The following is a 51,410-nucleotide window of genomic DNA, read 5'->3' on the forward strand; positions in this document are numbered from 1 at the left end:
CATATAATGCTCTTAAACCTCAATGGGAGGTAGTAGAGTTAGAATCTAATGTAAGTGTAGGGAATGCGATGGTGAAAACATTGGGTATAGGGAATGTTAAATTTGCGACATCTGCCGCTTTGGCAGATATTTTACTAAGCTCTGGTGCATTCCAATACGTTAAAGATATATACTCTATTTTAGAATCTCTCCTAAAGCAAGGAAATAGCACGGGGGGGGGGGATAAGATATATTCTTCTCACGCGCATTCCCCTTCAAAGTAAAACTCACACTTTCATAACACTTCAAAATGCTCTTAATCAATATTACTTGCCACTCTATATTTTTAATAGAGATGAGTTTATAGGATTCTTTACTTCACGTGGATATAGATTAGTAGATGAATGGAAAGATCCTTTTGATAGTTCTATGATTCCTTTTCATAGGGATATATCTGTATATCAATATAGTGGGTTGTGTTTTGAAAAGGATTAAAGCATCACCCTATACACGGGCAATGATAATCCTTAAATTTCACGCTTATTTTATAATGCAAACGAGTCGCTAAATATCGATAACCTTAAAGCCGAAATTTTAAAACCCCTAAAACGTTCAAAAAACGTATAAAGCCGTGTAAAAATATGCGTATGATTCTCTTGCGTGTGGGGACTAAAATAATCTCTTGGGGGCAAAATCTCACTAAAAGATGTGCCATACTCACTCATAGAATCTAGCTCAAAAGCTTTTCTCACAAATGCTCTTGTCTCTGTGGGCTTTAGATTTTCCGCTGTGATAATCGCCTCTAGCTCCTCTTGTTTCTTTTGTGCGATAAAGGCTTCTAATGCCTTATCCACATCACTTTGGGGTGAGAGCGAGGCAAGAAAGCTTAATATCAAATCTTTTTTATTTCTTAATTCTATGCTCGAATCGATAGATTTTTCAATACTTAATGAAAATGCCCTATCAAGCCTATTATCCTTATGCGATATACGAATAAGCTCGATTATATATTCGAGATTTGCCTCTATTTGCTTGATCAGCTCTACTTCAAGCACACTCTCCCGCTCTTCAAGCTCCTTCTTGTAAGCTGTGTATATATCAATATAATGACTTTGATAATCCTGCCATTCCCTCTGTGTGAGAATCTCCTTGCCCATAAACTCATCAAAGCAAGATAAAATTTTTTTACTTTTTAAAATATGTGAAAAAAGCTCTATAAAAGCTTTTTGCTGTGTCTGTAAAGGCAACTTTTCCAAAATATGCTCTAATGCAAAATCTGCCCTCAAGCTCTCTACAAGCTCTGCATAACACTTATGATATGTGCCATTCTCATCATAGCCATAATAATATTCCTCAAAACTCCGCAAAAACACCATTTTTTGCGCATTTTCATCACCAAAAAGCATAAGGCTCTTATCTGTGGCTTCTTTAAGATCACGGAAACATACGATATTCCCAAATGTCTTTACTGCATTTAAGATTCTATTTGTCCTAGAATACGCCTGAAGCAGTCCGTGATATTTAAGATTCTTATCCACCCAAAGCGTATTGAGCGTAGTCGCATCAAAGCCTGTCAAAAACATATTAACCACAATCACTAAGTCAATCTCCCGCTCTTTGAGCCTTTTGCTGATGTCTTTATAATAATTTGCAAACTTCTCCGCACTTGCATCAAAGCTTTGTTTAAACATTGCATTATAATCGCTTATGGCAGATTCTAAAAAATCCCTTTGACTCTTTTCAAGCCCTATTGTCTCATCGCTATTTTCTTCATCAATGCCCACCCCATCAATATCTGCCCGTGCCTCTTCATTTGCGGCAAAGCTATAAATAAGCCCGATTTTAAGCTGCTTATGCTTCTCTAAGCATTCATTTTGCCGCTTAAACTCTTTGTAATACGCAATCGCCGCTTCGATAGAAAACGTCGCAAAAAGGCTGTTAAAGCCCTTCATTGACTTATCTTTGCTCGTATAGATTTTATCGCGCTTGGTTTGCACATCAAAATGCTCTAAAATATAAGAGACTATCTTTTGAATCCGTTCATTTGATAGCAGTAGCTCATCTTTATTGATTGCATATACCTTTTTATCCTCCATATCCTCTTTTTGCTTTATCGTAGAGATGTATGCCACGCGGAAGGGCAGAACATTCTTATCCCTAATTGCGTGGATTATGCTATATGTATGGAGCTGCTCTCCAAAAACACTTTGTGTCGTCTCAATCCCATTGGCATTTTGAGCAAAAATCGGCGTGCCTGTGAATCCAAAGAGATAATATTTTTTAAAATGCTTTTTAATAAGCCCGTGCATTTCCCCAAACTGACTTCGATGGCATTCATCAAAGATAATCACTATATGCTTATCAAATACCGCGCTTTTATCATCTTTATGCTGCTGGACAAATCTTGCGAGTTTTTGAATAGTCGTTACGATGATTCTGCTCTCATCATTATGGAGTTTTTGAGAAAGCACTTTTGTATTTTTGGTAGAATCTACCGCGCCCTTTTGGAATCTATCATATTCTTTTATACTTTGATAGTCTAAGTCCTTTCTATCCACGACAAAAAGCACCTTATAAATCTCCTTAAAGCCACTTGCAAGTTGCGCGACCTTAAAGCTTGTAAGTGTCTTGCCACTCCCTGTGGTATGCCAGATATACCCTCCACTTTGTGCCCTGCACCCATAAAGCTTATGATGATAGCTCATAGCGATTTTTTGCAAGATTTTCTCCGTAGCGGCGATTTGATAAGGTCGCAGGACAAGCAGCTTTCTATCCACATCAAACACGCAATACCGACAGAGAATACGCAAAAGTGTATGTTTAGCAAAAAAAATGTCTTTGCAAAATCGCATAAATCACTGATAGGATTATTTTTCAAATCCGCCCAAAATGATGTAAATTCAAAGCTATGACTGCTTTTTTGCACTTTTATATCATTTTTGTCTTTGAGATGAGATTCTCTTGTCGTATTGGCATAATACTTTGTGTAAGTGCCATTGCCGATAACAAAAATCTGCACAAATTCAAATAACCCATTCCCTGCCATAACGCGAGATTTGATTAAACGCCTCTTTGATATGCACACCCCGCCGTTTTAGCTCGATATGCACCAAAGGCAGTCCATTGACAAGCACACTCACATCATAGCGATTTTACCTCCATCCCTCTACCGCGTATTGATTAATCACTTGCAGACGGTTATTATAAATATGATTTTTATCAAGCAGTTTGATATTAATCTCACACCCATCATCGCGTTTAAGCACTTGGATTTCTTGCTCTTGTATTAATGTCGTCTTTTCGATAATCCCATCACTCGCGCGGCATAGCACTTCTTTAAAAAACCTCTGCCATTCACTCGGGCTAAAAGTGATGTTATTAAGGGCTTCAAGCTGCTTTTTAAGATTCTCTATCAATGCCTCCTCACTCTTAATAGGCACATATTCATAGCCTTGCAATTCTAAGATGGCTATAAACTCCGCTTCTAAAGCCGCTTCGCTTTGATAGCCGCTATTTGTGTGCTTTGATGGTGTGTATTGCGCCACAAGTGTAGAGCGTTCATCTTGCATAATTCGCTCAAGTGATTGCATTTTTGCTCCTTTGGTTTGAATATGTCATCGCAAGGCTTTGCCGCATAGCTTATTGCGTCATTGCGAAGCAGAATCGCCGCGACAATCTAACTTTTTTTGTCATTGTGAGAAACTGCAAAAGCAGATTCGTGGCAACCTAGGCTTTTGCTGTCATTACGAAGCCCTTTAGGGCTGTGGCAATCCATTACATTGATTTTATAGATTGCTTCGGTCGTTACAGTCCCTCGCAATGACAATTTTGTCCGTCATTGCGAGAGGCTTTAGCCTCGTGGCGTGCATTTGCACCAGCAAATTCACCCGCTACCCCCGCAAATCTCGATTCTAATACAAACTAATTTTTCAAGCCTCCTTTAGAATCTTTTATTGTTTTTTAGCTAAAGCCTCATTTATACACATCGCCTCTGCTATCTGCATCATAAGCATAGATGAGTATTTCTTCATCTCTTATCTCATAGAGGATTCTATATTTGCCAATCCTCAAGCGAAAGCAATTTGTCGTATGCTGCAGCTTTTTTATATCAAGGGTATTTGAGTATGGATTTTGCGCGATTTGCTCTAAGCAATCAATGATTTTAGGAGCTAAATCGCGATGCTTATGTAAAAATTTCTTTACAGCTCTACTATATTTTATATCAAAATTCATAAGCCCAATTCCTTTTTTAGCTCCTCGTGGCTTATCGTTTCACCATTTTCTAGCTCTTTTAAAGCCTTTTTATAAGCTCTTTTGTTTGCTTCTGTTTCCATCGTGTCAGGGTCGATATTTGTGCTGATTTGAAAGGGTATCTCACCTGTTTTTAGCACCTTTGCGGCAAAGATTCTAAAAGCCGTGCCCAAATCAAGCCCCATATCTTTAAGCATTGTTTCCAAAAGCTCTTTATCGTTGCTATCCATTCTAAACTGCACTAATGAAGTCATAATCTATCCTTTTGTATGAATTTGTATGTGATTATAACATATTTGTTTGCTTTTGTAAGCTTTTCATTGTCATTTGCTCCTTGTCATTGCGAGAAAGTCCGCAGGGCCTTCGTGGCAATCTATTTCGTCATTACGGGCATAGCGAAGTAATCTATTATTCTTTTTATAGATTACTTCGTTGTGCTTCACACTGCCTCGCAATGACGGCTACAATAAACTTTCATATAAATCCTCCCATCGTGGATTGAAACTCTCTATCAAATCAAGCTTTTTCTGCCTGCTTCCAGCTTTGATTTGCTTTTCTCTTGCAATAGCGTCTTTTATATCATCATATATTTCATAATATCCCAATTTATCAACATTATATTTTGCACTAAAGCCCTTTGTGATTTTGTTTTTATGCTCATAAATTCTTTTAGGCAAATCACTTGTTACACCTGTATAAAGTGTGCCATTGGCTTTAGAAAAAAAGTATATACACATAGGCTTTTTTCAAGGTTAGTCCTTTCTTTTGTTTATATATGGATTGCTTCGTCCTGTAGTCCTCGCAATGACGGCTACTTGCGACAAAACATACATCAGTAGCCCAAAATTCTTTTTCCTGCCAACACACAGAACCAGCACTTCCAGCCCTTGCAATAGTAATGGCATTTTTAAAATTAAATTCGTGGTAATAGCCTGTGGGTTCTACACCTCCGCCATAAACAGGATATTTTTCATTATCTTTCATCATTGATTTTATAATTCTATCTCCTGCCCTTAAATGAGTTATCTCCCAAAGTGCCTTAAACTCCACGCCATTAGAGCAAAGCTCTTGTATAAGTTTCTCTATGCTATTCATTTGCCACTCCTTTTATTTTATGTATGGATTGCTTCGTTGTGCTTCGCACTTCCTCGTAATGACTAAAGGCGTGGATTACTTCACTGCGTTCGCAATGACAGGATGGGGTTAGCCCTCCAAATCTGCGACTATAGCATCAATCTGTGCTCTTAAAGCTGCTTGTCTTTCTACAATCTCCTTAATCTCAGCATTTAGCTCCTTAATATCCACCCTCTCGCGCGTATCCTTTGCCTCGATGTAGCTTGAAGGGCTTAGATTATAGTCATTAGTGGCTATCTCCTCATAGCTTGCCACCTTACACACAAAAGGCACATCTGCCCTTTGCGTGTAAAATTTAAGGAGATTGTCTATATTTTGTGGGGAGAGCTTATTCTTATTAGTCGCTTTTGCATATTCCTCGCTGCCATTGATGAAAAGCACGGAAGTATCAGGCTTATTTTTCTTTAGCACGATGATACAAGCAGAAATACTATTACCAAAAAAGAGATTAGGCGGCAGGGTAATCACGCTATCGATGAAATTATTATCGATTAGATATTTGCGGATTTGCCGCTCTGCACCGCCGCGATAGCACACACCTGGGAACATTACGATTGCCATAATGCCAGAGGGAGAGAGCCACGATAGCCCGTGAAGCAAAAACGCAAAGTCTGCCTTGCTACTTGGAGCAAGCACTCCCGCCGGAGCAAATCGCTCATCATTTATAAGCAAAGGATTATCCTTACCCTCCCATTTGGTAGAAAATGGCGGATTTGACACAATCACATCAAAAGGCTCACTATCGCCGTGTTTAGGCTCTAAAAGCGTATCGCCCAAAGCGATATTAAAATTTGTAAAATTGATATTCATGCAAAATCATATTCATACGGCAGAGGTTGTAAGAAGTGGGGTTAATCTCCTGCCCGTAGAATCCCTTTAAGATTCTATCTTTGCCTATTCTCTCGCACTGCAGGACCAAAGAGCCACTGCCGCAAGTGATATCATAGACTTTATTTGCCTTTTTTCTCTCATAAAAGACCACTTGCGCCATAAAGTGCGAAACCTCTTGAGGTGTGAAATACTCGCCTCCGCTTTTTCCCGCTGCTGCCGCATACATACCGATTAAGTATTCATAGGCATCGCCAAAGGCATCAATGCTATTATGGCTAAAGCCTAGCTCTAGTGTAGCGATAACACTCATCACTTTGTAAAGTTTGTCATTGCGCTTTTTGACACTCTCGCCAAGTATCGTATCATTAAGGCGCATATCATTAAATAGCCCTTTGAAGGCTATCTCGCTAGGAGTGCCAATAGCGGAGGCTTGAATAGAGGTAAAATGTCGCTTAAGGTGGTATTGAGATTATCTCTATACTCTTGTGAATCTTTTGCTTTATCTAAAACGCGTATGAAGCATTGGGAGGGGAGGATAAAAAAGCCCTTTTCTCTAACGAGGACTTCTTGTGCTACTTTAGCTTTTTCATCTTCTAGGGCTAAATAGTTGAATACCCCTCCCCCTCCCCCCGCTACTTTGTTTTTCATTAATATGAGCGACAAAATTTTCTGATAAAAATCGATAGAATAAGAATCCTAAAACATAGTTTTTAAAATCCCAGCCATCGACACTGCCGCGAAGCTCATCGGCGATTTTCCAAATAGTAGTGTGCAGTCTTTGCTTTTCGCTCATTATAAGTCTCCATTATTTATATATATTTAAGAGGAATATTTGAGAGTATAGAAAATGATAGCAAACTTAAACTTTGAATATTATGAATAATACAAATAAATACCTTTGCACTTTGGCAAAGGTATAAGAATCAATGTATATTGGCGCTATTTGCTCCTATGCCTGTTCTTGCCCTAAAATCAAAGGCGGCGAAATTTTCTTTATCAATACTAGCTCTTTTACTTTTATCTATGATGGAGAAAAACCACAGCAAGAAAAAGGTAAGAGGTATAGAAAAAATAGCCGGATGATCATAAGGAAAAATCGCACTCTCAAAGCCAAAGGTCTTTACCCACATACTAGGAGAAAACATCACAAAACTAACCACAGCTAAAAGCCCTAGTAAGCCTCCTAAGAAAACGCCCCTTGTAGTCAAACCCCGCCAATACAAGCACAGCAAGATGATAGGGAAATTCACACTCCCTGCTATGCCAAAGATAAGCCCCACCATAAAGGCTACATTTTGATTTTCAAAAACAAAGCCTAGAATAATGGATAAAATCCCTAAAACTATAGTGGCGATTTTTGAGATTCTCAAAGCGCTTTTAGAATCTGCCTTGCCTTGCTTTATGGCGTGATTGTATAAATCGTGAGCTATGGCTCCAGCTCCGCTTATGCAAAGCCCAGAGACAACAGCCAAAATAGTCGCAAAAGCCACAGCAGAGATAAAGCCCAAAAGCACATTACCGCCTAAAATCTCAGCCAAGATAATCACCACCATATTACTCGCTCCGCTAAAATTCCCACTCGCATCAATGTATCTTGCATCAGCTAAAACAAAGGCTATCGCTCCAAAACCCAAAACAAACATCAAAATGAAAAAATACGCGATAAAGCAAGTTGCCCAAAAAGCGGATTTTCTAGCCTCACTCGCATCCTTAACCGTGAAAAAACGCATTAAAATATGAGGCAAACCGGCTGTGCCAAAGGTAACTGCAAGTCCTAAAGAAAAGGTAGCAATAGGATCTTTAAAGAAAGTCCCGGCTTTCATTATGGCTTCGCCTTTGGGGTGATTGTTAATTGCCATATCAAAATAATATTTCAAGTCAAAATTTGAGAGATAGAGTATGACTAAAGCCATAAAGCTAGTACCTCCAAGTAAGAGCGAGGCTTTGATGATTTGCACCCAAGTTGTTGCGTGCATCCCTCCAAAGATCACATAAGCCATCATCAAAAGCCCCACTAAAACCACAGCTAAAGCATAAGGAAGCCCAAAAAGCGTTTGTATGAGCTGCCCTGCACCTACCATTTGAGCCACAAGATATAAAATCACTATGCAAAGTGTGCTTAAAGCAGCAACTATACGTATAGGCTTTTCCTCAAGTCTTAGAGCTATAACATCAGTGAAGGTGAATTTGCCTAGATTTCTAAGCCTTTCAGCAATTAAAAATAAAATCACAGGCCAAGCAATAGTCCAGCCCACAGGATAAATCAAAGCATCAAAGCCATAAGAAAAAATAAGAGCAGAAAGCCCTAGAAAAGCTGCTGCACTCATATAATCTCCACTTATAGCAAGTCCATTTTGAAAGCCAGAAATTCCTCCACCTGCAGTGAAAAAGCTCTCAGCACTTTGGGTTTTTTTAGAACAATAATAAGTAATGACTAAGGTAGCCCCGACAAAAAGGGCAAACATCGCCACAGCGGTGAGATTGAGATCGTTTTTAACAACCTCTGCCTCGCTATCAAAAGCAGCACCCAAAGCCAAACTCAAACAGGCGCTTAAAATCAACAATGCTTTCATTTTAACCTCCTTAAATAATGAGCTTTGCTTCTTTCATCTTTGCTAATAATTCCTCTTGTCTTTTGTCTAAAAAATTATTCGCAATAAAGCTATACACATAAGTGCCAAGCACACCAAGCAAAATAGCACAAATGCCAAAAACTATACCCAGGGTGATGGCGCTTTCTCCTATACTAATACCGAGAAAATCAGGAAAAAATCCCACCAAAGCCAAAAAGCTAAAATAAGCCCCAAGTATGATAAAGCTCAAAAACAAAGCAAAGTTGAGCTTAAAACGCATAAAATTTTCATATTCCTCAAAAAGCTTTTTTTGCTCTAAGTTTTGAGGCTCACAATAGGCTTTCTCACAAGTCATTTTTTTCTCCTTAAATGTGTTGTTGAAATTCTTAGCCTAGCCAGAATAAATTGCTAAAGGCGTGAAATGGTGTAGATTCTAACGCTTTTTGATTGGCGCATATTTCATTAATAGCTGCGCACTTTTTGGGGCTAAGTTTAAGAGCGATATTGCGCTTAAACTTCTCAATAAGCACAGGAATCCCCTCATCTCTCCTTCTCTTATGCCCGATAGGATATTCCACCTCTACCTTTTGGCTCTTACTCCCATCTTTATAGAAAATCTGCACCGCATTAGCGATACTGCGCTTATCGGATTCTAAATACTCCTTTGTGTATCGGTCATCAACCTCCACTACCATCTTATCACGCAACGCGTCAATACGAGAATCCTGCGCGATAGAATCCTCATAATGCTCCGCCTTCAACTCCCCATACACAAGCGGCACGGCTACCATATATTGGATGCAATGGTCTCTATCGGCGGGATTTGCCAAAGGTCCTACTTTATTGATGATTCTATGTCCGGATTCTTGTGTGGTGATGATGATTTTCTCAATCTCATCAAGGCGATTTTTCACTTCGTTATGTAGCTTAATAGCGCATTCTACTGCGGTTTGTGCGTGAAATTCTGCCGGGAAGCTGATTTTAAATAACACATTCTCCATCACATAGCTACCAAACTCCTGCGGGATAGTGAGCTTCTGCCCCTTCATCTTGACATCTTCAAATCCCCAAAATGCAGCACTTAGCGCACTAGGATAACCCATTTCACCGCTTAAAGCCTTTAATGCAAGATTCACTCCCCTAGAACTCGCATCTCCTGCCGCCCAGCTTTTACGACTTCCTGTGTTAGGTGCGTGGCGATATGTCCTTAACGCTCCTCCATCAATAAAGGCGTGGCTCACTGCATTGCGCACTTCTTCAAAGCTCCCGCCTAGCATTACACACGCTACCGCTGTGCTAGCAATCCTCACAAGCAAGACGTGATCTAGCCCTACTTTGTTAAAGCAGCTATCCAATGCCAAAATACCTTGAATCTCGTGTGCCTTAATCATAGCACTTAGCACATCTTTGACAAGTAAAGGAGGCTTATTTTGCGCGATATTTTTGCGGCTTAGATAATCTGCTACTGCCCAAATCGCCCCGAGATTATCACTAGGGTGTCCCCACTCCGCAGCAAGCCACGTATCGTTAAAATCTAGCCATCGCACCATCGCCCCGATATTAAATGCCGCACGTTCAGGCTCTAACTGATAGCTTGTGCCGGGAATCTTCGCACCAAGCGGTCTGAACTCCGCTCCCTCTACCACAGGTCCTAAAAGCTTCGTGCAAGCCGGAAAGTTTAATGCCAAAAGTCCGCAGCCTATCGTATCCATTAGACAATATCGTGCTGTCTCATACGCTAAAGGCGATGTAATCTCATATTCCAACGCATACCGCGCAATCTTGGTGAGTAGCTCATCAAATTCCGGTCGTTTTGTTTCCAAAATACCCATATCTACGCTCATTGTATCTTCCTTGTGTGATTTTTTATCGTTTATCCATAGGCACAAATGCCTTGTTTTCAGGTCCTATATATTCGCTGCTTGGGCGGATAAGCTTATTATTTGCCCTTTGCTCAAAAATATGTGCCAACCACCCTACTGTGCGTGAGAAAATAAAAATAGGTGTAAAATAAGCCGTAGGAATCCCCATAAAATGATAAGCAGACGCGCTATAAAAATCAAGATTAGGGAAAAGCTTCTTTTGATCCCACATTACCTTTTCTATGGCTTCACTGATAGGATACAAGCCCTTTGTATCGCCTACATCTTCGCTTAAGCGTTTGCTCCATTCTTTAATCACCACATTGCGCGGGTCAGCCTGGACATACACACGATGTCCAAAGCCCATAATTTTATCTTTCTTTGCTAACTTATCTAAAATGCCTTGTGTAGCCTCTTGTGGGCTTTTATATTCAGTGATAAGCTCCATTGCTGCTTCGTTTGCCCCGCCGTGTAGTGGTCCTCTTAATGCGCCAATCGCTCCTGTAATACCTGAATAAATATCCGACATTGTTGCAGTAATCACCCTCGCGCTAAAAGTGCTTGCGTTAAATTCGTGTTCTGCATAGAGTATAAGGCTTACGTGCATAGCCTTTACCCATAGCTCTTTTGGAGGCTTTTGATGAAGCAGCTCCAAGAAATATCCGCCAATAGAATCTTGATTTGATTGTGTGCTAATCTCCTTGCCACTATGATGATAATGATGCCAAAATGTCAGCACAGAGGGGAAAATCCCTAGCAATCTCACGGCGATTTTTTGCTGCATAGGAAATGATAGCTTATGAAGATCATATTCCTCACTCTCAAGACAGCCTAGCATAGAACAAGCTGTGCGCATAATATCCATAGGGTGCGCGTTTTTAGGCAATAGCTTTAATGTCTCCTTTAGTGCCTGTGGCAATGCTCTAGCCGCCATAAGCTCTTTTTTAAAGGATTCTAATTCCGCCTTATTGGGTAGCTTCTCCCGCAGAAGCAAATACGCCACTTCCTCAAACTCACACTCACGTGCCAAATCATAAATATCATATCCACGATAGTTTAGCCCGTGTCCTGTGCCAACGGTGCAAATAGCTGATTGTCCAGCATTTACTCCTGCAAGTCCGCCTACCTTTTGTATTTTAATTGCTTCTCCCATTTTTTACTCCTTTATTTTGATTGAAAAAGCCTATCAAGCTTTTGCTCGTATTCGTGATAGCCTAATGTCTCATAGAGTTCTGCACGTGTCTGCATTGCTTCAATACTATTTTTCTGTGAGCCATTTTGCAAAATATCCTCAAACACACCTAACGCCGCCTTACACATCGCCCTTGCCGCAGATAATGGATAAAGCACCATAGCTATCCCTACATCTCCTAGCTCATCGCGTGTAAAATAAGGTGTCTTACCAAATTCCGTGATATTTGCTAACACAGGCACTTTAATGTGCTGCGTGAATTGCTTGTATTCCTCTAATGTGTGGATAGCCTCGGCAAATATCATATCTGCTCCAGATTCTACATATAATGCCGCCCTATCAAGGGCCGCTTGCTGCCCTTCACTCGCGTGTGCATCTGTGCGCGCCATTACTACAAAGCTTGCATCTAATCTCGCATCTACAGCGGCTTTTACCCTATCGCACATCTCTTGGGGGCTTACCAGCTCTTTATTAGGGCGATGTCCGCATCGCTTCTGTGCTACCTGATCTTCGATATGACACCCTGCCGCACCGCTGCGGGTAAGCTCTCGTATCGTCCTAGCGATATTAAACGCCCCTCCCCAACCTGTATCGGCATCAACAAGCAAGGGTAAATCACTCGCTGCGGTGATTCTACGCACATCGACACATACATCTTCTAACGCGCTAATACCTAAATCCGGCACACCCAAGCTCATCGCTGCTAATGCACCTCCGCTCAAATAGAGTGCTTTTGCACCACATTTTTGCGCTTGTATTGCGCTATATGCGTTGATAACGCCTAGAATCTGCAATGGGTGGTGTTGTGCGACCGCTTCCCTTAATTTTTCTCCTTGTGTCTTCATCGTATCTCCTTTAAAATGTAATGTCTATAAAACTGTAGTGTATGCCTCCTTTTCTTAGATTATGGGCGAATTTTGTTACTTTTTCGCCAGATTTTCATCTCCTCTGCTTTGAGGATAAGCTCATCTCTAAAATCCGGGTGAGCCAAACCAATAATCGCCTCGCATTTCTCCCAAGTGCTTAAGCCCTTAAGATTTGCCTTGCCATATTCAGTAACAAGATAATGCACATTTGCCCTCGTGGCAGTTACGATACTACCCTCGTGCAAGGTAGGCAAGATTCTGCTCTTAAGTGTGCCATCCTTTGCTTTCATTGTGGAAGAGCAGCATATAAAGCTTTTGCCATTGTTAGCCAGATATGCTCCAAGCACAAAGTCTAGCTGTCCGCCTGCACCGCTAATATGCCTTGTGCCTGAAGATTCAGAATTTACCTGCCCAAATAGATCTATATCCACTGCATTATTGATAGAAATGAAATTATCTAGCGCAGCAATCATACGTATATCATTGGTATAATCCACCGGCGCACTCATACATTCAGGATTATTATCCAAAAAATCATAGAGCTTCTTAGTCCCCATCGCAAAGGAATATGTCTGTCTGCCCTTATTGATATTCTTGCGTTTGCCATTGATTTTACCCGCTTCAGTCATCTCCACAAACGCATCAACATATACCTCCGTATGCACGCCTAAATCTTTCAAATGCGACTTTGCGATAAAAGAACCTACCGCATTAGGCATACCGCCTATACCTAATTGTATGCACGCTCCATCGCTTATCTCTTCTACTATCAGCTCTGCTACTGCCATATCTACTTGAGAGATTTCAGCTGAGGGCACTTCAATAAGGGGTGGATTACTCCCCTCGACTATCATATCCACTTGTGAGATATGCACATCTGTGCCAAAGCCCCCCAAACAACGAGGCATATTCGCATTTACCTCTACAATCACCACTTGAGCTTTCTCTATGCAAGCAGATAAATGCGAAGCACTAGGACCGAAGTTAAAATACCCGTGTGAATCCATCGGTGCAACTTGTAGCATTATCACATTAGGCATAGCTGATGTTTCCTTATAATATCGTGGCAATTCGCTATATCGCATAGGCATATAGAATCCCAAGCCTTGCTCTATAAGTTTGCGCCCTATGCCACTTGCGTGCCAAGTATGCCAAGAGGCGTGTTTGCCTTGTGTATCGATTTTAAAGACTTCAGGGACTTGAAGCAAGATACCTCCACGAAGCTTAATATCATCTAGTTCCTCAATGCGCTTACTCAAGGCTACATCAAGTGCTACAGGCGCAGTTACAGCCCAACCATAATCGACCCAATCACCGGACTTAATTACTTTCACCGCATTTTCTGCACTTGTAATCTTTTGCTTATACATTTGATGTATATCCATTTTTACCCTTTGCTCTAAATTTTCTCCAAGAGGTTTTATAATCCCCTTTTTTCAATGAGAATGAACTATTCTATATTAATTATATGTTTTTGTTTTGCACAACTTTTGATGTTTTAAAGACAGCTTTTAGACATAAAAATATATTTATGCACAAAATTTATGCAATTTTTATAGCTGATAGAGCTCTATTATATTATGAATCCCTCATATCCCTTGCTCTTACCCTTGAACGACTAGAGTTTTTTCATTCATCATTCGCACAAAACATCAATCTAAGCTTGTAAAATTAAGTCTCATAGGGCATAAACTCTACACTCATACTTGTGCCTTTACCTACTTTGCTTACAAGCTTAATGCGTGCATTATGTATCCCAACGATATGTTTTACAATACTTAAGCCCAACCCACTGCCGCCAAGCTTTTTGCTACGGCTTTTATCCACACAATAAAAGCGCTCAAAGATTCGCTCTTGCTCCTCAAGGGGAATCCCTATCCCCTCATCTTTCACACTTAGCGTAATATACTGCTCTTTGTGGCTTAGAGATATCGTGATAGTACTGTCCTCATAGCTGTATTTAATGGCATTTTCTACAAGATTATATACCATATCCTCAATAAGTGAGCTTATCCCCCAAATCTCACTCTTGCTTTGAGGTGGGGGCAAAAGGTATATGTGAATATTTTTATTCTGCGCTAAGGGCATAAGATTTTTTTGCACACGTTTGCATATCTCATACAAATCCACATACGATTTTTCAAGCTCTAGGGTGTTTTCATCAAAAAATGACAGGCGCAAAATATTATCTATAAGTGTGGAAAGTCGCTTTGACTCGATATAAATTTTTGTCAAAAAGCTTTGCTCATCTCCTTGCTTTACCAGACCGCTTTTTAGCATTTCACTACTCGCTAATATCACTGATAGAGGCGTTTTAAGCTCGTGTGTTACATTAGCACTAAAAGACTTCCTCAAATCCTCGGCTTGTTTTTGTGCGCTCTTATCAATCACAAGCAGCGCTAAGGCTTGTAGCATATTTTTCACCCGCACAGGAAGCGCGACAATATATAATGTCCGCTCCCCTATCACACATTCAAAATGCCTATCCTCACCTTGCGTATCATCAAGCATAGATGTAATCTCTGTATTCATACTCTGCAAATGTGGTATCTCAAACACTATATCCTCTGCTGTAATGTTAAGATACTCAAGCGCAATAGCATTAAAAGAGCGCACTGCCCCTTTTGCATCAAGCAAGATAAATCCCTCTTTCATATTATAGATAATCATCTCAATTTCCCGCTGTCGCGCCTTAATGATTCCAAGCTGCTTTTTGATTTTTTTCTTTTGTTTGGCAATACGTTGCATAAAGGGCTTTAGCTCGGGGTAGGGGTTGGTTTTAAGCGGGTGAGAGAGATTAATATTCTCAATAGGGACAATAATCTTTCTGCTTAATATTAATGCCAATACGCCGCTCAAAATAATGCCAAAAACACACAATGCGCTTAAATAAAAAAATCACTGCTTTAAGCATCTTTTTTCTCTCGCTTAAACGCACGATAATAGGTATAGAATCAACCTCAACAAGCGTTGTAGCATATAATGTCTGCTCATTTAATGTCTTAGATTCTCTTTGCGTAAAGATATATCGAGGACTTGTGTATGAACCTTTAAGCACCTCTTGCACCTCATCGCGTATTAGATGATTATCCATAGATTCTACTTGTGCTTTATTATCATAGAGGACTTCTCCTTGCGCAGAGAGCAAGGTAATGCGATAGGCTGTTGGGAATCCACTGCTTTGATGGGTAAGAATCTTATGAATTTCATCTGTATGCAAATGCGTCAGTACATAGCTTAGACGTGCGAAAGTTTGGGACTTTATGAGATTATCAAATATCAGCACCACACTGAGTATGCTTAATATTTGCACGCTAAAAATGCCAAAAAAGATAGCATAAAAAATCTTTTTTTTCACATTGTCCTCTATGATTCCAAGGTATTAAACTGATAGCCTATGCCGCGGATAGTCTTAATATATGTGCCATAGGCTCCTAGCTTAGAGCGCAAAGTATTGATATGTATATCGATTGTGCGTGTGCCTGAAATATTATACCCCCAAATAATCTCAAGCAATTCCTCGCGACTAAACACACGATTGGGCGATTGCAAAAATAAGCCCAATAGCTCAAATTCCTTTAAAGAAAGATGTAAAACTTGATGCCCAATGCGGACATTATGATTTTTCTTAGAATATGTAAGCTCGTGGAATGTAAATTCACATTCATTATGTTGGCTACTTCTACGTAGCAAAGCCTTGATACGTGCGATAAGTTCCAATGCGCTAAAAGGCTTTTTCACATAATCATCTGCCCCGCTCTCCAAGCCCTTGATAATATCGATTTCACTCTCTAAAGCTGTGAGCAAAATGATACATATATCTTTGTATTTATGATTATTGCGTAGCTTTTGCAAAATGCTTAATCCACTCTCCTCTGGCAGCATTACATCAAGCAAGATACAGGAGGGCTTTTCCTCATTAAAAGCCTCCCAAAATTCTCTTGGTGTGTGGAAACCCCTTGCATCAAGATTGGCAGATTCTAAAGCATAAAGCACAAGACTTAAAATCCCCTCATCATCTTCAAGAACAAAAATCACATCAATCCTTTATCTTTTCTCCCATCTTTTTCCTTTTAGCGCTAAGCATAAGTCATAGCACTGATATGGTCGGCAATTTTTTCAAAATATTTTGATAACATAAGTATTTCAAGCCACCAATGCGCATCTTGATAGGAATTTTGAATATTTTGTGCAATTTGTGCTTTAACCTGCCTAAAACAAGAATCAATAATATCCTCTAACTCTTTTACACGTTGCATATGATTTTCCCTAAAAGCGCTAAACATCTCATAGAGCAGATTTGCCATTTTTCCTAAAAGGCTAAATCTATATGCTTGGGGCATATCGACAATAATTCTAGCGCTATTGAGTGAAATCTCCCCAATACGACGCAAATCCAGAATCTGCCGAATAATGCGTGTAATAGATTCTAAATCCTGTGCTACGGGCTGCTGCTTTAAGATAATCATCTCACAAGCGTGAAAAATATCTTTTTCAAGCCCATTAAGCTGCTCTACTATAAACTCAATCTCTTTGATATCCATTTTTGAATCACCAAAACACGCATATGCTAATGAATCTTCACTCAAAGAAAGCATTATATTGCATTGCGCATTAAGTGCATTAAGCTGTGCTGTATATACATCACGCATTATCCAAACCTCCCTGTAATGTAGTCTTTTGTCTTTTGTTCCTTGGGTGTGGTAAATATCTGCTCCGTGCTGTCAAACTCAATCACCTCCCCCATAAGAAAAAACGCCGTCTTATCCGCTATACGAGCAGCTTGCTGCATATTGTGCGTTACTATCACGATACTATATTGCGATTTAAGCTCATTAATCAAATCTTCAATTTTAAGCGTTGAGATAGGGTCTAGGGCTGAAGTGGGCTCATCCATCAAAATCACTTCAGGCTTTAATGCTAGCGAGCGGGCGATACATAGTCTTTGTTGCTGCCCTCCGCTAAGTGCTAAGGCAGACTTATGCAGCCTGTCCTTTACCTCCTCCCACATATTCGCACTTCTCAAACAAGATTCTATACTCTCATCAATCTCTATCTTTTTAAGAGAATAATGTGTGCGTAAAGGAAATGCGATATTGTCATAGATACTCATAGGAAATGGATTTGGTTTTTGAAACACCATACCTACACGTTTCCGCAAAATATTAACATCACAACTTTTATCATAAATATCCTGCCCACAAAAGTGTATATCACCTTGTATTACGCAATTTTCCACTAAATCATTCATACGATTAAGGCTTTTTAAAAGTGTAGATTTACCGCAACCACTTGGTCCTATAAATGCACTGACTTCATTGCGCAATAAATCCAAATGGATATTTTTAAGCGCGTGAAATTGCCCATAGTAGAGATTTAAACACTCTATGTGAAAAACTATATTCTCCATTCTCTATACCTTTAATGCTTGTAGGGATTTAAATATGCTGCAAGAATGTGCGAGAGTGTATTTATTCCAATCACTATGAGAAGGAGGATAACTGCACTTGCATAGGCTTGTTCCATATATTGCCCCTCACTCAAAAGCGCATACATATGCACGCTTAATGTCCGCGAAGAATCATACAAACCTGCTATTTGGGCTACACTTCCTGCGGTGTAGAGTAATGCCGCGCTCTCCCCTACTATCCTCCCCACACTTAGCACGATTCCCGCTACAATCCCGCTCATCGCACAGGGCAAAATCACAACAAAAATAGTGCGCAGTAGTGAAGCTCCAAGCCCAAGTGAGGCTTCTTTGTAAGTGTGAGGCACTGCTCGTATTGCCTCTTGGGTATTGCGTAAAATAAGAGGTAGCACCATAATGGCTAAGGTTAAAGCCCCGCTTAAAAGGCTTAACACAAATCCACAATACACAACAAACGCTAGGTATCCAAAAAGCCCATATACTATACTTGGAATCCCAGCAAGTGTTTCAATAGCTAGAACAATAAGACGCACAAGACGTGATTGTGAATGTGTGTATTCTTCTAAGAAAATAGCGCCAAAAATCGCTATGGGTATTGCTAAGAGAAGCGAAATAAACACTATGGTTATGGTATTAATAATTGCGGGGAGCATAGATACATTTTGAGTAGTGTATTCCCACTCAAAAAGATTGATATGAATATGCTGTATGCCATTAAGCAAAATATAGCCAATCACAAAAACAAACATAGCTCCGCATACAAGCATAGAAATATGCAAGATAAAGGAAAGAGCGCAAGAAAGCTTATCCTTATGCGATATATCCCATTTATATTTTTCATACGCTTGGGTGATAGCTAGCAATGCTCTATTCATTCACACACCTCCTTTTTAACGCATTAAGACAAAGATTAATCATTAAAATAAAGACAAAAAGCACCACACACGAGGCGATAAGTGCCTCCCTATGCAAATCTGCAGCATACCCAAGTTCAAGCACAATATTTGTAGTAAGCGTGCGCACTCCATCGCTTAGGGATTGGGGGAATATGGGCTGATTCCCCGCAACGACAATTACTGCCATCGCCTCGCCAATCGCCCTTCCTGCGCCTAGAATAATCCCTGCTAACACACCACTTTGCGCAGCCCTTAGCATTACGAAGAATGCCACACGTTCTTTACTCGCTCCAAGTGCTAATCCTCCCTCTAAATAAGCCTTATCAATGCCTTGAAGACTTATTTTAGACACAAGAATGATAGTTGGCAAAATCATTATCCCCAAAAGCACAGAAGCAGCCAGGAGACCCTTGCCACTTGTGCCAAGCAGAGAGGAAAGAAAGGGGACAATCACAATCAGCCCAAAAAATCCATACACTATACTTGGAATCCCTGCGAGTAGCTCCACAGCAGGATTTAAAACATATCTCACCCATCTATGAGCGAAAAACACCAAATAGATAGCACTTAACACACCGCAAGGCACACTTATTAAGAGTGCAAGTGCAGTTACATACACACTTCCTACAATCATAGGTGCAATGCCATAGACTTCCGCATTGGGCTGCCACAAAGAGCCAAAAATAAAATCCACAAACCCTATTTTCATAATGCTAGGGATAGAGGAAGTAAATAAAAAGATACATATTATTGCCACGGCAAACACACAGGCAAAAGCGCATAAGGCAAACAATATCTGTACACCCATTGCATAAAGATTTTTTATGCTTTTTACTTTAGTCATTATTGTCCTTTGAGCGATGAAATGCAGTGTCATTCTTTTATTGGTTAATGACTTCATTCCATTGTGCTGTATTACCCTCAAAAATAGCCTTGATTTGCTCTTTTCTTAGGGATTGGATAGGATTTTTTGGATTCACAATCACAGCCAAACCATCAAGGGCAAGAACTTGCGTTGTCAAATTTTTAGCCCTTTCACTCTCTTTAAGCTCACGGCTTACCATACCAATATCCGCGATACCTTGCAGTGTAGCGCTAATACCTGTTGATGAATCAGATTGCTGAATCTCAATTTTTGCATTTTTATTTTGCGCTAAATAGACTCCTTTGAGCTTTTCCATAAGGGGCGTTATAGAGCTTGAACCTGCAATAACAAGCTTGCCGCTAGGATTTGCGGGGGTAAAGCTTTTCTCTCCCATAGGGATATATCCTGCTTTGACAACAATATCTTGAGCCTCTTGAGAAAGCGCAAACTGCAAAAAATCTTGCGCTAGAGGATTGTATTTATTTGTAACGACATTAAAAGGGCGCGAAAGAATGTATTGCTTGTTTTTCACCTGCTCTATGCTTGGCTCTACATCATTAATTTTTAATGCCTTAACAGATGAATTAAGAGAGCCTAATGACACATAGCCTATGGCGTCCTCATCAGTCGTCACACTCACAAGCATAACGGCAGTAGAGTTAGTAATCTCCGCTTTTTTAGATATATTGTCAATCTTTTTATCTTTGATAGTTTGGTAGATTCCAAAAAGTTCAACAAATGCGCTTCTTGTGCCAGAGCCATCCTCTCTTGAAATAATATGAATATCTTGAGCTTTTGCAAACCCAAGCGAAACACCAAAAACACTTAAAAGCACAAAACATAAAGACCAAAATCGGCTATGCCATATTAAATTTTTCACAATAAATCTCCTTAAATAGAGTAGTGTCATATTTGACAGATTGAAGTGTAAAAAAACGATGTAAAGTTCTATAAAGTAGAAAGTAAAGAATATGTAAAGTGATAATTTTCTAGGGTTTAAAATCTCGTGTCAATTACAAGAAGCAACAAACAAATGGGGGGGGGGCTAATGCTAGAAATAAATCTGCTACAAAACATCAAAACTAAACCAATACCTACCATATTCTCTTTAATTCTTGCAACTATCTCTTCTTTTCTTAATCAAACTTTTATAGAATCTTTCTCTTAAGGATTCTCTATCATACATTCCTTATAATATTGTGATATATCCCTATATAAGGTCTTATTAGCACAGGTTTCGCACAAAGTTTCCATATATACACGCGGTGTTTATCCATATTTGCAAAATCTTGCTTGTATAAATCATTATCCCTAGCCTTAGTTCTGCGGGATTACTCATCACAAGCGCTAAAAGTGATAAATTAAAACTTGCTTAAGCTATTGAAGTTGAGTTTTTAGTTTATTTAAGGGTGTAGATTCTAATAAAAAGGACAAATATGGCATATCTTTTATTTACCGGTGCGAGTGGCTATATCGGCTCACATACAGCTTATTGCTTTTTAAAAAATACAGATTATCATTTAGTGATTATCGATGATTTAAGCACAGGATTCAAAGAGAATATCAACTACCTACAATCGTGCTTCCCACAGAGAATTACCTTTATTAAAAGCAATATTAATGACACAAAGCAAATGTGCTCTTTGTTTGAAACTTACACATTTGAAGCCGTGATACATTTCGCAGCCTCACTCATCGTGGGAGAATCTGTATTCAAACCCATTGAATACTACACAAATAATACCCTAAACACAACAAACCTTATCGCCCTATGCGTAGAATATGGCATATCAAAGTTTATTTTCAGCTCCACAGCCGCTGTGTATGGTGAGCCTCCCCTAGAGCTTATACCTATTGATGAGAATGCCCCGCTTTTGCCTATTAATCCCTATGGGGCGTCAAAAATGATGAGCGAGCGAGTGCTACAAGATAGTGCATTAGCTTATAAACACTTTGAATATGTTGCTCTGCGCTATTTTAATGTCGCTGGAGCGAGTATGGATAACACCCCTGAAGGGCTTAAAAATCATCAAGGTTTGGGACAAAGAAGTAAAAATGCTACACATCTTATCAAGGTCGCCTGTGAATGTGCCTGTGGCAAAAGGGAGAGTATGGGCATTTTTGGCGTGGATTATCCTACTAAAGATGGCACTTGTGTGCGGGATTATATCCACATTGATGATTTAGCCACCGCACACCTTGAGGCATTGCACTATCTGCAACGCACCAAACAATCAAATATATTTAATGTAGGCTATTCTCAAGGATATAGCGTAAGAGAAGTGATTGATATTGTCAAAGAAGTAAGTAGCGTTGATTTCAAAGTTATAGAATCTGCTCGTAGAGAGGGCGACGCTATCGCTCTAAGTGCGAAAAATGACAAGATTCTCTCCCTCACACAATGGAAACCACAATTTAATAATTTAAGGTTGATTGTCAAAAGTGCGTATGAATGGGAGAAAAGTCTAAGATAGGTGCTTAAAATCATTTGATGAAGAATTATATCTTCTTAGCCACTAAGTGGAATACAATATCCAGATTCTATTATAGTTATGGTGTGTCATTTATCACGGTTCATTCTATTTCTGCATACACTTGTGAGGTAGCCAATTAAAGTATTTAATGCAGCAAATGCAGCAAATGCCCGTAGCCCTGCTTTTCCATATCTTCTTTTGGGATAAACTTCAAAGATGCGCTATTAATGCAATAGCGCAACCCTCCAGCTTCTCTTGGACCATCATCAAAGAGATGTCCTAAATGTGCATTTCCTCCCTCACTTCGCACTTCTATGCGACTCATACCATAGCTATTATCAGCTAATTCTTTCAAGTTCGTGCCTGAAATGGGCTTAGTAAAGCTAGGCCAACCCGAGCCAGAATCAAACTTATCTTTTGAAGAAAAGAGCGGCTCACCTGTGGTTATATCGACATAAATGCCCTTTTTGTGATTATTCCAATATTCGTTTCTAAAGGCAGGTTCTGTGGCATTTTGTTGCGTTACACAATATTGCAATTCACTAAGATTCTGTTTCAAAACTGCATCGCTTGGGGCAGTATATGTCTTTTGTGCTTCAAGGCTTTGCTGCCATATTGATGACTTTGAGGACAAAGGTGTGCTTTGCGAATTTTGTGCAAATCCTGTCAAACTCGTATCTCTAGCATTTTTTGCGTATTCAAACTTATCTTCGCCTATATGACAATAGCCATTTGGATTCTTATCGAGGTATTTTTGGTGATATTCTTCAGCCTTGTAGTAGTTTTTAAGTGGTAGCAATTCGATGGCGATTTTCTGCCCTTGATATTTTTGTGCCAAATTTTCAAGTGATTTTTTTGCGATTGCCTCATCATCAGAATCCACAAAATAAATGCCTGTGCGGTATTGTGTGCCTTTATCATTACCCTGCTTATTCACAGAAGTAGGATCAATCACCTTATAATACATATCAAGCAAAAAAGAGAGGCTTACTACCGTAGGGTCATACACGATATGCACTGCTTCCGCGTGATTGGTATTTTTATACACCACATCTTCATAGCTTGGATTCGCTATCCTGCCATTAGCATAGCCCACATCAGTTGCCACCACGCCCTTGATAGAATCAAAATATTTCTCCACACCCCAAAAGCAGCCACCTGCAAGATAAATTTCCTTATGTCCGTCCATCACTTTCTCCAATATATCAGTATTATCAGGCATTTCGCCTTTATTGTTCACTTTGCTTTTATTGCCGACCACAGCATACGCAACAACCGCAATGAGCGCAAAAAATCCTAGAAAAACCAGCAGTTTTTTCATTATTTATCCTTGCTTTAACTTTTTATAAGTGTATTTTGTTTTCTTAAATAAAGAGGTTAGCCCACTTTGCTTAAAATCTAAAAATCATTTTTGACTTAAAAATATCCCAAAAAGCGTTAATATCCCACCGATAATAATATACAAACTGATACTTTCTCCTAAAAGAATACAAGCAGCACTCACACCCACTACAGGCACAGCATAGATATATACACTCGCTTTAAGAGAACCTAAAAATTTAAGACTCATATTCCAAGTCAAATAGCATAACCCAGAAGCCACAACACCCAAAAACAATAGGTTGAGTGCATTTGTTATATCCATATAGCGCGAGAAATGCAAAATGGCTTCAAAATCACCATTTATAATGCCATTTTCATAACACATAACGGGTAAAGTCCAAATCAGCCCATAAAAAAAGATTTTCTTTAGAATTACAATATGAGAATAAGCCTTAAAATGTTTAAAAATCATCTCTAAAAACAATGTATAAATCGACCATGTAAGCCCAGCCAAAATACACAAAAATCTCCCACAGGGTAGATTTCTATATGAAAATTTCCCTGAAAAATGACTAAAATAATCCCAACACACGCAAAAATAAAGCCAAAAATAAAAAATCTGCTCATTTTTTTATGATAAAAAATTGCAAATAATAGTCCCGTAAAAAAAGGATTGATTGCTACAAGTAACGAGGCATTAGACACACTTGTGTATTGCAGAGCAATATTTTCAGCTAGAAAATACAAACACCCACCAAAAAGCCCAGCAAATATAAAAATCACTTCATATTTTAGCCCACAAAAGCCGATACTATGCCTACATAGCGCACTTAAAAACACAAAAGCAATCAAAAAGCGGATAAATAAAATCTCGCTAGGAGCGAAATCTGCTAATAATATCTTTGTCGAGCTAAAGGTAATGCCCCACACTCCAATCGTAAAAATCGCAAGAAAATGCCCTTTGAATGATGAATTTAAAAGCATAAGAAGCTCATATTTTGATATCCTTATAACATTACAAGATTTTAAGAAACTTAGAAAGTATCTCTTCTTATGTCCTTCACACACATCAAAAACATACTGATTTTTTGCATTAATGTGAGTTTCTTTTTAGACTTTTTTAGAAGTAGAGGGATAATGTCTTTGTGTCTAAACATACAGGCGCAATTCATCGGTGTAAGCCCCATTCCATTATCAATATCAGGGTTCGCACCATATTCAAGTAGTAATTTTGCCATATCTGTATAGCCTTTGAAGCACACACCAGCAAGGGGTGTTTGATTTTTATCATTCTTCTTATCGACCTTCGCACCTCGCTCTAGCAGCATTTTTACCACTTCTATATTATTATGATATGCGGCTAACATTAGCAACGTATTGCCTTTGTGATTAGCTAGATTAATATTTAATCCCGCATTTAGCATTATTTCTAAAGATTCTTTATCATTTTCTCGTGCGAAGTCAAATGCCTTAGCGCAAAATTCCTCGAGTTTTTGCTCTTCTTGTGGTGTAAGTGTCATATTGCTCCTTTTCTCATTGCTGCTTAGAATCTATCTTTTGTATGCATTTTTGATATTTTACTTTATGCTATTTTATAAGGCATTCCAAATATATTTTATAAATTGATTAAAAATCTTATCTATAATACTTAAGACATAAATCCAGCATATCCACGTATACACAGGGTGCAGAATCACATCATTTATCATTGCAAAATTAAAGAATAGAGCTAAAGCCTTATTTTGCCCTTGCAGAGTTTCAAAATGTTTATCTACACTTGCAAAGCAATGCTTCTTTAGAAAAGATCTTACTTTGCATCTGCAGCCCTCCTAAGGCAAATCTAGTAACAGCAAAACTACGAGGACAAAAGAAATTTCCTGTAAAACAAAGTTTTTTAGAAAAGCACACACTTAGTAAATATACTTGCTTTGATTGTCATACGCACGAAGTGTTTGCTAGACTACCTTTCTCACTTCACACTTGCAGAGTGAGTTTCTAAGGTTTAAAAATCTTACGGCACAGGAAATATAAAAATATCTGTGTGATATTTTTATATGTAAAAGTGAAATAGCCTATTTCCTGAATCCACATTTACTGCGGGTTTATGAAATATTTACAATACCCTGCAAGAGAGGGATTAAAGACAGAGAAGCCGACGTTATCCCATCATACGTGGAGTATTGGGAATCCACTTCCCTACGAGCGCAAATACTTTAATATAAATCCTTACAGCACTAGCTCCTCTACACGTTTGCCATAAGCAGGATCAGCCTTTTTAAAATGCTCAATTTGACGCTTTTTAATATCCGCTGGCACACCTTCCATTGCCTCTTTGATATTTTGACACAACGCCTCTTTTTGTGCATCATTCATTAAGCGATACAAATCTCCGGCTTGGACATAATAATCATCTTCTGTATCTCTGTGATTATATCGCATCGCTACATCGCCTCCTTGTGTATGTAATGGCGGCTCAATAGCATTGCTATCTTCGCTATAATCATCAAATTTACTTGGATTGTAGTTACGTTCCCCACCAAATTTACCCATCTGCATATAGCCATCTCGCTGTGTATTGGATACAGGAGAAATTGCCGCATTCACAGGCAATTGCGTATGATTAATACCTAATCTATATCGCTGCGTATCGCCATAGGCAAACAATCGCCCTTGTAGCATTTTATCGGGGCTATACCCAATGCCCGGCACGATATTAGCAGGATTGAAAGCTGCCTGCTCTACTTCAGCAAAATAATTTTCAGGATTCTTATTAAGCTCTAAAATCCCCACTTCAATCAATGGATAATCTTTATGACTCCATACTTTTGTTAAATCAAATGGATTAAAGCGATAATTCGCTGCGTCTTTTTCAGGCATTATCTGCACACAAAATCGCCATTTAGGAAAGTTACCTTTTTCGATATTTTCAAACAAATCGCGTTGATGGGATTCTCTATCATTTGCGATAATCTCTGCGGCTTCTTTATTGGTGAGATTGTGGATACCCTGCATAGATTTGAAGTGAAATTTCACCCAAAATCGTTCATTTCTTGCATTGATAAAGCTATATGTATGGCTGCCAAAGCCGTGCATTTCACGATAACTGCGGGGAATGCCTCTATCGCTCATCAAAATCGTTACTTGATGTAAAGATTCAGGGTGTAAGCTCCAAAAGTCCCACGCTGCTGTCGCACTTCTTAGATTCGTCTTTGGGTCGCGCTTTTGCGTATGGATAAAATCAGGGAATTTCAAAGCATCTTTGATGAAGAACACAGGCGTGTTATTACCTACAATGTCCCAATTACCCTCATTTGTGTAAAATTTCAACGCAAATCCTCGCACATCACGCTCCGCATCTGCTGCACCTCTCTCACCTGCGACGGTTGAAAATCTTAAAAATGCCTTTGTTTTTTTGCCCACTTGACTAAAAATATCCGCCTTAGAATATTTGGTAATATCATTAGTGATAGTTAGCTCACCATACGCCGCACTGCCGTTTGCATGCACTACTCGCTCGGGGATTCTCTCCCTATCAAAATGTGCGAGCTTCTCTAAAAGCCAAGTATCTTGCAAAAGCACACTTCCGCGGGCTCCTGCTGTCATTGAGTTTTGATTATCGCCAATGGGTGTTCCTGTCGCTGTTGTCAATTTCTTTGCCATTTTTTCTCCTTTGTATTAATTTGACTTTATTTAATTTAGCTAAAAATAATTAATAGATAATAATTATCCTTTATAAATTGATAAGCCATAAAAAATTATATGCGGATTTAATAAATTATTCTACAATGCGCTTTCTCAAAAATAAGACATTTTGCACTGCTATATATTAAAGGATAAATATGGAATATGAGGTATCACAGCAAGCAAAGCTCCCTACGCGTTTTGGAGATTTTCTTGCTATCAGCTTTCGTGAATATATCACTAAAGAATCTTCAAAAGAACATCTTGTGGTTTTCACATCGCATTTAGGAGAGATTCCTCTTGTGAGAATTCACTCTGAATGCCTAACTGGCGATGTTTTTGGTTCAAAAAAATGCGATTGCGGGAATGAACTCGCCCTTGCAATGGAACAAATTGCACGTAATGATGAGGGTGGAATGCTTATCTATTTACGTCAGGAAGGGCGTGGCATAGGGCTATTTAATAAAATCAATGCGTATGCCTTACAGGACAAAGGCTATGATACGGTGGAGGCAAACCACGAATTAGGCTTTGAAAGTGATTTAAGGACTTATGAAATCGTGGGGGAGATTTTGAAGCATTTTCATCTCACACAAATTAATCTTTTAACAAACAATCCGCGAAAAATCAACGCCATAAAACCTTATGCAAAAGTTGTGCGCCATAGTATTATCACTCCTACTAATCCACATAATCAAGGCTATTTAGCAGTAAAAAAGCAAAAACTAGGACATTTGCTTTAAACTCAATATAAGGAGGCAATATGGCAGACTATCCTACCCTTATTAGCTATGATGAGGCTGTAAAAATCCTAAATACCCTGCCTATCAAGCCTCTTGGCACCCAGCAAGTGCATTTTAAAAACGCACTTCATAGAATCTGCGCAGAAGATATAACCGCTCCGTGTGACGTTCCATCTTACCCAACATCAGCAATGGACGGCTATGCGATAAATTTTGAAGATATGCCTACATTGCTTACAAATGGCTTAGAAATTTTGCCGCCCAACAAAGCAGGGAATCCTAACCGCCCCACCTTACAAAGAGGATATACGATAAAAACTTTGACAGGCTCTTTGCTGCCCATAAATGCAGATACGCTTATCATTGTCGAGCATATCACATTAAAAGATAACAGAATCTTTTTAAACACATCAGCAGATAATATCAAGCCACATCAGTGGATTCGTCAAGCGGGCGATAACTACAAAAAAGGTGAGGTGCTACTCAAAAAAGGTGATAAAATCGGCGCTTTTGAAATAGGCTTACTCGCTGAACTCAATCAAAACTTCCTCCAAGTCTATCAAAAGGCGCGCGTGGGGATTCTCTGTGTGGGCGATGAAATCATCGAGGTAGGCGAGGAAAAAAAGTATGAAAATGTCGTTAGAAGCGTCAATCCCCATCTTTTAGAATCTATTTTATTGCAAATGGGGCAAGAGCCTATGGTGTATCCCTTGCTTAAAGATGATAAAGCGATGATTAAAGCCGCATATGAACGCGCTTTGCGTGAGTGTGATATGATTATCAGCACTGGCGGTATGAGTATGGGAGATTATGACTTCACACAAGATGTGATTAAAGAAATGGGGCAGATTCATTTCAAAGGTGTGCGATTGAAGCCGGGTAAGCCTGTGGCGTGTGCATCTTGTGGTGATACATTTATCTTAGGGCTACCCGGATTCCCTAATTCTTGCGCGGTAACCTTCCTCCTCTTTGGCTCTATTATTCTCGCGCGATTACAGGGTAGAATCCACAAGCCCACTTTCTTTAAGGCGCGTTTGCTTGAAAATATCAAAAGAGTGGATACGCGTATGGAATTCCGTGCTTGTGAGATTTATAATGATGAGCAGGGCACGTTTAATGTAAGCTTTAGTGCGAAAAAATCCCTCCAAAGCTCAATGATTAACAATCTTACGCATAATACCGCCCTAGCGATTTTAGAGGAGAATGGCAGTGATTTGGCAGCAGGAGAGGAAGTCAAAGTGATGTTTTTAAATCACTTTTAACTTCAGCTTTGGTATGCTTTACATATCAATAATCACGCAGCAAGGAATGTTTATGGTGAAAGTTGAATTTTTAGGTCCTATGAGTAATATCCCCTCACGTGAGCTAGAAGTCCAAAGTCTTAAGGAGCTAAGAGAGATTTTATCCCAAGATGAAACTTTGCATTCTTGGCTTGAAATCAGTGCAGTAGCTGTCAATGATGAAATCATAGAGGACATTAGCTATCCCCTAAAATCAGGCGATAAGGTCGTGCTACTCCCTCCTGTATGCGGTGGCTAATGCTTGAGCTATATCAAGGGGCATTACCCGCCGCGGAGATTTACACACAATGGGAGCGATTAGCTCAAGATTCTAATGCTGGGGCGCTAAGCGTTTTTACCGGTATCGTGCGTAAAGAATCCCAAATCAACGCCCTAAGCTTTGATATTTACAAGCCGCTTTTGCAAAAATGGTTTGATAAGTGGCAGCAGAAAGCGCAAAAAGAGCATAATGCCTATATCTGTATGGCGCATAGCATCGGCGATGTCCAATACTCCCAAAGCTCCTATATGTGCGGGATTATCTCCTCTCACCGCAAAGAAGCTTTTGAAGTATATATGCCTTTTATTGAGGATTTTAAGGCAAATGCGCCCATTTGGAAATATGATATTATCAATCAGCAGAGAATCTATGCGCAAAAACGTAGCAAACCTTTAGCAGGTAGCGGCATTCTAGCCAAACGTTGAGGACATCTTATGCAAGATTCTAAAAAGCCCATTGTCTTTGCCTTTAGCGGGAAAAGCAATAGCGGCAAGACTACGCTTATCTGCAAATTATGCGAGTATTTGCAGCATTGCAAAATAGCAGTTATCAAACACGACCCAAAGGATAAGGCAATGTTTGATACAAAGGGCAAAGATTCTTATGAGTTTTTTCAACGCTCCCACGCAGTCGCCCTTATCTCCCCTACACGCACTACCCTGCAGCTAAGGCACGCCTCCCCACATACAGAATCTACCCAAACCCAAGCCTTTTATGAAACCCTAAATATGTTTCAAACGTATGATTATGTATTTATCGAAGGGCTTAAAACACTACCATTCCCGCGTATCGTGGTGGCAAGAGAATATATAGAATCTGCTTATATCCCCTATGCAAATGCCTTTGCCATTGATGAAAGTGTGGCAAATACACAGATTCTGCCCACGCATTTGCCTATCTTGCCACTCAATGATATTGCAAACATTGCAGATTTTATTCATCAATTTTCCCATACCCACCCCACTACAAAGGAGATATAATGCAAGATATGCAGACAATCCATATTGGCGTGCTTGTCTCTAGTGATAGAGCTGCACAAGGCATATATGAAGATATATCGGGCAAGGCAATACAGGAAGTGCTTGAGCGCTATATCCTTAATCCTTGCCAATACCACTATCATATTGTGAGTGATGAGCAGCAAGAGATAGAATCTTGCCTCAAAGATTTAAGCGATAAGCAAGGCTGTGATTTAATTGTTACCACTGGTGGCACAGGCCCAGCAAAGAGAGACGTAACGCCCGAAGCGACACAAAATGTATGTCAAAAGATGTTACCCGGCTTTGGGGAGCTTATGCGAAGTGTGAGTCTAAAATATGTGCCTACGGCGATTTTATCGCGGCAGAGTGCGGGTATTAGAGGCAAATCTTTGATTATCAATCTCCCGGGTAAGCCCAAAAGCATTGAAGAATGTCTAGCAGCGGTATTCCCCGCTGTGCCTTATTGTATTGATTTAATCGAAGGAAATTATATTTACCCCAATACACAATACATTCAAGCCTATCGCCCTAAATCCTAAAGCATACTTAAGGTAGTAAGGCGAATCTCGTAAAATTAAGTAGGAGTATTTGCATTATTATAAAGAATTTTGTATTCTATTTTTCACAAAGAAGATTTTAACCCTTATCCCCTTCGCGCTACTAAGAGGCTAGGAATAGAGATTCTATACCTTAGAAACTCACTTGAGAACCAAACGAAGTGTGGTTATAAGTGCATCCCTCAAGTGCGAAGCTGGATTTTATATCGTGCGAAGCAAGAGCCTTATGCGGCGTGAAACCCCAATAACATAGAAACATAACATAAAGGAGCATTATGCAGATTACTCATCTTAATGAACATCACAATCCCACAATGGTCGATGTGAGCGATAAGCACATTACCACACGTGAGGCTTATGCGAGTGGCATTATCACTATGAGCGCGGCAGCTTTCAAAGCAGCTATCACTCACACGGGTAAAAAAGGTTCAATCACGCAAACTGCGATTATTGCCGCGATTATGGGGAGTAAAAAAACAAGCGAACTCATTCCTATGTGCCACCCGCTTATCATCAATAAAATCAATGTCGATATTACGCCCGATGAAAAGACCCATAGCATTAAGCTTGGCGTGTTGGTAAAGTGTGAGGGTAAAACCGGCGTGGAGATGGAGGCGCTCACAGGCGTGGGTATCGGGCTACTTACCATTTATGATATGCTGAAAGCCATTGATAAGCGTATGGAGATTCATCACATTCACTTGGATTCTAAGAGTGGTGGGAAAAGCGGGGAGTTTCATTATGATAGCTGAAATGATTTCTATCGGTTGTATAGGGCTAATATGTGGGGCTTTGGGTATGTGGATATGGCAGAAAAGCACATTAAAAGCCCTAAAATCCACATATCAATATGAGATAGAGCAATACAAAACACAGATTCAAAGCCTCTCTACCTCGCTCACACAGGCACAAAGCAATATGCAAATGATAGAATCTAGTTCTACGCAGCGATTAGAAGATATGCAAAGGCATTTTGAGGAGCGAATAGCACAGGAAAAGACACACGCACAGCAGCTTTTGCAGCATTTACAAGAGCAATACACGCTCACACAGGAGGAGGCGCAAAAAAGAGAGGAGAAAAACAAAGAGGAGCTAAAAAATGCCTTTAAGGCTTTGGGGGCGGATATTTTGCAAAAAAATACACAAATTTTCAATGAAAATCAAACCCTTTCCCTGCAACCTCTAAAAGATGAAATCAGCAGATTCTCAAAACAGCTTTATGAAAGCCACACGAGCACTATTAAGCAGCATACTACCCTTAGCACACAAATAGAGCAGCTTCACAAGCTCAATATGCAGCTTTCAACTGATGCGCATAATCTCACAAATGCCCTTAAGGGCGAGAATAAAACGCAGGGAAATTGGGGGGAAATTATCTTGCAAAGGGTGTTTGAAAGTAGTGGATTGCAAGAGGGGCGTGAATATGAACTACAAGCTAATATGCACGATGAGGAGCATAATAAACTCCGTCCCGATGCTATTATCAAGCTTCCTAGAAGCAATGGTGAGGAGCGGTGCGTGATAGTCGATGCAAAAACCTCGCTTATTGCGTATGAAAGGCTATGCAATGCTCAAAGCGAGCAGGATAGAATCTTAGCCCAAAAAGATTTAGCAGATTCTATAAGGACGCATTTTAAGGGCTTAAGCCTGAAAGGCTATCAGCAATACACTCAAGGGCAAAAGCTTGATTTTGTGCTGATGTTTATTCCTATTGAGGGGGCATTTTTAGAAGCCATGCAGCATAATGCAAACCTCTATGATGAGGCGTATCAAAAAGGTGTGGTGCTTGTCTCTCCTACTACAATTATGGCGGTTTTGAAAATCATCAATAATCTATGGCAGATGGAATATCGCAACAAAAATATTGATAAGATTTTTGAGGAGATTCACAGGCTTTTTGAGAGTATTAGACGATTTGAGGGGACTTTGGAGAAACTAGGACAGAATATTGGCACACTTTCTAAAACGTATGAAGATGTGATGAAAAAGTATGAGGGCAATCAGGGCATTGCAAACAAAAGCGAAAAAATTCAGCAATTGCTAAAGGGCGCAGGGGTGGAATCTATAGAATCTCTACCCTCTGCAGATTAAAATCTACTTAATTTTAGTTTTATCAAAATTATCTTTAAGGATTATAATTTTATACCCACCAACAACACATCATTTTCAACAATTGAAGATATAGCCCTCCTCTTGATAAAATCTATTGATTTGTGTTTCAAATTATTTTTCCATTTTTCAAAAAGCATACATCACTCTTTAATTTATAGAATTACTCTTATTTTTTATATAAAATTAAGCCAAAATGCTTAACAATATCATCTCAATTTCATCATAAAGGAGCGGCTTTGGCTTTTTCTTTTGGCTATGGTATCGACCTTAGCAAGAAAAAAGACGATGATTTGGTGAAACTTCAAGGCACACTAAAGGGTGCAGTTATGAAAGTAACTAAAATTTTGTTGGTAGAAGATGCTGTTGATTTAGCATTGGAAGTGCGCAAAAGAGTGGCTAAAATGAGCGAAAAGAATAAGCCTAAATATATGTGGAAAAAGTAAAAGCAGCCTTTGAAAAAGCTACTGATAGTTGGAATGCTAAAGAGCTTCGCGCTTATGAAAAAGCCCTAAAAGAAGGTGTAAAAGCTCGTGTAGAAAAAATGAGCGATGCAGACAAAAAAGCTTATGGCTTTGGTGAAGCTAGTGGCTGCCCTATGCACGCTGGTGAGCATAAGCACTAAAAACTTTCATTCTCTTTGTCTAGGACAAAGAGAGTCCCTCCTTTTTCAATATCATCAAATAAAAGCATATCGGTATAATAAAAAGTGTCAAAAGTGCACTTGTTATCATTCCTCCTAGCATAGGTGCTGCAATGGCTTTCATTATCTCGCTTCCCACACCTTGAGCATACATAATAGGCATTAAAGAAGCGATAATGCTTATTGCCGTCATTAGTTTTGGGCGCACTCTTTGTGCCGCACCTCTCATCACGCACGATTTCAAGCTTTCTATCGTAATGTATTGGGCAATGCTTTGCGTATCTTTGTAGCTTTGCTGTAAATAGAGCAACATCACAATGCTTGTTTCAGCCGCAATCCCAAGCAATGCCAATAACCCCACAATACCGGCTATGCTAAGGTTATAACCTAGTATCTCCATCATCACAAATCCCCCTAAAATCGCAAAAGGCAATGTCAAAAAGCAAAGCAAGGTATAACCCCAATGTCTTAAGGCTAAAAAAATCAAAATAAAAATCGCAAATATACTTAAAGGCACGATGTAGCTTAATGTATCAAGCGCCTTTTGCAGATACTCGCTCTCCCCGCTAAATTCATAATAGTACCCATTAGGCAACTCAATATCGCTTAAAGCTTGCGTAGCAAGCTCCTTGTATATCTTTGCACTTACATTATACTTAGGCGTGATATAGATAAAATTCACCCCCAAGCCCTTTTCACTCTTTAGCTCCATAGGTGCATTCACATACTCCACATCTACCAAACTCCCTAAAGGACGGAATCCAAAGTTAGTTTTGACAAAAATTTCTTTGATAGATTCAATACCATTTCTCTGCACATCTTGCAAACGCACAGAAATAGGATAATTCTCCACGCCATTAATCTGCCTTGTAATTTCAATACCCCCTAGTGCGGAATTAAGGACATTAAATATCTTTTCTTTTGATAGCCCATATCGAGCTAATTTCTCATCATTGATATTTAAATCCACATAATACCCGCTATTTGCCCTCTCTGCAAAGACAGAGAGTGTTTGTTCTAGGGTTTTAAGGCGAGATTCTATCTGTAAAGATACATCTTGCAATATCTTTCTATCATTCCCATAAAGCTTAATCCCTAAAGGTGTGCGAATGCCGGTTAAAAGCATATCTGTGCGTCCGCGTATAGGATAAGTCCAAGAGTTCGTAAGCCCCGCAATCTGCAAAGCATCCTCAAACTTATCGCGTAGCTGCGCATAAGAGATTTTCTCTTGCCATTGTGATTGTGGCTTTAAATGCACATACACTTCTAGCATAGACAGGGGTGCTGGGTCTGTGCTTGTATTTGCTCTCCCCACCTTGCCAAAGACAAGCTCCACTTCATCAAAGCTATAAAGTATAGAATCTACCTTTTTGAGATAGGCTAAGCCTGTTTGTATATTCATCGATACATTACTCACAGGCATATACATCACCACACCCTCATTGATTTGAGGCATAAATTCCCAATTGAGATGTTTATATATCACATACAAAAGGCTTAAAAATAATAAACACAGAGCTAAAAATATCCATTTGATTTTTAATGCAAAAGTGAGTGCTTTCTCATAAATGCGGATAAAAAAGGTATTGATCACATTTTTATCTTCAGGGATAATCTTACCCTTGATACATATTAGCATTAAAATAGGCACGATAGTGATAGAGAGTAACGCCCCAATAAGCATAGCAAAGGTTTTAGTAAAGGCTAAGGGCGTAAAAAGTCGCTCCTCCTGTCCGCTTAAAGCAAAAATAGGTAGAAAAGACACGACAATAATAATCAAAGCAAAAAATACAGGTGCACCTACCTGCTGTGCGCTTTTAAGGATTGTCTCCCTTCTCTCATATTCAGTATATACAGGCTTATGGGCGAGATTCTTATGTGCATTTTCTATCATCACTATCGCCGCATCGACCATCGCCCCAATAGCAATAGCAATACCCCCTAAACTCATAATACTAGATTCTATCCCAAAAATCGCCATCAGTAAAAAGCTATACAGCACACATAGCGGCAAAGTAACAATGATAATAAGCGCACTTCTAAAATGCAGCAAAAATACCGCACTCACAAGCAAAACAATAACACTCTCCTCAAGCAATGTCCCCAAGAGATGAAAAATCGCCTTTTGGATAAGCTCACTCCTATCATACACGCTTTGAATCTGTACTTCATTATGACTTTGATTGAGATGTGCAATTTTCTCTTTGATTCTCTGCAAGGTGTCATAGGTATTACCGCCATATTTTACCATCACAATCCCGCCGACTACTTCCCCCTGCCCATTTAAATCCGCAGACCCCCTACGAGGTGCGGGGACAAGTCGCACAGAAGCGACATCACTCACGCGCAATGGTGTAGAATCTATCACTCTAATGACAATATTTTCTAAATCCTCAATGCCCTTGATATAGCCATTTGCGCGGATAATCTTCTCAAATCCCGCCTCAAATATCACACCTCCCCCACTCTCATTATTCGCCCTAGCCACCGCAGCAGTTACTTCCGCTAAATCCACATCATAGCGCACAAGCTTTGCATTATCTAATGTGATTTCATAATTTTGCCTAAAGCCCCCGATAGTAGCGACCTCACTCACTCCATCAATACCTAGTAGTGCATATTTGTAATAAAAATCCTGCAAACTCCTTAACTCTGCTAAATCCTTTGTCTTGCTAATAAGGGCATATTGATACGCCCAACCCACACTTGTAGAATCACTCCCCAAGGCAATTTTCGCATTCGGTGGAAGATTGCTCACTTGGGCTAATTGCTCTAAAACGCGACTTCGCGCCCAATACAAATCCGTCTTATCCTTAAAAATCACATAAATGAGTGCATTCTCATAACCTGAAATCCCCCGCACACTCTCCACGTTAGCAATTGCCATAAGGGAGCTTGTAAGCGGATAAGTTACTTGTTCCTCGATAATTTTCGCACTTTGATTAGGGAAATCTACTTGCACGATGACTTGAGGTGGCGTTAAATCCGGCAGCGCATCAAGCCTTAGCTTTTGTAAAAAATAGAGTGAAAGCAAAGTGAGTAAAAAAACCGCTAAAAGTACGATGAGCTTTTTTCTCACGCTCCATACAATAATATGATTTATCACTCATAATCTCCATTATTTTGCGCATCAGAATCCAAAATAAACAGCGCATTTTGAGCGACTTTTTGACTTTCATGTACCCCACTTAAAATCTCATAAAACTTCGTGCCCATAATGCGTTTAGCCTCCACTTCTTGGGGTAAAAATGCCCCATCATCCTCCACAAACACAAAATACTTCCTATCCTTGTAAAGCACGGCATTACTTGGTAATGTCAGCCTCTGGGTAGCAGGAGATTCTATAAACACATAGGCAAACATATCAGGGAAAATATCACCCTTAGCATTATCTATCACAAAACGCGCTTTTAAAAAGCCCTCACTCACCTGCGGATACACCATTTCAAGCTCTGCAGGGATTTTTTCACTATTGCCTTCAACCATTATATATGCCTTCGTGCTACTTGCTTTTAAAAATGCTAAATCCTCTTGATTAATACTCGCTATCGCCCACACTTTATCAAGGTTGATGATTCTAAACACCTCATCGCCCTTTTTGACGCCACTTCCCACATTCACATTTTTTGTAAAGACTACGCCATCAATAGGTGCATAAAATGTTACTTCATTAAGAATCTTATGCGTTTTTGCTATCTTATCAATCTCTTTAGAATCCACGCCTAAAAGTGCTAATTTTTCATTTGAAAGCCTGTTTCTTGTAGCTAGAAACTCGCTTTGTGCATCAATTAGCTCTGCTGAATACAGTGAAAAAAGCGGCTCTCCTTTTGCTACTTGTGTATAAATCTTATCCACAAAAAGCTTTTGTATGAAGCCATCTACCCGCACACTAAGGCTTATATTGCGGCTTTCATCAGCGCTAATAGTGGCATAATATTGTTTGATTTGTGCGATATTTTGCTTTTTCGGGCTAATGGTAGGTATGCTAAATACCGCTTGAGGCTTTTGAGCCGCCATTGCAAACACACTTGCCAACACAATGGCACATATAAATGTAAGCTTCATATCTCCCCTTTAAGGCTTCTAAGATTCCAATATGCAATATACATTTGAGCGAGCATCTCTAAACGCAAGATATGTGTATCAATCTCATCATTCATTGCATTATAAAACTCTAAAAATGCACTACTTTGGCTTGTGGAGTGGTGCTTGTAGAGATTACTTATTTTTTGATTTGAGGGCAACAAAGTATCCTCAATAAGTTTAAGATTTTCCTGCAAATTTGTGAGTTTAGCTTGGAGATTAAAGGCTGTGTGCTTGATAGTATTTTGCATCTCTGCAATGCCGCTTTGGGAAAGCATATTTTCATAGCTACCCTGCTTGACAAGCTGCCTTTCTTTGCCATAAATAGGCAGTGGGATAGAGAGTGAGAGGGCAAACATATCAGGCTTTGAGACACGATACATATAACTACCACTTATAGTTAAATCTCCAATATAGGACTTTTTGGCAAGATTAAGAGAATCTTTTGCGATACTATCGCGCAAAAGGGCGATTTGAATCTCATAATTATTTTGCAAAATATCTTTTATAAAATCTGCCCTTTGGACAGATTTTAAAGCCTTTTCATCAGGCGTAGGTGGCGTGAGATTGGTTGTATGTTCAAAACTCACTTCGCTTATAACAATATGCGATGTTTGTAGTTGGTTTTGTATATCATTTTGCTTGATTTGTAGCTTTGCTTTTAGGAGATTAAGCTTATTAAGCTGCAAGGGGTTAAAGTTACTTGATTTGTGCAAACTCGCCATAAGCACATCAAGATTCTTAATCGCATCTTGGGTAAAGACAAGAATCTGCTGATTTTTCTTAACGTTAATAGATTCTATAAGCATAGAAAGTATGTATTGATTTTTCAAAGATTTAAGCTCAAGGAGCTTGATATTGGATTGTTTACGAGTGATTGTGCCTTGCAGATTCCTTTTAGCATTAATATCAAGATTCTGCCCCACACTCACAAAAATATTTTGCATATCATTTGCGCTAAGGTTAAGCGGCGTAGGCACTTGGGCATTACTCATTCCAAAGCTAAGACTAGGGTTATCCCATTTAGATTCTGCTCTAGATTGATGTTCTAAAGCCTGTATTTCATATTCGAGCTGCTTTATCTTTTCATTCTTACTAAGCTCATTTTGCAAGAGCGCGCTAAACTCCTCCGTGAGACTCTCTCCTGCATTTAAGGCACTTAGCATAAAGAACGCGAGAGCAAGAATCAAAGGAGCATAACGCATTTTTATCACAATTAAAAATCAATACTGCTTTTTGCTTGATATTTAGTGCCATCAACGATAAATATGATTCTAATCTGCCAAGTCCCCCCGTGCGGGAAGCTCACCACTCCACTAAACTTATCACCACTTGCACTCATTTGCGCCTCTTCGGTCATCTTTGGCATACCGGACATTTCAGGCATACCAAAAGTTATCTTAAGCTCTGTGGGCTTAATTACCTTACCATCTTTTTTGATTACGACTTCAAAGTTATTTTGCCCCGCAGTGAAGTTTTTAGCACTTGAGAAGGTAATCGCAAAATCCTTATGTGTGATTTCTTTATCAAAAGCACTCGCCATACATACGCTAAATACACACATAAAGACTACAACAAGCCATTTTTTAGACATTTGAAATACACGCATCTGCTCTCCTTTAACTCATATACAATCTTAAGAACCACAAATTATATGCTAGTTTTTTAAATACGTTTATACAATACATCAGCCATTCCACTGCCCTTTAGCATTCCAAAACTTGAGTATAAACTCCTCAATGATGGAAAATTATCCCTTACAAAATGAAAAAAGCTTTGTTTTATTTGTTATTCAAAAGTGATTGAACAATACCCTACTCTACAATCCACCGCGCAATGTTATATCCTACAAGGGCAAAGATATATGACACCACACTTGTAAAAAGAAACAAATATGCAATATATCGCTTTCCACCTGCCTCCTTGCCAAAGACAATGCTTGAGGCAAAACAGGGATTATAAAACATAATAAACAAAATAAAAGCAATAGCTGTGGGCAGAGAAATATACTCCCGCAATATATCGCGTAAAGGCATGTCATTATTCTCATCTATATCATTGCCAAGTGCATACAACACTCCCATACTTGAGATAATCATCTCCTTTGCCAAAAGCCCATTAAGAAGCGACACTGAAAGCTTCCAATCAAAATCCATAGGTATAAACACAGGCTGTATAAACTGTCCTATACGCCCTAGATAGCTTTGCTCCACTAATGCCGCCTGATAATTATGCTCTATCTCATCAATCTGTTCTTGCAATGCCTCCCTTTCCTCATCATTTGCTTCCTCCATACGCTCCTCTAGTGTTTCTACAGATTGACTCATTTGCGCTTCTAGAGCTGGATTCTTAGGGAATTGTGTCCCTACCCAAATAATCACAGAAGCAAGGAGAATATATGTCCCGGCTTTTTTCACATATCCCATCGCCTTATGCCATATACCAAAAGCCACAAGCCGCGCACTTGGCAAGCGATACTTAGGCATTTCCATCACAAATGGCTCATCATCCCCACTAAACGCTGTGAGTTTAAGAATCTTTGCCATACATAGCCCCACCAATGCGCCAAAGATATACACACCATAGAGAACATTACCCGCCACCTGCGGAGCAAAAAACGCTCCGATAAAAAGCGTATAAACAGGTAGCCTCGCGCCACAGCTCATAAAGTTAATAATAAAGAGTGTGAGCATTCTATCATTGCGGTTTTTTAACATTCTTGCGCTCATAAATGCTGGGACAGAGCAGCCAAAGCCTGTTACAAGCGGGATAAAGCTTTTCCCGTGCAAACCAAACTTATGAAAGAATCCATCGAGCAAAAACGCCACACGTGCCATATATCCCGCACTTTCTAATAGCACGATTCCAAAAAAGAGTATCAAAATATGAGGTAGAAAACTTAAAACCGCTCCAACCCCCGCGATAACCCCACCAGAGAGCAAAGAAGCCAAAAACTCATAGGGTAGATGCTCCTCCACCCATTCCCCAAACATCTGCATACTATCTTCAATCCACTCCTTAGGAAACTCTCCCAAATAAAATGTAAGCTGAAACAAAGCCCACATCAACAACAAAAATATAGGTATGCCTAGATACTTATTAAGCAAAATGTCATCTATCCTTTGCGTGAGGGATACTCTCTTTTCCGCACTTAGATGGCTAGATTCCATACTTGCGCCCTTTGCGAAACCAAGAACATCATTATTAAAAATATCTCGCACATTTTTTTCCCCACTTTGTGTATAGAGCTTATTAATGCATTTTTGGGCAAAAGCACTTATCTCACCCCAACAGCCCTTATCGTGCAATGCCTTACTTAGCGCATTATCCTGCTTTAAAAGCTTAATAGCCACATCGCGCATATTTTGTATATCCTTACGTCCCTGCTTTATTAGCTGCTCCACCTCATCATAATGCTTTTGACTAAGAAAATCTTCCAATGCTAAAATTTCATTTTCTAAAAAGTCTGCATATACGCGCTTATTTGACTTTGAATCTTGTGTAGCTACCTTGATGAGTGTATCAAGCAGCATATCCATATTCTCACCATAAAATGCCGATACGCTCACGCATTCCACGCCAAGTATGCTACCTAAAATCTGCGTGTCAATGTGGATTCCCTCTTTTTTTGCCTCATCACTCATATTAAGTGCCAAGCACATAGGTGTATGCAGCTCCAAAAGCTGTGTGCTAAGGAATAAGCACCGCTCCAAATTCGTAGAATCTGCTACATTAAGGATTACATCATATTTTTCATTTTCTAAAAACTGCCGTGTTACGCGCTCCTCAAAGGAATAATCATTCAGTGAATAAGTGCCGGGCAAATCGATGATTTTTAGCATATAGCCCTTGTGTTCTATCTGCGCCTCGTGTTTTTCAATGGTTACGCCAGTAAAGTTCCCTACTTTTAAATGCGCTCCGCAGATTTTATTGATAAGAGAGCTTTTACCCACATTGGGCTGCCCTACGCATACAATCGTAATTGTTTTCATCGTGTATCCTAAATGTCATAAGATTTGCTAGATTCTAAAGGTGATATTCTAACTTACTTTAGCATCTTAAGTAAATAAAATTCATATTTATTCTTAAGTTTCTCTCATTATGCTAAATAGCACAACTACTTAAAATGCGAGCTTCATACCAAGATTCACATTTGTGGTATGTGGATAATACCTCTGTGCACCCCCGTGCGTATTAAGCACATTTAAAATCGCGCTTAAATGTTCTGTAAAGCCAAAATCAAGCAAGAGATTGACTTCATTTACCCTGTCATAAGGATTTTGTATGTTATTAAGGCTTATTGCGCGGAATTTCGTGCTGCCATACACTACTGCAAAGCTCACTCTATCAATAGCAAACATCACTTTCCCATACCATAAATTCGCATCAACACCCTCTAGTAATGCCCTGCCACCCCACATAAAAAACGGACTCACACTATTGCCAAGCGTATTGAGCGACCCCCAGCCGATATTCGCGCCACTTGCGATAAAGCCTCCACTTGCTTCAGCCATCTCCTTGACGCCCACATATATTTTCACATCGGTATTATAACCATTGCCATACTCGCCATTTGCCCTACCATAGGTTTGCTCAAAGCTTGTGGTAAAATGTCCGCTCAAGCCGATATAAGATTGTGAACTTTCATATCTCGCACTTGCCTTTATTCCTGCTGCATAGAATATTTCAGGATTTGCCATACCATAGAATTTAAGACTAAACTTATCGCCAATATGATACTTAAAACTCGCCTGTGTCAGCCCTAGTGCATTGTGTGGATTAACATTATAGAATCCTGTCATTTTGTTATATTGCACATAGCCATTGCTCTTTACCCATAATGCCTCAATGAGCGTATTAGGCAAGGAACGATTGCGGATATTCACACCATCTATGAGCCTATCCGCCCATTCAAAATCCGCAAACACCCGCCCCATTCTAATGCTCGTATCACCATCAAAATATTCTATATAGGATTGCCCAAGCATAGTGCGGTCATTCATATAAAAATCCCTTGAAGCATCACCTGTGCCATAGCGTCCGGGATTGTTTAAGAGTGCATTTCCACTCCATTGAGAATCTTTATCATATTCATATAACGTCCCTACCGCGCGGAAGCTCACCGCCACACGCAAATATTTCCAAAACGCAGAATGATAGGCTAAGCCCACACTTGCTACCGCATATCCTGCTTCGCTTAAGTCATTTTTCAAAGCAGGATTTGTTGTGCTTTTCACGCCGCTTGTATAGTTACCATAAAAGGTAATATCGCCGCTTGAAATGCCATTCTCTAGCGCATCATCAATACTATCATAAGCCCACAGGCTGCTCCACATTCCCAAAGCTAAAAACATCTTTTTATACATTACCCTACCTTTATCTTTAAATCCATAAATTATCCAAAAGGCGCGTTTGCCCTACTCTCGCAGCAACTAGAAATATACTATTGCCCTTAATAATATGTGCGAGCGGCTCTAAAGTATGGCTAAAAAACCCCGCATAAAACACCTTATCGACATCTTGCAAACCCTCTGCTACAAGCGGTTGTAAATATTCTACACACATCTGCCCTCTTTCTATTTCTGCCTGAAGGTGCATAATCGTGCGAGGGATACAAAGCGCAGCTTCCCTCTCCTTTGTGCTCAAATAGACATTGCGTGAGCTAAGAGCCAAGCCATCGCTATCCCTTTGTATCGGGCAAGGCACAATCTCAATAGGCAAAAACAAATCTTTTGTCATCTTTTGAATAATCAGCACCTGCTGGGCGTCTTTGCATCCAAAATATGCCCTATGGGGCATAACAAGGCAAAAAAGCTTTAGCACGATTTGTATCACACCTGCAAAATGCGTAGGGCGGTCAAACCCCTCTAAAACATAGCCCATTTTCACAGGCGGATTGAAGCTTATTTCATCACTACCATACATCTCTTGCGCACTTGGAGCAAATACTACATCAACTCCCGCCCTCTCACATAATGCAATATCCTGCTCCAATGTGCGTGGATATGCACTAAAATCCTCATTTACCCCAAATTGCGTAGGATTGACAAAAATAGAGACAATCGTGCAATCATTGCCTTTAAGCGAAGATTCTATAAGGCTCAAATGCCCTTGATGCAACGCACCCATAGTCGGCACAAGCCCTATGCTTTGCATATATGGCAAATCCTTGCGATGGCTTTGTAAATCCGCTATGTGGTGTATGACTTTCATATATTACCCCCTGCTTTTTGAGCAGATTCAATGATTGCGATTTCTTTAGAATTTAGGTTGTAAAGCTGATAGACTAAGCTATCAATTTGCCTTTGCAGAATAAGAGATTGGCTTGTATGGGATTCTCCACTCCCCCTAACCCCCTCCGCAGAGGGAGGGGGAATTAAAGCAGAGTTGCCCTTCTTAATGGAGGGGGAATTAGGAGAGAAATCCCCTGCCACAGAGGAGGAACAGATACTAGCCCCTCCCTTGGCGGGAGGGGTTGGGGAGGGGGCATTAATAGCTAAAATTGCCTCTACTAAAGCGATGATTTTATCAGCAATATGGCGATTAGAATCTGTGATTTGGGGAATAGGCAAACTTCCCACACTTAAAGTATCAAAGCCAAATGCACCCCCTTGCATATGTGAAGCAAAATATTTTTTTGCATAAAAATAGCTCATTAATCGACTATTAAGTATGCCTAGAATATATTTTCTGTCTATATTAAATTGATACAAAACATTGACTTTTCCGCCAAAATATCCATTAGGAGTAATACAACATCGTATAGAATCTGTCATTCTTGCCATAAATATCAATTCTTGTTTTTCAAAAATATTAATTTTTTCTTGCGTGTAATAATCTTTGATTTTATCAATGAATTTAGCATTTTTAAAGCTATATTTAAAAATATTGGAGGATTCTAAAAATTTTCTATTTATTTCACTAGGAATACAAGAGACATCAGCCCTAAAACCTGCTTTAGATAAACCGCAAAAGATACGACAAAAATCACTAAGTTTTGGATAATTTGCATTAAATATCTTGGCACTTATGGAATCTAAAAATACTGATAGATTCTCAATTTTCTCATTTTGAATAGGCTTCCATTGTATATGTGAAATGTCCTTATCGTTTGTTTGCCCATATTTTGTGATTGTGCGCTTATTTTTATGAGAAAAAATATTGACACAGGTATAAGTAGCAGCGTTTTCAAAGACTTTTATATTTGAAACATCAAGCATCTGCTTAAGGGTAAGGTTATTGTCAATAAATGTTCTTATACCCTTTCCTGAATCTTGGCAAATATATGCAATAGGATTAATAAAGCTAACATTTCCCTTATCTGCGAGCATTAAGAGAAATCTCTCAAGGAAATATACATATATACTTCCCTCTTTGCTTTTTTTATAAACCGATGAAGTTTCACTTAAAGATGTTTTTGTTTTCCCATCAATCTTACGATAATCGATATAAGGCGGATTGCCGATGATAATATCAAAGCCTTGAGATTGGGTTTTTTCTGCATTCATTGCATAGCCTTGCTTTGCAAGATTCTCTCTACTATGCTAAGGGGGTTTTCCGCCTTGTAGATAGGACGACCAATGACTACAAAATCACTCATTGCCGCCTTAGCGTCTTGCAGTGTCGCCACACGTCTTTGATCATTTGCTTCCTCGCCAAACGGGCGAATTCCCGGTGTGATGGTGAGAAAAGTATTTTGCGTTATTTGCTTAATCGCCCTGCCCTCCTGCACGGAACACACCACTCCATCAATCCCTGCACGATAAGCCAAAGAAGAGAGTTTAAGCGTATGTGAGAAAAGCGGGACATTGTATATCTCCATAAAATCATCATTATCAAAGCTTGTAAGCGCACTCACACCAATAATAAGGGGCAATCCCTCCTTGCTCTCTTTTAATTGAGCAATCATTTTCATCGCTTCAAATCCGCAGCTTGTGTGGATTGTGAGCATATCAACACCTATTTGAGACATCTCCATAATCGCATCAAGCATTGTGTTAGGAATATCATAAAGCTTCAAATCAAGGAAGATTTTATAATTGCCATATTTCTTTAACGCCTCTATGCCGCTAATGCCATCACGGATAAAGCTCCTTAGCCCAATCTTTAGCCAAATGTGCTCCTTTTGTGTAGGTAAAAGAGCAGAGAGTGAATCTACTAGCACGATATTTTCTTTCAAAGTAGGGTTATCAAGGGCAATGCAGAGTGTCATATCTCTCCTTTATGATGTCTGTGAGGGATTAAAATCTATATCTTTTTTGTGTGTTTTGCTTAGTGCATCAAGCACACCATTGATAAATCTCGGGGCGCTATCCTCGCCACCATAGAGTTTACCTAGCTCTACTGCTTCATTAATCACCACAGGCGTATCCGTATCAGTATAGAGTATCTCATATGTCCCAAGCCGTAGCATAGCGCGCTCCATACCGCCTAGCCGCGCAAAATCCCATTCTTTCAAATGCGGAATAATACTTTTATCAATCTGCACGATATGCTCTATCACGCCTTGCAAAAGCGAGAATGCAAAGTCCTGCTGCTTATTTTTAATCTTTTTTTCATCTAAAATACTACGAGCGGTGAGCAAAATATCGCTATTTCCCATATCATAGGCATACAGCATTCCCACTACTGCTTCTCTAGCCTGTGTGCGTGTAGCCATCTATGCCCCAAGATTCCTATAGAGATTAATCAGCTCAATAAGCCCTGCCATTGATTCAAAGCCCTTGTTTCCTACCTTTGTCCCCGCTCTTTCAATAGCTTGCTCGATACTATCAGTTGTCAAAATACCAAAAGTTACAGGTGCGCCATATTTGAGCGTAACATTAGCTATACCCTTAGTCGCCTCCGCTGAAACATAATCAAAATGCGGTGTAGCACCTCGTATGACCGCACCTAAGCAGCATACGCCATCGTATTCGCCTTGAGAGAGAATCTTTTGTAATGCAAAAGGCACTTCATACGCTCCGGGCACAAGCACTAAATCAAGCATTTCATCACGTCCGCCATGCCGCAAGAAGCAGTCCTTAGCCCCCTCTACCAATCTATCAGTAATGAGATGATTGAAACGTGCGCTGATAATGGCGATTCGCTCATCGCCCATTAGCTGTAATTTACCCTCGATAATATTCATAGAATCCTCCTTAATGTTATTTTACAAAATTCCCTAATGCCTCAAGCTGTGCTACAAGTGGGATAAGCGCGTCTGTTTGCACCATATTGGGACCATCGCTTAGGGCTTCTTTAGGATTTAAATGCGTCTCCATAAAGAATCCATCTACCCCCACAGCCGCTGCCGCTCTAGCCAAATACGGTACAAATGAGCTATCACCTCCGCTCTTGCCTCCTGCTGCACCGGGCATTTGCACACTATGAGTTGCATCAAATATCACAGGCGCAAAGTGTCGCATTATCACAAGTGAGCGCATATCTACGACAAGATTCCCATAGCCAAAGCTGCTGCCCCGCTCTGTAAGCCATACATTATATTTTTGCGACTGCTCATAATTCACCTGTGTGCCGCCACGTGTCTTTATCGCTTTTAGCACACTATGCTGCATATCCGCAGGATTCATAAACTGCCCTTTTTTGATATTAACAATGCGATCCGTCTTCGCCACAGCGACAATCAAATCTGTCTGCCGACACAAAAACGCGGGAATCTGTATCACATCTGCCACTTTTGCGATACTTGGAGCTTGGTAGCTCTCGTGAATATCAGTAATAATCTTATAGCCAAATTGCTTTTTGATTTGCCCTAGCATTTCAAGCCCTGCCTCTAAGCCCGGTCCGCGATAACTCTCTAAACTCGTGCGGTTTGCCTTATCAAAACTCGCCTTAAAATAAAAATCAATATGTGGATTCTCATTTAACGGTTTTAACCCCTCTGCCACCGCACTTAGAGCCTCATAACTCTCAATCACACAAGGTCCACTCATCAAGATCATTGCTTCCTCCTTATTTTACTTTATTAATAGGCTTAAACTCACGCTGAATCATATTATAGTTAAAAATCTCGCCTGTTTCGATAATATAATACCAACCATAAATATTAAGCTCACCCCTATCAAATCGCTCCTCCACAAAAGGATAGCTCATTAAATTTTCCAACTGATGCTCGATATTCATCTGCTCCATAAGCCATGTGCGCTTTGCTTTAGAATTAGGCTTTAGCTCATCTACCTTTTGCCTCACTGGCTCTAAAAGCTCTATCCATTTTTTCACATACGGCGCATTTTCTAACTTTTGAGCATCTTCATAAATCGCCGAACAAGCCCCGCAATCGCTATGTCCACAAATGATAACATTTTTAATACCCAAAATGCTTAAAGCATATTCAATCGCTGAAGTTGTCGCTAGATACCCGCCACGTATGCCCTTATCACGCCCTAGATAAGGTGGGACGATATTTCCCATATTACGTATAACAAACAAATCGCCGGGCAAAGCATTGGTAATAAGATTTGGCACGACACGAGAATCCGTGCAAGTGATAAATAATGTATGAGGCTCTTGCCGCTTTTTTAAACTTTCATATAAGTCCTTATGCTCATTATAATCCTCCTCGCGAAACTTAATAGCTCCATCAAATAGTTCTTTCATAAATGCCTCTTAAATGCTAGATTAAATGCAGAATCTGTAAAAATATGGCATTATATCAAACTAAAACAATAACAGGGATAGCATTTTATGTTAAGGAGTAAATATTTATGGGTGTGCTAGGAGATATTATTAACGCCATTGTCGAAATGGTGGGTGCTTTAGGCTATGTAGGGATTTTTATAATGATGTTTTTAGAATCTAGCTTCTTCCCCTTCCCCTCCGAAGTAGTAATGATACCTGCGGGATATTTAGTATATAAAGGCGAGATGAATGCCATTATTGCCGTGCTTTGTGGCATTGGTGGCTCTTTAGCAGGAGCGTTGTTTAACTACTATCTTGCATTAAAATTTGGCAGAGAATTTCTTATCACGTATGGCAAATATGTCTTTTTTACCGAGCAAACTATGCAGAAAATGGAGGCTTTCTTTCTTAAGCACGGACCTATTAGCACATTTGTTGGGCGGCTTATCACTGTGGTGAGGCAATACATCTCCCTCCCTGCTGGACTCGCACGAATGAATCTTGCGAAATTTTGCTTTTATACATCGCTTGGAGCGGGGATTTGGGTAGTTATCCTCACTATTATTGGCTACTATGCGGGTGTGTGGTTTGGCTCAAATATGAGTATAGATTCTATAATTCATGCCTTTACGTCAAAATCCCCAACCGAGGCAGAAATAGAACTTAGAAATATCGTCAAACAAGCCGGAATCTATACATTAGGCTTTGTCATCGTGTGCGTGATAGGCTACATTGCCTACTGGCGCATTAGAAGAAAGCAAAATGCTACTTATTAGTTTCGATGTGCCCTAGGTAATAGATTACTTGGAATCCACTATAATAGGCTTTTATTTTATTATTGCAAAGGATAAATATGTCTCATAATGATACAAACAATCAAGAACTTATGCAGCCACAAACTCAAAGTGCTATTCCTGTGCTTAGTATTGCAGGGAGTGATTGCAGCGGTGGAGCGGGCATTCAGGCGGATTTAAAGACCTTTGCTGCGCATAAATGCTTTGGTATGAGTGTAATCTTAAGCGTGGTAGCAGAGAATACCGCACGTGTGATTTCTAGCTATGATGTGCCGCCTCAATGTGTCAGTGAGCAGATACAAGCCGTATTTGAGGACATTCCTCCACAGGCGACAAAGATAGGAATGCTCGGCTCAAATGCGATTATAGAATGCGTGGCTGAAAATCTTAGATTCTACAAGCCTCAAAATGTAGTGATTGACCCTGTGATGTTTGCAAAAAATGGCTTTCCGCTAATGCCTAAGGATTGTCGCGTGGCTTTTAAAGAGCAGATTTTGCAATATAGCAATGTGCTAACGCCCAATATCCCAGAAGCACAGGAGCTTTGCGGCTTTGAGATTGCCCATATCAATGATATGAAAAGGGCAGCGCAAAGGCTCTATGATATGGGTGCAAAGGCGGTGCTACTTAAAGGTGGGCATAGCACAAATAACGCTGATGATGTGTTTTATAATGGGGCATTTCATATTTTAGAATCTCCTAAGATTGCCACTAGCAACACACATGGCACAGGCTGCACTCTAAGCTCCGCTATCGCGGCAAATCTCGCACTTGGACTCGATACCCTGCAAGCCATAAAGAAAGCAAAGGACTATGTTTTTTATGCGATTTTATATTCCTTAAAACTTGGCAAAGGCAACGGACCTACCAATCATTTGTTTAGATTCTAAAAGCGCTTTTGGTATTGTAAAGGTTTATCTTAAAACATTCTCTTCATTATGAACGTTGCAGAGAATGTGAGTGCTTTACTCAATATACATCAGTGTATACACACTTTGTAAGGTATCGCTTGCCCCTTAACAAAATACATAACTCATTCTTAATGAAGTAAAATAGTCCAATGGATAACATTTCGCCTATGGGGGGCGGTTATTTACCCTTACTTCTTTGAGTATTTCTTTAACATTCAAACAAAGGAAAATAACTCTCCCTGTTCTCATAGATAGCAATACCCTCTTGTGAATCTGCACTATCAATATGAGGCATATCAAATGAAAGTACATCTTAACTCCGCTGATGAAAGACATTATAAGTCGCTTTGAATGCTTTAGCTGCATTTTGTGAATATACTTGCAAACCACCTATATCTCTACTATGAAAGGCAAAGAGCCTTTCATCAGTTAAAATTGTATGTGCTGTCTTCGTAATGTGCTCATCAAGCAAAATAGTGTTTGGGTAATATATAATCCCTCACAAGATTCTTTTAAATGGGGGAATTGCTCAAAAATGATTCTCAAATGTGAGCCACTAAAACCATCAAAAACAAAACAATAATGTTCTCCTTATCCTTAACTTAATGCCCCAAATCGTTATGCAAAGATAGAATATATCCTTATAATTTTATGAATCTGGTATATCTAAATGCTCTGTCCTCAAGGATTCTATATTGTTAAAATAGATAACTTATGCACCATACAGCAAATAAGTCTATCAAAATAGCTTGTAATGCTACAAGCTATACACTTTTACCTATAAAAGCGCATTCCAAGCACTCCGCATACGATTATTCCACTGCCAAATCCACATATTTACTTAAAGGACTAGCAATCACGTTTAGAGCAACGATTCCTAGTTTTAAGAGTCTTGTTTTATAAAAGAAACTTGTAAGATAGACAATAATAAGACTGGAACATAAGAAAAAACCAAATAAAGCACAAAGTGTAATTAAGGTATTTGGCTTATATCAAATTGAGAAATATCACTACTCTATACAGCAAAAGGTGTAAAGACACATACCATAAAATAT

General features: G+C 39.5%; 52 protein-coding genes and 3 pseudogenes. 14 read left to right on the top strand and 41 right to left on the bottom strand.

The window, feature by feature from the left end:
- A pseudogene (locus QZ289_RS08290) lies at positions 1 to 263 on the top strand (hypothetical protein); the annotation flags it as partial.
- A 261-nt stretch (positions 264 to 524) separates the two neighbouring features.
- On the opposite strand, the gene QZ289_RS08295 reads toward QZ289_RS08290, so the two are convergent.
- The 22 genes and pseudogenes from QZ289_RS08295 to QZ289_RS08400 form a co-directional block, all read right to left on the bottom strand.
- A complete protein-coding gene (locus tag QZ289_RS08295; RefSeq protein WP_295701519.1) occupies positions 525 to 2,789 on the bottom strand; it encodes a type I restriction endonuclease subunit R in 2,265 nt (754 codons plus the stop codon).
- Entirely contained in the window at positions 2,681 to 2,998 is a 318-nt protein-coding gene (locus QZ289_RS08300; protein WP_295701521.1) for a hypothetical protein, read from the bottom strand. The genes QZ289_RS08295 and QZ289_RS08300 overlap by 109 nt, the downstream gene beginning before the upstream one ends.
- A 4-nt stretch (positions 2,999 to 3,002) precedes the next feature.
- Positions 3,003 to 3,569 (bottom strand): annotated as a pseudogene (locus QZ289_RS08305) (type I restriction endonuclease).
- Between the two features lie 382 nt (positions 3,570 to 3,951).
- Entirely contained in the window at positions 3,952 to 4,212 is a 261-nt protein-coding gene (locus QZ289_RS08310) for a type II toxin-antitoxin system RelE/ParE family toxin (RefSeq protein ID WP_295701523.1), read from the bottom strand.
- A complete protein-coding gene (locus QZ289_RS08315; protein WP_295701526.1) occupies positions 4,209 to 4,484 on the bottom strand; it encodes a type II toxin-antitoxin system RelB/DinJ family antitoxin in 276 nt (91 codons plus the stop codon). Before QZ289_RS08315 ends, QZ289_RS08310 begins: the two co-directional genes overlap by 4 nt.
- A 207-nt stretch (positions 4,485 to 4,691) precedes the next feature.
- Positions 4,692 to 4,967, bottom strand: coding sequence for a GIY-YIG nuclease family protein (locus QZ289_RS08320; protein ID WP_295701528.1), 276 nt, complete (start codon positions 4,965 to 4,967; stop codon positions 4,692 to 4,694).
- Entirely contained in the window at positions 4,945 to 5,325 is a 381-nt protein-coding gene (locus QZ289_RS08325; RefSeq protein WP_295701530.1) for a restriction endonuclease subunit S, read from the bottom strand. Before QZ289_RS08325 ends, QZ289_RS08320 begins: the two co-directional genes overlap by 23 nt.
- A 108-nt stretch (positions 5,326 to 5,433) precedes the next feature.
- Positions 5,434 to 6,988, bottom strand: a pseudogene (locus QZ289_RS08330) (type I restriction-modification system subunit M).
- Between the two features lie 130 nt (positions 6,989 to 7,118).
- Positions 7,119 to 8,768: a cation/acetate symporter ActP gene (actP, locus tag QZ289_RS08335; protein ID WP_295701533.1), complete on the bottom strand. Its 1,650-nt coding sequence runs from the start codon at positions 8,766 to 8,768 to the stop codon at positions 7,119 to 7,121.
- A 10-nt stretch (positions 8,769 to 8,778) separates the two neighbouring features.
- Positions 8,779 to 9,123: a DUF485 domain-containing protein gene (locus tag QZ289_RS08340; protein WP_295701535.1), complete on the bottom strand. Its 345-nt coding sequence runs from the start codon at positions 9,121 to 9,123 to the stop codon at positions 8,779 to 8,781.
- Positions 9,124 to 9,154: 31 nt separating this feature from the next.
- Positions 9,155 to 10,612 carry a 2-methylcitrate dehydratase gene (gene prpD / locus QZ289_RS08345; protein ID WP_295701537.1) on the bottom strand — a complete coding sequence of 486 codons (1,458 nt, stop codon included), beginning with the start codon at positions 10,610 to 10,612 and terminating at the stop codon, positions 9,155 to 9,157.
- 22 nt (positions 10,613 to 10,634) lie between these two features.
- Entirely contained in the window at positions 10,635 to 11,783 is a 1,149-nt protein-coding gene (prpC, locus tag QZ289_RS08350) for a 2-methylcitrate synthase (protein ID WP_295701538.1), read from the bottom strand.
- An 11-nt stretch (positions 11,784 to 11,794) separates the two neighbouring features.
- The gene (gene prpB / locus QZ289_RS08355; protein WP_295701540.1) at positions 11,795 to 12,667 is read right to left on the bottom strand and encodes a methylisocitrate lyase; all 873 of its coding nucleotides are present in this window, start codon (positions 12,665 to 12,667) and stop codon (positions 11,795 to 11,797) included.
- A gap of 59 nt (positions 12,668 to 12,726) precedes the next feature.
- The gene (locus QZ289_RS08360) at positions 12,727 to 14,073 is read right to left on the bottom strand and encodes a butyryl-CoA:acetate CoA-transferase (RefSeq protein ID WP_295701542.1); all 1,347 of its coding nucleotides are present in this window, start codon (positions 14,071 to 14,073) and stop codon (positions 12,727 to 12,729) included.
- A gap of 286 nt (positions 14,074 to 14,359) precedes the next feature.
- Positions 14,360 to 15,535, bottom strand: a complete 1,176-nt coding sequence (locus tag QZ289_RS08365; RefSeq protein ID WP_295701544.1) for an ATP-binding protein — start codon at positions 15,533 to 15,535, stop codon at positions 14,360 to 14,362.
- Entirely contained in the window at positions 15,495 to 16,046 is a 552-nt protein-coding gene (locus QZ289_RS08370; protein WP_295701546.1) for a hypothetical protein, read from the bottom strand. The genes QZ289_RS08365 and QZ289_RS08370 overlap by 41 nt, the downstream gene beginning before the upstream one ends.
- A gap of 8 nt (positions 16,047 to 16,054) precedes the next feature.
- A complete protein-coding gene (locus QZ289_RS08375; RefSeq protein WP_295701548.1) occupies positions 16,055 to 16,726 on the bottom strand; it encodes a response regulator transcription factor in 672 nt (223 codons plus the stop codon).
- A 41-nt stretch (positions 16,727 to 16,767) separates the two neighbouring features.
- Complete coding sequence (locus QZ289_RS08380) at positions 16,768 to 17,340, bottom strand: PhoU domain-containing protein (RefSeq protein ID WP_295701550.1); 573 nt, start codon at positions 17,338 to 17,340, stop codon at positions 16,768 to 16,770.
- Complete coding sequence (gene pstB / locus QZ289_RS08385) at positions 17,340 to 18,098, bottom strand: phosphate ABC transporter ATP-binding protein PstB (protein WP_295701552.1); 759 nt, start codon at positions 18,096 to 18,098, stop codon at positions 17,340 to 17,342. The genes QZ289_RS08380 and pstB overlap by 1 nt, the downstream gene beginning before the upstream one ends.
- Before the next feature lie 11 nt (positions 18,099 to 18,109).
- On the bottom strand, positions 18,110 to 18,991 hold the full coding sequence (gene pstA, locus QZ289_RS08390; protein WP_295701554.1) for a phosphate ABC transporter permease PstA: 882 nt from the start codon (positions 18,989 to 18,991) through the stop codon (positions 18,110 to 18,112).
- The gene (gene pstC / locus QZ289_RS08395) at positions 18,984 to 19,856 is read right to left on the bottom strand and encodes a phosphate ABC transporter permease subunit PstC (protein ID WP_295701556.1); all 873 of its coding nucleotides are present in this window, start codon (positions 19,854 to 19,856) and stop codon (positions 18,984 to 18,986) included. The genes pstA and pstC overlap by 8 nt, the downstream gene beginning before the upstream one ends.
- A 37-nt stretch (positions 19,857 to 19,893) precedes the next feature.
- The gene (locus QZ289_RS08400) at positions 19,894 to 20,757 is read right to left on the bottom strand and encodes a substrate-binding domain-containing protein (protein ID WP_295701558.1); all 864 of its coding nucleotides are present in this window, start codon (positions 20,755 to 20,757) and stop codon (positions 19,894 to 19,896) included.
- Positions 20,758 to 21,313: 556 nt separating this feature from the next.
- On the opposite strand from QZ289_RS08400, the gene galE reads away from it, so the two are divergent.
- Entirely contained in the window at positions 21,314 to 22,351 is a 1,038-nt protein-coding gene (galE, locus tag QZ289_RS08405) for a UDP-glucose 4-epimerase GalE (protein ID WP_295701560.1), read from the top strand.
- Between the two features lie 145 nt (positions 22,352 to 22,496).
- Here galE and msrB read toward each other — a convergent pair whose 3' ends face one another.
- The 5 genes from msrB to QZ289_RS08430 all read right to left on the bottom strand — a co-directional run bounded on the left by msrB (position 22,497) and on the right by QZ289_RS08430 (position 27,334).
- Positions 22,497 to 23,672: a peptide-methionine (R)-S-oxide reductase MsrB gene (gene msrB / locus QZ289_RS08410; RefSeq protein WP_295701562.1), complete on the bottom strand. Its 1,176-nt coding sequence runs from the start codon at positions 23,670 to 23,672 to the stop codon at positions 22,497 to 22,499.
- 84 nt (positions 23,673 to 23,756) lie between these two features.
- The gene (locus QZ289_RS08415) at positions 23,757 to 24,188 is read right to left on the bottom strand and encodes a DMT family transporter (protein ID WP_295701564.1); all 432 of its coding nucleotides are present in this window, start codon (positions 24,186 to 24,188) and stop codon (positions 23,757 to 23,759) included.
- On the bottom strand, positions 24,149 to 24,658 hold the full coding sequence (locus QZ289_RS08420) for a DMT family transporter (RefSeq protein WP_295701566.1): 510 nt from the start codon (positions 24,656 to 24,658) through the stop codon (positions 24,149 to 24,151). The genes QZ289_RS08415 and QZ289_RS08420 overlap by 40 nt, the downstream gene beginning before the upstream one ends.
- A 50-nt stretch (positions 24,659 to 24,708) precedes the next feature.
- A complete protein-coding gene (locus tag QZ289_RS08425; RefSeq protein WP_295701568.1) occupies positions 24,709 to 25,194 on the bottom strand; it encodes an ankyrin repeat domain-containing protein in 486 nt (161 codons plus the stop codon).
- Between the two features lie 706 nt (positions 25,195 to 25,900).
- Entirely contained in the window at positions 25,901 to 27,334 is a 1,434-nt protein-coding gene (locus tag QZ289_RS08430; protein ID WP_295701571.1) for a catalase, read from the bottom strand.
- A 179-nt stretch (positions 27,335 to 27,513) separates the two neighbouring features.
- On the opposite strand from QZ289_RS08430, the gene ribA reads away from it, so the two are divergent.
- The 10 genes from ribA to QZ289_RS08480 all read left to right on the top strand — a co-directional run bounded on the left by ribA (position 27,514) and on the right by QZ289_RS08480 (position 33,929).
- Entirely contained in the window at positions 27,514 to 28,098 is a 585-nt protein-coding gene (gene ribA / locus QZ289_RS08435; RefSeq protein WP_295701573.1) for a GTP cyclohydrolase II, read from the top strand.
- A gap of 20 nt (positions 28,099 to 28,118) precedes the next feature.
- On the top strand, positions 28,119 to 29,360 hold the full coding sequence (locus QZ289_RS08440; protein ID WP_295701575.1) for a molybdopterin molybdotransferase MoeA: 1,242 nt from the start codon (positions 28,119 to 28,121) through the stop codon (positions 29,358 to 29,360).
- Positions 29,361 to 29,412: 52 nt separating this feature from the next.
- Positions 29,413 to 29,637, top strand: coding sequence for a MoaD/ThiS family protein (locus QZ289_RS08445; protein ID WP_295701577.1), 225 nt, complete (start codon positions 29,413 to 29,415; stop codon positions 29,635 to 29,637).
- Complete coding sequence (locus QZ289_RS08450) at positions 29,637 to 30,083, top strand: molybdenum cofactor biosynthesis protein MoaE (protein WP_295701579.1); 447 nt, start codon at positions 29,637 to 29,639, stop codon at positions 30,081 to 30,083. The genes QZ289_RS08445 and QZ289_RS08450 overlap by 1 nt, the downstream gene beginning before the upstream one ends.
- A 9-nt stretch (positions 30,084 to 30,092) precedes the next feature.
- Entirely contained in the window at positions 30,093 to 30,638 is a 546-nt protein-coding gene (gene mobB, locus QZ289_RS08455; RefSeq protein ID WP_295701581.1) for a molybdopterin-guanine dinucleotide biosynthesis protein B, read from the top strand.
- Between the two features lie 8 nt (positions 30,639 to 30,646).
- Positions 30,647 to 31,177 (top strand): molybdopterin adenylyltransferase, encoded by a 531-nt coding sequence (mog, locus tag QZ289_RS08460; RefSeq protein ID WP_295701620.1) that lies wholly within the window; start codon positions 30,647 to 30,649, stop codon positions 31,175 to 31,177.
- 293 nt (positions 31,178 to 31,470) lie between these two features.
- Positions 31,471 to 31,947, top strand: a complete 477-nt coding sequence (moaC, locus tag QZ289_RS08465; RefSeq protein ID WP_295701583.1) for a cyclic pyranopterin monophosphate synthase MoaC — start codon at positions 31,471 to 31,473, stop codon at positions 31,945 to 31,947.
- Positions 31,937 to 33,286 carry a DNA recombination protein RmuC gene (locus QZ289_RS08470; protein ID WP_295701585.1) on the top strand — a complete coding sequence of 450 codons (1,350 nt, stop codon included), beginning with the start codon at positions 31,937 to 31,939 and terminating at the stop codon, positions 33,284 to 33,286. The genes moaC and QZ289_RS08470 overlap by 11 nt, the downstream gene beginning before the upstream one ends.
- A 257-nt stretch (positions 33,287 to 33,543) precedes the next feature.
- Positions 33,544 to 33,750: a hypothetical protein gene (locus QZ289_RS08475; RefSeq protein ID WP_295701588.1), complete on the top strand. Its 207-nt coding sequence runs from the start codon at positions 33,544 to 33,546 to the stop codon at positions 33,748 to 33,750.
- Positions 33,738 to 33,929 carry a DUF1104 domain-containing protein gene (locus QZ289_RS08480; protein ID WP_295701589.1) on the top strand — a complete coding sequence of 64 codons (192 nt, stop codon included), beginning with the start codon at positions 33,738 to 33,740 and terminating at the stop codon, positions 33,927 to 33,929. The genes QZ289_RS08475 and QZ289_RS08480 overlap by 13 nt, the downstream gene beginning before the upstream one ends.
- A gap of 19 nt (positions 33,930 to 33,948) precedes the next feature.
- Here QZ289_RS08480 and QZ289_RS08485 read toward each other — a convergent pair whose 3' ends face one another.
- From QZ289_RS08485 to QZ289_RS08545, 13 genes are all read right to left on the bottom strand, one after another.
- On the bottom strand, positions 33,949 to 37,053 hold the full coding sequence (locus QZ289_RS08485) for a CusA/CzcA family heavy metal efflux RND transporter (protein ID WP_295701591.1): 3,105 nt from the start codon (positions 37,051 to 37,053) through the stop codon (positions 33,949 to 33,951).
- Positions 37,050 to 38,012: an HlyD family efflux transporter periplasmic adaptor subunit gene (locus QZ289_RS08490; protein WP_295701593.1), complete on the bottom strand. Its 963-nt coding sequence runs from the start codon at positions 38,010 to 38,012 to the stop codon at positions 37,050 to 37,052. Before QZ289_RS08490 ends, QZ289_RS08485 begins: the two co-directional genes overlap by 4 nt.
- Positions 38,009 to 39,235 (bottom strand): TolC family protein, encoded by a 1,227-nt coding sequence (locus tag QZ289_RS08495; RefSeq protein ID WP_295701595.1) that lies wholly within the window; start codon positions 39,233 to 39,235, stop codon positions 38,009 to 38,011. The genes QZ289_RS08490 and QZ289_RS08495 overlap by 4 nt, the downstream gene beginning before the upstream one ends.
- An 11-nt stretch (positions 39,236 to 39,246) precedes the next feature.
- Positions 39,247 to 39,639, bottom strand: coding sequence for a FixH family protein (locus QZ289_RS08500; protein ID WP_295701596.1), 393 nt, complete (start codon positions 39,637 to 39,639; stop codon positions 39,247 to 39,249).
- 205 nt (positions 39,640 to 39,844) lie between these two features.
- Positions 39,845 to 42,022 (bottom strand): ferrous iron transport protein B, encoded by a 2,178-nt coding sequence (gene feoB / locus QZ289_RS08505; RefSeq protein WP_295701598.1) that lies wholly within the window; start codon positions 42,020 to 42,022, stop codon positions 39,845 to 39,847.
- 129 nt (positions 42,023 to 42,151) lie between these two features.
- Positions 42,152 to 43,396 carry an Opr family porin gene (locus tag QZ289_RS08510; RefSeq protein ID WP_295701600.1) on the bottom strand — a complete coding sequence of 415 codons (1,245 nt, stop codon included), beginning with the start codon at positions 43,394 to 43,396 and terminating at the stop codon, positions 42,152 to 42,154.
- 16 nt (positions 43,397 to 43,412) lie between these two features.
- The gene (gene panC / locus QZ289_RS08515) at positions 43,413 to 44,243 is read right to left on the bottom strand and encodes a pantoate--beta-alanine ligase (protein ID WP_295701602.1); all 831 of its coding nucleotides are present in this window, start codon (positions 44,241 to 44,243) and stop codon (positions 43,413 to 43,415) included.
- Positions 44,240 to 45,538, bottom strand: coding sequence for an Eco57I restriction-modification methylase domain-containing protein (locus tag QZ289_RS08520; RefSeq protein ID WP_295701605.1), 1,299 nt, complete (start codon positions 45,536 to 45,538; stop codon positions 44,240 to 44,242). Before QZ289_RS08520 ends, panC begins: the two co-directional genes overlap by 4 nt.
- Positions 45,535 to 46,242: an orotidine-5'-phosphate decarboxylase gene (gene pyrF / locus QZ289_RS08525; protein WP_295701607.1), complete on the bottom strand. Its 708-nt coding sequence runs from the start codon at positions 46,240 to 46,242 to the stop codon at positions 45,535 to 45,537. The genes QZ289_RS08520 and pyrF overlap by 4 nt, the downstream gene beginning before the upstream one ends.
- 9 nt (positions 46,243 to 46,251) lie before the next feature.
- Entirely contained in the window at positions 46,252 to 46,689 is a 438-nt protein-coding gene (gene nusB, locus QZ289_RS08530; RefSeq protein WP_295701609.1) for a transcription antitermination factor NusB, read from the bottom strand.
- A complete protein-coding gene (ribH, locus tag QZ289_RS08535; protein WP_295701611.1) occupies positions 46,690 to 47,160 on the bottom strand; it encodes a 6,7-dimethyl-8-ribityllumazine synthase in 471 nt (156 codons plus the stop codon).
- 16 nt (positions 47,161 to 47,176) lie between these two features.
- Positions 47,177 to 47,974 (bottom strand): 3-deoxy-8-phosphooctulonate synthase, encoded by a 798-nt coding sequence (kdsA, locus tag QZ289_RS08540; RefSeq protein WP_295701612.1) that lies wholly within the window; start codon positions 47,972 to 47,974, stop codon positions 47,177 to 47,179.
- 10 nt (positions 47,975 to 47,984) lie between these two features.
- Entirely contained in the window at positions 47,985 to 48,629 is a 645-nt protein-coding gene (locus QZ289_RS08545) for a carbonic anhydrase (protein ID WP_295701614.1), read from the bottom strand.
- A gap of 107 nt (positions 48,630 to 48,736) precedes the next feature.
- On the opposite strand from QZ289_RS08545, the gene QZ289_RS08550 reads away from it, so the two are divergent.
- On the top strand, positions 48,737 to 49,426 hold the full coding sequence (locus QZ289_RS08550) for a DedA family protein (protein WP_295701616.1): 690 nt from the start codon (positions 48,737 to 48,739) through the stop codon (positions 49,424 to 49,426).
- Positions 49,427 to 49,536: 110 nt separating this feature from the next.
- Positions 49,537 to 50,334, top strand: a complete 798-nt coding sequence (gene thiD / locus QZ289_RS08555; protein WP_295701622.1) for a bifunctional hydroxymethylpyrimidine kinase/phosphomethylpyrimidine kinase — start codon at positions 49,537 to 49,539, stop codon at positions 50,332 to 50,334.
- Positions 50,335 to 50,668: 334 nt separating this feature from the next.
- On the opposite strand, the gene QZ289_RS08560 is transcribed toward thiD, so the two are convergent.
- Positions 50,669 to 50,827, bottom strand: a complete 159-nt coding sequence (locus tag QZ289_RS08560) for a hypothetical protein (RefSeq protein ID WP_295701618.1) — start codon at positions 50,825 to 50,827, stop codon at positions 50,669 to 50,671.
- Positions 50,828 to 51,410: the final 583 nt, after the last annotated feature.

This window comes from uncultured Helicobacter sp. (assembly GCF_910577135.1).
GTDB lineage: Bacteria > Campylobacterota > Campylobacteria > Campylobacterales > Helicobacteraceae > Helicobacter_C > Helicobacter_C mastomyrinus.

Excerpts from the sequence above, each read along its gene's own strand:
- QZ289_RS08550 (WP_295701616.1), top strand. The coding sequence starts at position 48,737 with ATGGGTGTGCTAGGAGATATTATTAACGCCATTGTCGAAATGGTGGGT.
- prpB (WP_295701540.1), bottom strand. The coding sequence starts at position 12,667 with ATGAAGACACAAGGAGAAAAATTAAGGGAAGCGGTCGCACAACACCAC.
- QZ289_RS08325 (WP_295701530.1), bottom strand. The coding sequence starts at position 5,325 with ATGAATAGCATAGAGAAACTTATACAAGAGCTTTGCTCTAATGGCGTG.
- mog (WP_295701620.1), top strand. The coding sequence starts at position 30,647 with ATGCAGACAATCCATATTGGCGTGCTTGTCTCTAGTGATAGAGCTGCA.
- QZ289_RS08360 (WP_295701542.1), bottom strand. The coding sequence starts at position 14,073 with ATGGATATACATCAAATGTATAAGCAAAAGATTACAAGTGCAGAAAAT.
- QZ289_RS08500 (WP_295701596.1), bottom strand. The coding sequence starts at position 39,639 with ATGCGTGTATTTCAAATGTCTAAAAAATGGCTTGTTGTAGTCTTTATG.
- feoB (WP_295701598.1), bottom strand. The coding sequence starts at position 42,022 with ATGAAAACAATTACGATTGTATGCGTAGGGCAGCCCAATGTGGGTAAA.
- QZ289_RS08315 (WP_295701526.1), bottom strand. The coding sequence starts at position 4,484 with ATGACTTCATTAGTGCAGTTTAGAATGGATAGCAACGATAAAGAGCTT.
- QZ289_RS08440 (WP_295701575.1), top strand. The coding sequence starts at position 28,119 with ATGGCAGACTATCCTACCCTTATTAGCTATGATGAGGCTGTAAAAATC.
- msrB (WP_295701562.1), bottom strand. The coding sequence starts at position 23,672 with ATGAAAAAACTGCTGGTTTTTCTAGGATTTTTTGCGCTCATTGCGGTT.
- nusB (WP_295701609.1), bottom strand. The coding sequence starts at position 46,689 with ATGGCTACACGCACACAGGCTAGAGAAGCAGTAGTGGGAATGCTGTAT.
- QZ289_RS08450 (WP_295701579.1), top strand. The coding sequence starts at position 29,637 with ATGCTTGAGCTATATCAAGGGGCATTACCCGCCGCGGAGATTTACACA.
- thiD (WP_295701622.1), top strand. The coding sequence starts at position 49,537 with ATGCAGCCACAAACTCAAAGTGCTATTCCTGTGCTTAGTATTGCAGGG.
- QZ289_RS08425 (WP_295701568.1), bottom strand. The coding sequence starts at position 25,194 with ATGACACTTACACCACAAGAAGAGCAAAAACTCGAGGAATTTTGCGCT.
- QZ289_RS08420 (WP_295701566.1), bottom strand. The coding sequence starts at position 24,658 with ATGCTTTTAAATTCATCATTCAAAGGGCATTTTCTTGCGATTTTTACG.
- ribH (WP_295701611.1), bottom strand. The coding sequence starts at position 47,160 with ATGAATATTATCGAGGGTAAATTACAGCTAATGGGCGATGAGCGAATC.
- QZ289_RS08490 (WP_295701593.1), bottom strand. The coding sequence starts at position 38,012 with ATGAAGCTTACATTTATATGTGCCATTGTGTTGGCAAGTGTGTTTGCA.
- QZ289_RS08510 (WP_295701600.1), bottom strand. The coding sequence starts at position 43,396 with ATGTATAAAAAGATGTTTTTAGCTTTGGGAATGTGGAGCAGCCTGTGG.
- QZ289_RS08545 (WP_295701614.1), bottom strand. The coding sequence starts at position 48,629 with ATGAAAGAACTATTTGATGGAGCTATTAAGTTTCGCGAGGAGGATTAT.
- QZ289_RS08520 (WP_295701605.1), bottom strand. The coding sequence starts at position 45,538 with ATGAATGCAGAAAAAACCCAATCTCAAGGCTTTGATATTATCATCGGC.
- QZ289_RS08445 (WP_295701577.1), top strand. The coding sequence starts at position 29,413 with ATGGTGAAAGTTGAATTTTTAGGTCCTATGAGTAATATCCCCTCACGT.
- QZ289_RS08430 (WP_295701571.1), bottom strand. The coding sequence starts at position 27,334 with ATGGCAAAGAAATTGACAACAGCGACAGGAACACCCATTGGCGATAAT.
- mobB (WP_295701581.1), top strand. The coding sequence starts at position 30,093 with ATGCAAGATTCTAAAAAGCCCATTGTCTTTGCCTTTAGCGGGAAAAGC.
- QZ289_RS08380 (WP_295701550.1), bottom strand. The coding sequence starts at position 17,340 with ATGCGTGATGTATATACAGCACAGCTTAATGCACTTAATGCGCAATGC.
- QZ289_RS08310 (WP_295701523.1), bottom strand. The coding sequence starts at position 4,212 with ATGAATTTTGATATAAAATATAGTAGAGCTGTAAAGAAATTTTTACAT.
- pyrF (WP_295701607.1), bottom strand. The coding sequence starts at position 46,242 with ATGACACTCTGCATTGCCCTTGATAACCCTACTTTGAAAGAAAATATC.
- QZ289_RS08340 (WP_295701535.1), bottom strand. The coding sequence starts at position 9,123 with ATGACTTGTGAGAAAGCCTATTGTGAGCCTCAAAACTTAGAGCAAAAA.
- moaC (WP_295701583.1), top strand. The coding sequence starts at position 31,471 with ATGCAGATTACTCATCTTAATGAACATCACAATCCCACAATGGTCGAT.
- QZ289_RS08495 (WP_295701595.1), bottom strand. The coding sequence starts at position 39,235 with ATGCGTTATGCTCCTTTGATTCTTGCTCTCGCGTTCTTTATGCTAAGT.
- prpC (WP_295701538.1), bottom strand. The coding sequence starts at position 11,783 with ATGGGAGAAGCAATTAAAATACAAAAGGTAGGCGGACTTGCAGGAGTA.
- actP (WP_295701533.1), bottom strand. The coding sequence starts at position 8,768 with ATGAAAGCATTGTTGATTTTAAGCGCCTGTTTGAGTTTGGCTTTGGGT.
- galE (WP_295701560.1), top strand. The coding sequence starts at position 21,314 with ATGGCATATCTTTTATTTACCGGTGCGAGTGGCTATATCGGCTCACAT.
- QZ289_RS08470 (WP_295701585.1), top strand. The coding sequence starts at position 31,937 with ATGATAGCTGAAATGATTTCTATCGGTTGTATAGGGCTAATATGTGGG.
- kdsA (WP_295701612.1), bottom strand. The coding sequence starts at position 47,974 with ATGATCTTGATGAGTGGACCTTGTGTGATTGAGAGTTATGAGGCTCTA.
- panC (WP_295701602.1), bottom strand. The coding sequence starts at position 44,243 with ATGAAAGTCATACACCACATAGCGGATTTACAAAGCCATCGCAAGGAT.
- pstC (WP_295701556.1), bottom strand. The coding sequence starts at position 19,856 with ATGACTAAAGTAAAAAGCATAAAAAATCTTTATGCAATGGGTGTACAG.
- pstB (WP_295701552.1), bottom strand. The coding sequence starts at position 18,098 with ATGGAGAATATAGTTTTTCACATAGAGTGTTTAAATCTCTACTATGGG.
- pstA (WP_295701554.1), bottom strand. The coding sequence starts at position 18,991 with ATGAATAGAGCATTGCTAGCTATCACCCAAGCGTATGAAAAATATAAA.
- ribA (WP_295701573.1), top strand. The coding sequence starts at position 27,514 with ATGGAATATGAGGTATCACAGCAAGCAAAGCTCCCTACGCGTTTTGGA.
- prpD (WP_295701537.1), bottom strand. The coding sequence starts at position 10,612 with ATGAGCGTAGATATGGGTATTTTGGAAACAAAACGACCGGAATTTGAT.
- QZ289_RS08320 (WP_295701528.1), bottom strand. The coding sequence starts at position 4,967 with ATGTGTATATACTTTTTTTCTAAAGCCAATGGCACACTTTATACAGGT.